Here is a 57,671-nt window from a genome sequence, read left to right on the forward strand (position 1 = left end):
GCCGCTCAAGCCCGACCCCGCCCTCGTCCACCTCTTCGACGCCGACACCGGCCAGAGACTCTGAACCCGCGCGCCCCTGCGGGGCACCAGCAGGATCTCCGAGACCCAACCGCGAGGCCCCGTTCGCCCGGGCTGTGGCCTGCCGCCGCAGCCGGGGGTCGGTGTGCTGCGCCCTGCGCTATGCTGTGCCCTGCGCCCCGTCGGGCCTGCGGCCTCATGTCCGTCTTCGGTCGCCGCGACCTCCGGTGGATTGGCGCGAAGCTTGCTTTTGTCCATCGAGGCGAGCGGTGCGGAAGCTGCGGGCGATGGATCGTCACACCAGGATCGTGATCATCGACGAGAGCGCGATCAGGCGCGCCATTCTGGAGGAGGGGCTGCGGGAGGCCGGATACGCCGACATCGTCAGCATCGGCGAGACCGACCAGCTCCTCGCCAAGCTCGATGCGCTCGAGCCGGATGTCATCATCATCGACCTCGAGAACCCGAGCCGCGACGTGCTCGAGCAGATGTTCCAGATCAGCCGGCTGGCGCGGCGACCCGTCGCCATGTTCGTCGACCAGTCGGACACCGCCATGATCGCCGAGGCGATCGATGCCGGCGTCTCGGCCTATGTCGTGGACGGGCTGCGCAAGGAGCGCGTGAAGCCCATCCTCGAGACGGCGATCATGCGCTTCAACGCCTTCACCAGGCTGCGCGACGAGCTCGAGCGCACGAAATCGAAGCTCGAGGAGCGCAAGATCGTCGATCGCGCCAAGGGCATCCTCATGAAGATGAAGGGCATCGGCGAGGAGGAGGCCTACAGGCTGCTGCGCCGCACGGCGATGAACGAGAACCGCACCATCATCGAGGTGGCGCGGTCAGTGATCACGGCGGCGGAGCTCCTGAAATGACGGCACGGCTGCAGATCGGCTTCATTCCGCTCGTCGACGCGGCCCTGCTCGTGGCCGCCAGGGAGGAGGGCTTTGCGGAGGAGGAGGGACTTGCCCTCGATCTCGTGCGTGAGGCCTCCTGGGCCAATATCCGCGACAAGCTCGCTGTCGGCCTCTTCGATGCGGCGCACATGCTCGCTCCCGCGGCGATCGCCACCTCCCTCGGCCTCGGCCATGTCGAGGTGCCACTGACCGTGCCGGTGGCCCTGAACCTCAACGGCAACGCCATCACCGTGTCGCGCCGGCTCCACGCAGAACTGGCCGGGGTTGCCGCCGGAAGCCTTGCCGATCCGCGCATCTCGGCCGGAGCGCTGGCCGGGATCGTGGCGCGCCGGCGCCGCTCGGGGCGCCCGCCGCTCGTCTTCGGCACGGTCTTCCCCTTCTCGACGCACAGCTACCAGCTGCGCATCTGGCTTGCCGCCGCACGGCTCAGCGTGGAGGAGGACGTGCGGGTCGTCGTCGTGCCGCCGCCGGCGATGGCGCGCAGCCTGGAGCAAGGCATGCTCGACGGCTTCTGCGTCGGCGCGCCCTGGAGTCTCATCGCCGTGGAGAACGGCGCCGGCGTCCTGCTGCATCCGGGCGTCGACATCGTCGGCGCCTGCCCGGAAAAGGTGCTCGCCTTGCCGCGCCGCGATTTTCCCGATGACGACGCGCGCATGGCGCGCCTCGTGCGTGCCCTCGCCCGGGCGAGCCGCTGGTGCGCCGACCCCGCCAATCGGCCGCGCCTTGCCGGCCATCTCGCGGCCGCCGATGTGCTCGACCTGCCCGCGAGGCTCGTCGAGCGCGTGCTCGCCGGCGAGCTGCCCCTGGGCGAGGGACCGCCGCAACCCGTGGCCGACTATCTGCGTCTCGACCCGGGCGTGTTGCGGCCCATGCTGGCGCACGCCGCCTTCCTCCATGCCCAGATGGTCGCGGCCGGGCAGGTGGTCGCTTCCGGGAGGGACGCGGAGGCGCTCAGCCGCATCTATCGCCCCGACCTCTTCGATGCCGCCGTCCAGGACCTCGTCGCCGCATCCGATCCGCCTGCGCCGATGCCCTTGGTTTGAGCGGTCTCCATGTTGCCGTCGCCCTGCGGCCCTGCCCATTTCCCCCGCAGCCCTGCCCGATGTTTGTGCAGTGCAGCATCGACAGCGGGAGCGCGCGCCCGCGCGCGGGTGTGGGAGGGGTGTTTCGCCTCCCGGATGAGCCTCCTCCGCGTTGGCACGAGACTTGAATAAGCAGAACCGGAGGGCGGCCCTCGACGGTCGCGCCATGATCCAGCGCCGGGTCAACAGCAATGCCGCTGACGGGTTCGACCGGGACGGTCGGGCCGTGTCGGCGGCTTTTTGTTTGGCCGGCTTTGGTCGAGAAACGAGGGAATCAAGGCGATGAAGAAGCGTTCGACCCCGTGCGGTGCAGCGACGAGGGATGTCACCCGCCGCGGCTTCCTCGAGCGTGCGGCGGCGGCCGCGGCGCTCGCCGCCGCCGCGAAGCTCGCCCTGCCGGGTGGAGCCTTCGCGCAAGGGGCAGGCCCGGAGGTGAAGAAGGCGGTGCTCGGCTACATCGCCCTCATCGACGCCTCGCCCCTCGTCATCGCCAAGGAGAAGGGCTTCTTCGCCAGGCACGGCATGCCGGAGGTGGAGGTGGTCAAGCAGGCCTCCTGGGGCGCGACGCGGGACAATCTCGTGCTCGGCGGCGACAAGAACGGCATCGACGGCGCTCACATCCTCACGCCGATGCCCTATCTCATCTCGACCGGCAAGGTGACGCAGAACAATGTGCACGTGCCGATGTACATCCTGGCGCGGCTCAACCTCGACGCCCAGGCGATCTCCGTTTCCAACGAATACAAGGACCTCAAGGTCGGGCTGGACGCCACGCCGCTCAAGGTCGCCTTCGAGGCAAAGAAGGCCGCTGGCAAGGAGGTCAAGGTCGCCATGACCTTCCCCGGCGGCACGCACGACCTCTGGATCCGCTACTGGCTCGCCGCCGCCGGCATCGACCCGGACAAGGACGTCTCCACCATCGTCGTGCCGCCTCCGCAGATGGTGGCGAACATGAAGGTCGGCAACATGGACGCCTTCTGCGTCGGCGAGCCGTGGAACGAGCAGCTCGTCAACCAGGGCATCGGCTTCACCGCCTGCACCACGGGCGAGATCTGGGGCAGGCACCCGGAAAAGGCGCTCGGCCTGCGTGCCGACTGGGTGGACAAGTATCCCAATGCTGCCAAGGCCCTGCTGATGGCCGTCATGGAGGCGCAGGCCTGGTGCGACAAGCCGGAGAACAAGCAGGAACTCGCCGAGATCGTCGGCCGGCGCCAGTGGTTCAACGTGCCGGTGGCCGACATCGTCGGCCGCCTCAGGGGCGACATCAACTACGGCAACGGCCGCGTCGAGAAGGGCACCCGCCAGTTCATGAAGTTCTGGCAGGACCATGCCTCCTATCCCTTCAAGAGCCATGACGCCTGGTTCGTCACCGAGAACGTCCGCTGGGGCAGGTTTGAGCCGGGGATGGACGTCAAGGCACTCGTCGACAAGGTGAATCGCGAGGACCTGTGGCGCGAGGCGGCGAAGGGCCTCGGCGTCGCGGCCACAGACATTCCCTCCTCGCCGTCGCGCGGCAAGGAGACCTTCTTCGACGGCAAGGTCTTCGATCCAGCCGACCCGGCCGCCTACCTGAAGAGCCTCGCAATCAAGCGCGCCATGGTCTGACCCGAGCCGAGGCCGCGCCCCGCGCGGTCCCGCGGTTTCCTCCAACCCGGAGCTTCCGATGTCGCTCACCCTCCTGCGCAGCGAAGACCGCAAGCCCGCGCCATCAGTGTCGAAGGCGGCCGTCATCCCCCTCGCCGTGCCGCACCGCCCGCTCTCGGCGCGCCTGTTGCCTGTCCTGCGCGGCGCCGCCACGACGGGCGTGCCGCCCCTCGTGACGCTCGTGCTCATTCTGCTCGTCTGGCAGATGCTGACGGCGCAGCCGGGCGCCACGCTGCCGTCGCCGACCCAGATCTGGGCGGAATCGCGCGATCTGATCGTCGCGCCCTTCTTCGACTACGGCTCGCAGGACATCGGCCTCGGCTGGCGGGTGCTCGTCAGCCTGCAGCGCGTGGGCGTCGGCTTCGGGCTCGCGGCGGTCGCGGGCGTGCTCATCGGCACGCTCATCGGCCAGAGCCTGTGGGCGATGCGCGGCCTCGATCCCGTCTTTCAGGTGCTCAGGACGGTGCCGCCGCTCGCCTGGCTGCCGCTCTCGCTCGCCGCCTTCCGCGACAGCCACCCCTCGGCGATCTTCGTCATCTTCATCACGTCGATCTGGCCGGTGATCATCAATACGGCGGTAGGCATCCGCAACATCCCGCAGGACTACCGTAACGTCGCTGCCGTGCTGCGCCTCAACTCCCTCGAGTTCTTCTGGCGCATCATGATCCCCTCGGCGGCGCCCTACATCTTCACCGGCCTGCGCATCGGCATCGGCCTCTCCTGGCTTGCCATCGTCGCGGCGGAGATGCTGACGGGCGGCGTCGGCATCGGCTTCTTCATCTGGGACGCGTGGAACTCCTCGCGTCTGCCCGACATCGTCGTCGCGCTCCTCTACATCGGTGTCGTGGGCTTCCTGCTCGACCGGCTCGTCGCCCTCGCCGGCAGAATCGCGACCCGCGGCACGGCGAGCGCCTGAGGAGGCTTTCATGAAGCGCAGCTATCTGAAGCTCGACCACATCGACAAGGCCTTCCCCCGTGCCGGCGGCGCGACGGAGGTCCTGCGCGACGTCGACCTCGCCATCGAGAAGGGCGAGTTCGTCTCCATCATCGGCCATTCTGGCTGCGGAAAGTCGACGCTGCTCAATATCGTCGCCGGCCTCACGCCGGCGACGCGCGGTGCCGTCCTCCTCGAGGACAGGGAGGTGAACAGCCCGGGGCCCGACCGCGCCGTCGTCTTCCAGAACCACTCGCTCCTGCCCTGGCTCACGGCCTACGAGAACGTGCGGCTCGCCGTCGACAAGGTCTTTTCTGGCGTCAAGTCGAAGGCCGAGCGGCACGACTGGACGATGCGCAATCTCGATCTCGTGCAGATGGGCCATGCCCGCGACAAGCGCCCCGCCGAGATTTCCGGCGGCATGAAGCAGCGCGTCGGCATCGCCCGCGCGCTCGCCATGGAGCCCAAGGTCCTGCTGCTCGACGAGCCCTTTGGCGCGCTCGACGCGCTAACGCGCGCCCACCTGCAGGACCAGGTGATGCAGATCCACGCCGGCCTCGCCAACACGGTGATCATGATCACCCACGACGTGGACGAGGCGGTGCTGCTCTCGGACCGCATCGTGATGATGACGAACGGCCCGGCGGCGCATGTCGGCGAGGTGCTGGAGGTGCCGCTGGCCAGGCCGCGCCGCCGCATCGAGGTGGCGACGGACCCGACCTACCTGCGCTGCCGCGAGGCGGTGCTGCGCTTCCTCTACGAGCGCCACCGCTATGTCGAGGCGGCCTGAAACCAAGAAGGGCGGGAGGAAACGCCATGAACGCACCGCCGCCGCTTCCGCATCGCGAGACCACGGCTCCGCACCACCGCCTCGCGCCGCTCGCGACGTTGCCGGTCTTCTTCCGGCTCGCCGGGGCGCGGGCGGTGGTCGCCGGCAGCACGCCGGCCGCCGCCTGGAAGGCCGAGCTTCTGTCGGCCGCGGGCGCTGCCGTCGACGTCTTCGCCCCCGGGCCCGACGCGACGCTCCTCGCGCTCGCTGCTCATCCTCCCGCCGGCGCCATCCGGCTGCACCGGCGTGCGTGGAGGGAGGCGGACCTGCAAGGCGCGGCCATCGCCGTCGCCGATGCCGAGGACGACATGCAGGCCCGCTGCTTCCATGCGGCGGCGCGGGCCGCCGGGGTGCCTGCGAACTGCATCGACCGGCCGCAGTTCTGCGACTTCCGCTTCGGTGCCGTCGTCAACCGCTCGCCGCTCGTCGTCGGCATCTCGACTGACGGGGCGGCGCCGGTCTTCGGCCAGGCCGTGCGTACCCGCATCGAAACGCTCCTGCCGCAGGGCTTCGCGCGCTGGGCGGAGGCGGCAGTGCGGTGGCGGCCGGCCGTGGGCGCCTGGGCGCCGTCTCCGGCCCGCCGCCGCGCCTTCTGGCGGTGCTTCGCCGCCGCAGCGCTCGATCGGCCCGACTATGCGCCCGGTGACCGTGACCTCGAAGCCTGGCTCGCCGCTGAAGACCGCGGGCCGGAGCAGAACGCGGCGCCGGAGACGATCACGGTCGCGAGCGACGATCCGGAGGAGCTGACGCTTCGTCAGGTGCGGCTCATCCAGTCGGCCGACATCGTGCTCTACGACCCCGACGTGCCGCACGCCGTCCTCGATTTCGCCCGGCGCGAGGCGCGGAAGTTGCGTTCTTCCGCGACGGCCCTGGCGCGAAAGGGCAAGAAAACCGGCGAGACCTTCGCGGATGGACTCGCCAGCCCCCGGATCGTCAGGCTCGTGGCGAAACCGGCCCCTCGATGAGCCGGGCGAGACCGTCGAGCGCGGGATAGGGGGCGGTGATCAGCCAGGTCGGGATGGTCTTGAGGAACGGGCGCTGCCGCCCCTTCGCCTCGAAGGCGTCGCGGAAGGCGGAAGCCCGCAGGAGCGGCGCGATGACCGGGGCGATGCCGCCGCCGACGTAGACGCCGCCCGTGGCGCAGAAGGCCAGCGCCACCTCGCCGGCGACCGCGCCGAGGATGCGGCAGAAGAGGCCGATCGCATGCGCGCTGAGCGGGCAGGTGCCAGCGAGCGCCCGGCGCGTGACCTCGGCGGGCGAGGCGGGTGGGGGCACATGGTAGGTGTCCTCCGCCAGCATCCCGGCGATGGCGAGAAGGCCGGGGCCGCTCAGGATCCGCTCGTTCGACACCCGCCCGAAGCGCTTGCGCAGGCGCGCGTTGAGCCTCTCCTCCTCCTCGTCGCGCGGGCAGAAGGCAAGATGCCCGCCCTCGCTCGCGACCGGCTGCCAGCCGCCGCCGCAAGGAACGACCGCCGCTACGCCGAGGCCGGTGCCGGGGCCAAGCACGGCGATCGTGCCGGGACGCGCCTCGCACGCGGAGCCGAGGACGAGGCGATCGGCTGCCCGGAGACGGGGGAGCGCGGCGGCGAGCGCCGTGAAGTCGTTGACGAGCAGGAGTTCGGCCAGGCCGAAACGTTCCTTCATCGCGGCGGGCGCGAGGAAGGCACCGCCGTTCGTCAGCGTGACGACGTCCCCGACGATGGGCGCGGCGAGGGCCAGCGCCGCGGCCCGCGGCGCAGCGCCAGGGTGGCGCACGAGATAGGTGGCGATTTCCTCGCCGACGTCGCCGCCCGGCCGGCATGGCACGACGACGACATCCGACACCGGCGCGCCCGGCGCCTGGACGAGGCCGAGCCGCACGTTCGTGCCGCCGATGTCGGCGACGAGCCACGGATGGAGGCGCGACTGCGGATCACTGGGCATGGCGAATGGTCAACATGGTTCGGCGCCTTGCCGGCGCGGGTCCTTCGGATCGGGGACGGCCGCGCTTCCTCGCGCAGGGAGGGGCGCGATTGCTCGTGCAGTGCCGGAGCCGCGGTTGCCGGTCATGTGCTCAGGCCGGCTGCACGAGATTGGCGAGGAGACGCAGGCCGCCGGGCACAAGCCCTTCGGCCTGCCGGTGCAGCGCGAGGCCGCAATAGGTCAGCCGGCCCCGTCCGACCGGCCCGGTGACGAGCGCCCCGTGATGCGGCGCCTCGCCCGGGTCGGCGACGGCGAGGAGCGGCTTGAAGCCGTCCGGCCAGGCTGTGGCGCAGCAGAGTGCGCGCTCCTGCAGCCAGCCGCGCCAGTCGTCGGCGGCGATGCGGTTAGGCCCTGCGAGAAGGGCGTGCTCCGGCGCGAGCATGGTGACGGCACCGGTCGGGTCCGTGGCCCGATGCCGGAAGGAGGGGCTGCCCACGACGATGCCGAAGGGAGTGCGGGCGCCGCCCCCGCCATCCGCCGGTCGCTGCGGCAGCACGACGACATGCCCCCCCGCCGCCATGAAGGCGTGCAGGGCCTCCGCCGCCGCGGCCGGCAGCGCCGCCCAGGCGCGCACGCCGATGACGATCGTGGCGAGCTGTCGCAATGCGGTTCCCGCGGGCTCGGGGCCATCAAGCGAGGCCACGTCGAGGATGGTCACGTCTGCGCCGAGATCGGCGAGGACCTCATCGAGGCGGTCGAGGCCGCAGCCGAAATAGCCGATCCGCGCCTCGCCGATGGCGACCGCGGCGACGCCAATGGTGAGCACCGCCGGCGCGACACGCAGACAGGAGTCGACGTGCGGATAGGTGAAGCGGCGCACGAGGCCGGCCGTTCCCCCTGCAGCCGAGAAGGTCACCGCATGGCGGCCGGGCGCGGCGCCGGCAGGCGGCGAGATGCGGACGGTGAAGCGCCCGGCAGCCTGCGCCGTCTCCGCGGCGAGCTCCGCCGTCCAGCCGGGCGGCAGGACGGGCAGCGGGCGGACTGCCTCCCCGGCCGGCCCGGTGGCGGTGAGGGTGGCGACGACGCTCGCTCCCTCACCGAGGCGCAGGAGGGCCTTTTCGGGCGCGAGCGTCAGGACCGCGTGCGGCAGGACGGGCGCCGGCCGGTCCGGCACGAGAGACAGGCGCGCGGCCGTGCCGGCGTGGCGGTAGGCGATCGCCGCGGCGATCGGCGGAGCCATGTCGGGCACCGTTGCCCGCTGCCCGCCGGCCTCGGGCGGGACGTGGATGTCGACTGTCGCCCGCAGGCACCCGCCGGCGTCGGCGGTCAGCGGCTCGACGGTCGTGAGCGACCATCCGGCCGGCAGGTCGATCGACAAGGCCGGCGCCTCGGCATGGCCCTCGGGCGCCTCGGCACGGATGGTGGCGCGTGCCGTCGCCCCCGCACGCAAGGCGCTGCAGGTCATGCGGCCGGCCAGGCCGAGTGCGGCGTTGCTCGCGGTAAAGAGCTGGCGCTGCTTGAGGGACAGGCGGTGCCGCAGGTGCAGCAGGGTCTGCGGCGTGTCGGGCGCCTCCCTGGGCAGGGCGTGCATGAGCTCGTCCACGAGGCCGAGCGCGTCGTGAACGGCGGCGGCGACCGCCGGGCGCCGGGGGAAGGCAGCAAGCGCCTCGCCGAGCGCGCGATCGAGCGCCTGCGCCGCTGCGAGGGCGGCGCCCGCGCAGCCCGCCGCCGCAGCGAGCGTGCCGAAGCTCCGCGGCAGTCCCTCGCGCAGGTCCCCTTCCGCGCCCGGCGGTCCGATGTGCGATGCGGCGAGATGGAGCGCAACCGGCGCGGGATCAGGCTCGGGCGCCGCCGCCATATCCTGCGTCGCATGGCAGGCGCGTGAGCGGGCGGCGATCTCGGCGAAGCGCCCGCCAAGCCGCGGGTCGCCTCCGGCTACCGGCACGTGCAGGGTTGCGGGCGGCGGTGCTTCGCTGTCGTCGTAGCTCGCGCCGGCGCCGGAAAAGGCCGGCAGATAGAGCTTTGCGGGCCGCCAGGGCGCGAGGCCCGCCGCGATCTGCTCGGGGAAGGCGCCGGGATTGCCCGCGAGCGCGAAGGCGGCGGCGGTCGCGCGCGTCACCGCCCGGTGATGGCCATGCTGGCCCTCCACGTCGAGGAAGGTCGGGCACAGGCAGTCCGGTCGCAGGCTCCGGACGACGGCGACGAGGCGGCGCGTCAGCTCCGTCTCGCCCCAGCGGGCGAAGGTCGCCTCCGCGCTCTTCGCGAAGCCGAAATCGGTGATCGCATCGGATTGGCCGGAGCCGAGCCAGTGGAGCTCGATGCCGAGCACGTGGGCAGCCTCCTCCATCTCGCGCGTGCGGATGGCGGCGAGGTCTTCGCCGCGCTTGGGGCCGAGGGCATTCTGGCCGCCTTCGCCGCGCGTGGCGCAGGCATAGGCGACATGAATGCCGTCGCCGCGCGACAGACGGGCGAGAAGCAGGCTGAGCTCGTCGTCCGGATGGGCGCCGGTCATGAGGAAGACGCTCGTGTCGCTGAGCGGCACGAGGCTCTGCCACAGGCGAGCCAGCGGGATGCGGGTCGGCTGCTCGCCTGCAGGTGCAACCGGACCGCCAGGTTTGCCCATGCGCGCGGCGCTCACGGCAATGCCCTCGGCGCCGGCGCCCGGGTTTCGGCGGCGCGCTCCGGCCCCGTTCCGAAGGGCTGGGCGCCGGGCGCCGCCACCTGGTGCATCAGGGGAAGGGCCGCCGCTCCCATGGCGGTGCCGGCCGGGCCGGAGGAGCCCTGCATCAGGCGCGGCAGCATGCGGTCGCGCCGCGCGCTCACCGAGGGGTGCAGCGGCTCGGCGCGCTCGGCGAGGGCGGCGAGCATGTCCTCGGCGAGATCGCCACCGACGATGATGGTGGCTGGATCGATGAGATTCTCCACCGTCTGGACGGCGCGGCGCAGGTGCTCGGCCGCGGTGTCCAGCCAGCGGTGCACGACGGGCTCGCCCATGCGGTAGGCGCGCGCCAGCGCCTGCGGCGACTGCACGGCGAGGCCGCCCTCGCCGCAGGCCTCGTAGGCCGCGTGCAGGGATACGTAGCGCTCGAGGCAGCCATGACTGCCGCAGTAGCAGGGCTTGCCGGCGGGCGCGACGCTCACGTGGCCGAGCTCGCCGGCATTGCCGAAGGCGCCGCGCACCGGCTGGCCGCCGAGGAAGAGCCCGGCGCCGAGGCCGCGGCCGATGAAGATGAAGAGGAAATCGTCGATGGCTGTGGCGCAGCCGTAGAGGCGCTCGCCGAGCGCCGCCGCCGTCGCGTCGTTCTCCAGGAACACGGGCATGGCGAGCACCTCGCGCAGGCGCGCCACGGCGCTGCCGTCTGTCCAGGGGGGCATCGCCGTCTCGGAGCGGATGCCGACGGCATCCACGTCGAAGGGGCCGGGCACGGCGAGGCCGACGCCCCACAGGCGGCGCGGCTCCACCCGCGACTGCTCGGCGAGATCGACGGCGAGCCGGGCGAGCCCGGCCGGGGCCTCCGGCCCGTTCGGGTCGCCGAAGTCGCGGTCGGCGACCGCGAGCCGCCGACCGACGAGATCGACGACGACGCCGGTGACACGGTCGTGCCGCAGGTGCAGCCCGATGGTGAAGGCGCCGTCCGGAGCGAGCTCGAAGTCGACCGGCGGCTGTCCGGCGCGCGTGCGCCGTCTCCCGACCTCGCGCACGAGCCCATCCGCGGCGAGCTCTTCGATGATATTGGCAACCGCCTGCGCCGTGAGTCCGGTAAGGCGCGCAAGGTCGGCCCTACTCGCCCGGCCGACACGGCGCAGCACGTCGAGCGCCACGCGCCGGTTGTGCGCGCGCAGCAGCGCCTGGTTGGAGCCGCGCAGGGGGGAGCCGGGTTGAGGGGCCATGCCGGCATCATCTCGCCAGGACGGCGATTAAGTCAAGAACATGGATTTAAAATTCCAGCCGCTGGCACCAATCTGCGTGACGGGCTGAAGGTGTCGACTATCTGATTGATAATGTTTAATTATGTCATGAAAGGAAAGGGCAGTCCACACGTCCTGATGGGGATTATAAAAACAACAAACTTGATTTAAGCATTGACCGCCTGTCGCCTTTTTGAAAACCTTTCCGCCAAGGCGCCCCCGTTCCCGGTCTGCCGGGACAGAGCGCGAGCGCCGGAGGGGTCTTGAGCCCGATGCCGGGAAGCGGCCTCCGCTTCCTGGGGGCATCATGCTCAAGATATTGGAATCGATCATCTTTTCTGCGGATGGGCGGGCCCGTCCAAGGCAGGTTGATCTGAGGAGGTCGCGATGAAGCGCTTTACCCGGCGGGCGGTCGGCTCCGCCTTGGCTGCGATCTGCGCGATGGGCCTGTGGTCCGGCGCGGCCCGCGCCCAGGCGGTCGAGATAGAATATTGGCAGTACACCTTCCCGCAGCGCGTCCAGGCCATGGACGAGCTGATCAAGCGCTTCGAGGCGGCGAACCCCGGCATCAAGGTCAAGCAGGTCACCGTCCCCTACGACGACTTCCGCGTGAAGATCGCGGCGGCCGTTCCCGCAGGCCAGGGCCCCGATGTGGTGCAGCTCTTCTACGGCTGGCTGCAGGACTACCTGAAGGCCAAGATGCTGCAGCCGCTGCCGGCGGAGATGTTCAACGCGGCCGACATCGAGAAGGAGTTCTTCCCCTCGGTGAAGCAGATGAAGGTGGGCGGGCAGTATTATGCCCTGCCGACCTCCGTGCGCTCCCTTGCCCTGTTCTGGAACAAGAAGCTCGTCAAGGAGGCGGGGCTCGATCCGGAGAAGCCGCCGCAGACGCTCGACGAACTGGTCGCGGCCGCCGAAAGGGCGACAAAGCGCGACGCCTCCGGCAACCTGCTGCAGGCCGGCATCACCATCGACATGCTCGGCCAGGATCATCACTGGATCCGCGAGGTGCTCATCCGCCAGATGGGCGGCAAGCCCTATTCGCCCGACAACCGCAAGGTCACCTACAACGATGCGGCCGGCATCAAGGCCGTGGCCTGGTACACGGATCTCGTCGCCAGGCACAAGGTGGGCGAGGCCGGCTTCATGACCGACGGCGTCACGGCCTTCCGCTCGAACCGGGCGGCCTTCACCATCGACGGCTCCTTCCGCCTCGCCGCGCTCGACAACCAGAAGGGCCTCGACTACGCGGTAGCGGAGCTGCCGGCCCAGGACGGCAAGCGCTTCAACTTCACCTCCTACTGGGTCAACGGCATCACCCCCAAGGCCACCGGCGCGAAGCGCGAGGCAGCGGCGAAGTTCCTCAAGTTCATCACCTCGCCGGAAGCCCAGGAGCTGTGGCTCGAGAAGGTGGGCGAGCTGCCGGCCGCCGTCGCCGTCGCCAACAAGCCGGCGATCGCGGGCCATGCGAAGTACGGCCCCTTCGTGCGCGGCCTCGCCAATGCGGAGGCGACGTTCTTCGTGAACGAGAGCGCCCAGCGCAAGGTGTTCACCGACATGGTCGACGCCGTGCTCATCAAGAAGCAGCCGGTCGCCGAGGCGGTCGCCACCGCCGCCGCCGAGGAGCAGAAGCTCATCGACGGCTTCTTCGGCAACTGACGGTCCGCAAGGCGCTCGTCCGGCCGCCCCGTGCGGCCGGAGCGGGAGCGCCCCGGGAAAGGCGAGGGGAGACGCATGGTTCCGGCACGGCTCAGCCTGTCCGCCCGCCGCGCCCTTTGGGCGTGGGCGTTCCTCGCCGTGCCGATCGTCTTCTATGTCACGATCCGCCTCTATCCGGCTGTGGACGCCTTCGTGATGTCCTTCACGAACTGGAACATCGTTGGCACGCGCGCCTTCAACGGCCTCGACAACTACCTGCGCCTGTTCGGCGACCCCCGGTTCTGGACGGTGCTGCGCAACACCTTCGTCTATCTCGGGGCAGGCCTCGTCGTCAGCATGGGGCTCGCCTTCGCCGTGGCCTACCACCTCGACAAGGTCCGCTTCGGCCACGGCTTCCTGCGGGCGCTCTACTTCGTGCCTCACATCACCACGGCGGTCGCCATGGCCTGGGTGTGGCGGTGGTTCTACCAGCCGGTGCCGGTAGGCCTGTTCAACGATCTCCTCGTCGCTGTCGGCCTGCCGCAGCAGCCGTTCCTGCGCTCCACCGGCCAGGCGCTCTTCGCCATCCTGGCGCCGGCGGTGTGGGCCGGCATCGGCTTCCAGATCGTCATCTTCCTCGCCGGGCTGAAGGCCATCCCCGCCCACTACTACGAGGCGGCGGCGCTCGACGGCGCCGGCCCCTGGCGGGTGCTCTTCGAGATCACGCTGCCGCTGCTGCGCCCGACCGTCGTCTTCCTCACCGTGACGAGCTCGATCGCCTACCTGCGCATCTTCGACTACGTCTATGCCATGACGCTCGGCACGGGCGGGCCGCTCGATTCCACCAAACCGATCGTGCTCATGATCTTCGAGACCGCCTTCAAGAACTTCGAGATGGGCTACGCCGCCGCGCAGACGGTCGTTCTCTTCCTCATCCTGCTCGCGATCTCGCTGCTGCAGCTCCGCCTGATGGACCGCCGGCCATGACCCGCGCCGCGACGCGCCCTTCCGCCGCCGTGCCGCGGCACAGGAGCCAGGCCCGGGCGGCGCCCCGGCCCGGCCGCATCCTTGCCGTCACGCTGCTCGCCCTCGGCGGCATCGTCATGGTGATGCCCTTCGTCTACATGCTCGCCACCTCGCTCAAGGACAACAGCGAGATCTTCGAGCTGTCGCTGTGGCCACGCCATCCGACCCTCGACAACTACGCCCAGGTGCTCGGCGCCTCGGGCTTCCCGCGCTGGTTCTTCAACTCGCTCCTCGTCGCCGCGGTCACGACCGGGAGCGTGCTCTTCTTCGACAGCCTCGTGGGCTACACGCTGGCGAAGTTCCGCTTCTGCGGCCGGCCTGCGGTCTTCGTCGCCATCCTGTCGACGCTCATGGTGCCGACCGAGATGCTCGTCCTGCCCTGGTACACGATGAGCAAGGCCATGGGATGGCTCGACACCTACTGGGGCCTGCTGTTCCCCGGCCTCATGACCGGCTTCGGCACCTTCCTCATGAAGCAGTTCTTCGAGAGCGTGCCGGACGAGCTCATCGAGGCCGGCCGCATCGACGGGCTCAACGAGTTCGAGATCTGGTGGCGGATCTGCCTGCCGCTCGTCGGGCCCGCCCTTTCGGCGCTCGCCATCTTCGTCTTCCTCGGCAACTGGACGGCCTTCCTGTGGCCGCTCATCGCCGTCGCCGACACGCGGATGTACACGCTGCCCGTCGGCCTCGCCTCCTTCTCGAGCGAGCTGCAGACGGAATGGGGGCTCATCATGGCCGGGGCCGCGGTCGCCACCATGCCGACGCTCGTCGTCTTCGTGCTCCTGCAGAAATACATCGTGCGCGGCATCATGCTCGCCGGCCTCAAGGTCTGACCCGCCATGGCTTCGACCACAGATCCCGACCGCTTTCCCGCCCCCGCTTACAAGGCCGAGGTGCTCGCCCCCCTCTTCGAGGGCGTGAAGCAGCACCACTGGCGCCACCAGATGCGCATCAACCGCGCGAGCGCGCTGATGCTCGCCGAGGTCGGCGTCCTCACACGACGGGAGGCGATCGCCATCCTCGCCGCCCTCGATTCCGTCGAGCGCGAGGTGGACGTGCCGGCGCTCGTCTACACGGGCGAGCACGAGGACTTCTTCTTCCTCGTCGAGGCGGAGCTGAAGAAGCGCCTCGGCGCCGATCTCGCCGGCAAGCTGCACACCGGCCGCAGCCGCAACGACATCGACCACACCGTCTTCAAGATGGCGCTGAAGGAGCGGCTCGCCGCGCTCCTCGGCGATCTCCTCGGCGCCGTCGCTGCCCTGATCGAGGTGGCGGAGGCGCAGCGCGCCACGCTCGTCGTTGCCTATACCCACGGCCAGCCGGCCCAGCCCACGACCTTCGGCCACTACCTCGCCGCGATCGTCGAGGTGCTGCTGCGCGATGTCGAGCGCCTGCGCCAGGCGGCGCGCTATCCCGACCTCTCGTCCATGGGGGCTGCCGCCATCACGACCTCGGGCTTCCCGCTCGACCGGGCGATGATGGCGCGGCTCCTCGGCTTTTCCGGCGTGCAGGAGAACTCCTACGGCGCCATCGCCGCCTGCGATTACATCTCGTCCGTCTACGGCGCGACGCGCCTCCTCTTCGTCCATCTCGGCCGCTTCGTGCAGGACCTCAACAGCTGGACGGGCTTCGAGGTTGGCCATCTCGTCGTGCCCGACGCCTATGTGCAGATCTCCTCGATCATGCCCCAGAAGCGCAATCCCGTGGTGGTCGAGCATCTGCGCCTGCTCTCCTCGCTCGCTGCCGGGCGCGCCGACACGATGATCCAGGCGCTGCACAACACCCCCTTCACCGACATGAACGACTCCGAGGGCGAAGTGCAGGCCGCGGGCTACGCTGCCTTCGAGGCCGGTGGCCGTGCGCTGAGGCTGCTCACTGACTTCATCCGCCTCGTCTCCATCGACGAGGCGCGGGTGCGCGCCCACATCGAGGCGAGCTGCGTGACGATGACGGAGCTCGCCGACTCGCTCGTGCGCAGCGAGGGGCTGTCCTTCCGCCAGGCGCACGAGGTCGCCTCCGACCTCGCCCGGCGCATGATCGCGGCGGGCGAGACGCCCTCGAAGGTCGGCTTCCCGACTTTCCGCGCCGTCTTCGCCGCCGTGGTCGGCCGCGAGCCGGCCGTGACAGAGGCGGATTTCCGCCGCTTCCTCACGCCTGAGCACTTCATCGCCGTGCGCGACCGTTTCGGCGGGCCGGCGCCGGCAGCGCTGGCGGCGAGCCTCGCGCGCTGCCGCGATGAGCTCGACGAGGCCAGACGTTGGCTCGACGGCTATGCCGGCCGCATCGCCGCCGTCGACGCCACGCTCGCCGCCGCCCGGCACGCTCTCACGCAGGACTGAACTCCATGGGACGCCTGACCATCTCGGGGCTCGGCAAGTCTTTCGGCGGCATGGAGGTGCTGCGCGACATCGCTCTCGACGTGCGCGACGGCGAGTTCGTCGTGCTTGTCGGGCCGTCCGGCTGCGGAAAGTCGACGCTCCTGCGCCTCATTGCCGGTCTCGAGGAGGCGACAGAGGGCGAGATCCGCATCGGCGAGCGCGTCGTCAACGACGTGCCGCCGAAGGACCGCGACATCGCCATGGTGTTCCAGAACTACGCGCTCTATCCGCACATGAGCGTGCGCCGGAACATTGCCTTCGCCCTGCGCGCCAAGGGCCGGCCGAAGGAGGAGATCGAGGCGAAGGTGGCGGAGGCCGCGCGCGTGCTGGAACTTGACGCGCTCCTCGATCGCCGGCCGGGCGAGCTCTCGGGCGGCCAGCGCCAGCGCGTCGCCATCGGCCGGGCCATGGTACGCGATCCGAGCATCTTCCTCTTCGACGAGCCCCTGTCGAACCTCGACGCCAAGCTCCGCCACCAGATGCGCGCGGAACTGAAGAAGCTGCACCGCACGCTCGGCACCACCATCGTCTACGTGACGCACGACCAGCTCGAGGCGATGACACTCGCCGACCGCATCGCCGTGATGCGCGGCGGCCGCATCGAGCAATTCGGCTCGCCCCTCGAGCTCTACAGCCGCCCGGCCAATCTCTTCGTCGCCGGCTTCATCGGCAGCCCCGCCATGAACTTCCTGAAGGCCGAGGTCGAGGCGAGCGGCACCGTCGCGCGCCTCGCCGACGGCGCCGCACTGCCGCTGCCCGTGACGGCACCGTCCGGCCGCCGCATCACCATCGGCATCCGCCCGGACGATCTCAGCCTCGTGGGCCCGGGTGCCGAGACCGGCGCCGCACGGCTCTCCGGCCGCCTCGCCATGGTCGAGCCGCTCGGCAGCGAGAGCCTGCTGACCGTCGTCTGCGCCGGGCAGGAGATCGTCTGCAAGGTGCCCGGCATTCCGGCGCTGGCGGACGACGCGCCCCTGTCACTCGGCCTCGCGCCGCAGGCATTGCACGTCTTCGACAGCGAGAGCACGCTGCGGCTGAGCTAGGCGCGCACGCCTTCCGCCCTGCACAGCTCGGCGAAGGCGGCGAGCGCGGCGTTGAAGGCGGAGGGCTGTTCGAGGTGCGGCGTGTGGCCGGCGCCGGGCAGGGCGAGAAGGCGGCCACGGGGGAGCGTGTCCGCGAGCCACGCCGTCGCTGCCGGACGGTAAAGCTGGCTCTCGGCTCCCGCGACGACCAGGCAGGGCAGGTCGAGGCGCCCGACCGTCTCGCGGTGGTCGACCGCGGCCAAGGAGCGCCACAGGCCCGCGAGCGTGTCGGGGTCGTTGTCGGCGACCGCCATCTCGGCGAAGACGGCAAGCGGGTGGTCGGCGCCGAGCCCCGGCGCGAAGAAGCTCGGCGCGATGCGCCGGGCGTAGCGCGGCCAGTCGCGCTGCATCGCCACGGCGGCGCGCTCGGCGCCCGCCGGCCCGAGACCCGTGGCGAGCCCGAGGTTCCAGCCCTCGTCGTTGACGATCCGCGCCGTCATGTCGACGACGACGAGGCCCGCGACGCGTCCCGTGCCGCGGGCGGCGAGATAGTCGAAGGCCACTATGGCGCCCATCGACCAGCCGACGAGCACGACCTCGCTCAGGTCCCGCGCCGCGAGAAAGCGGTCGAGCCCCGCCGCGAGGCCGGCGATCGTCAGGGCCGCGCCGGGCCGGCGGTCGCGGCCGTGGCCCGGCAGGTCGGGCACGAGGAGGCGGTAGCCCGCCGAGGCGAGCGCGTGCTGGGCGGCGAAGAAGCCGCCGTGCGCCGACCAGCCGTGCAGCAGGACGAGGGGGCGGCCGGCGCCGATATCGGCGACGAAGCGGAAGTCAGTCAAGGATCAGGCCTCGGCGCGCTCGGTGAGGCCGGCTCGCCCGACATCCTTGCCCACGTCCTTGACGAGCACGAGGGCCCGGCCGCGGCAGAGCACGCGGCCGTCGGGGTCCGTGCACAGGGTGGCAAGGTCGCACAGATGCTTGTCGGGCCTCAGACGCGTCACTTCGACCGAGGCCGTCAGCGGCACGTCGAGCGGGGCGGGCAGGAGGAGATCGAGCGCCTGCTTCAGGTAGTTTGTGCCGAATCCCGGCAGCCGCACGCCGAGGAGGTAGGAGACGAGGCCGCCGACGAGCGGCTCGGGTACGCGGTCGATCTCGGCCGCCGCCGCCTCGGCGAGGCCGAGGAAGGCGGCTGCCTCCTCGCGCGAGAAGCTGCGCGTCACGCTGGCGCGATCGCCGATCCGCATCATCGGGTCTCCTCGAATTCGAACGTCGCGGTGCCGTCGCAGACGAGCGCCCCGTCGGCGACCCGTGCGGCCTGGACGGCGAGCGTGACGGTTTCGGCCTCGACGCTCGTGACCGTCGCCGTGAAGGCCAGCGGTTCGTCGGCATAGGCCGGATTGGGGAACATGAGCGTCTGCAGGCGCTGGCGCGCGACCGGCAGGTGCCGGCCAACCATGCCCCACAGCACGGAATAGAGAAGCATGCCGTGCGACACCGTCCGGCCGAAGCGCGTGCGCGCCGAGAAGGCGGCATCGACGTGGATGGGATTGTCGTCGCCGCTCAGGGCGGCGAAGAGGTCGAAGTCCGCCTGGGTCAGCGTGCGCGTCTCGCGGATGACGGCGCCGGGGGTGATCATGCCTCGCTCTCCTCGGTCTCTGCCTCCTGGCTGACGAGCTTGCGCAGCACGTGCTTCTGCACCTTTCCGGCGGCGGTGCGCGGAAAGTCGTCGAGGAGGGTGATGCGCTTCGGCACCTTGTAGGCGGCGAGCCGCGCGCGCGCGTGGGCGCAGAGCTCCTCCGGCGTCGCGGTGGCGCCAGGTCTCAGGCGCACGGCCGCGTGGCCCACCTCGCCCCAGCGCGTGTCGGCGACGCCGATCACGGCCGCCTCGAGCACGGCCGGATGGTCGCAGAGCACGGCCTCGACCTCGGCCGGATAGACGTTCTCGCCGCCGGAGATGTACATGTCCTTGATGCGGTCGACGATGTAGTAGTAACCGTCCGAGTCGCGTCGGCCGACGTCGCCCGAGCGCAGCCAGCCGTCGGGGGTGAAGGCGTTGGCTGTAGCCTCCGGATTGTTGAAATAGCCCGGCGTCACGCCCGGCCCACGGAAGAGGAGCTCGCCGCGCTCCCCGTCGGCGACGTCGCGCCCGTGAAGATCGACGAGCCTGACTTCGGCGAGGATCTGCGGCTTGCCGACGGAGCCGACCTTCTCGGCCGCATGCGCCGGATCCATGATGAAGACGGTGGGGCCCGTCTCCGTCATGCCCATGCCGTTGCAGACGACGACGCCCTTGGCGAGGAAGGCGCGGATGAGGGCGTCGGGCAGCGGCGCGCCGCCGCAGCCCCAGTTGCGCACGCGCGAGAGGTCAGCCTGCGGGAAGGCCGGATGCAGGCTGATCGCCTGGTAGATGGCCGGCACGCCGAAGAAGAGCGTGAGGCTGCCGCTCTCGAGCAGACCCATCACCGCCTCGACGTCGAATTTCGGCAGGACATGGACGGTGCCGCCAGCGAGATAGACGGGCAGGCTGTGCAGGTTGATGCCCGCGGTGTGGAAGAGCGGCAGGAAGTTCACCGTGCGGTCGGCCTCGGTGAGCGACACCGCCTGCTGCACGTTGACATAGTTGGCGAGCGCCATGCCCACCGTCTGGATGACGGCCTTGGGCTTGCCTGTCGTGCCGGAGGTGTAGAGGAGATACCAGAGGCGGTCGGTCGGCCAGGCGCTGCCGCCGGCGGGCGCGCCGGAGGACCGGGCGATGAGGTCCTCGTAGGCGGAGAAGGACACGAGCTCGAGTTCCGCCGCCGAGCCGAGGCTTGCGGCGAGCCCGGCCGTCGCCTCGTCGTGGAGGAGCAGGCGGGCGCCGCAGTCCGCGAGGATCGGCAGGAGCTCCGCTGGCGTCTGGCGCCAGTTGAGCGGCACCAGCACGACACCCGCCTTGGCCGAGCCCATCAGGATCTCGAAGAAGGTCGGGCTGTTGTGGCAGAGTACGGCGATGCGCTCGCCGGCTGTCACGCCGCGGCGGCCGAGCGCCTCGGCGAAGCGGTCGGCGCGGGCGTTGAATTCCCGCGCCGTCAACCGCCGGCCCGTGGCCGCCTCGGTGAAGGCGATCGCATCGGGCGAAAGCTCCGCCCGCCTGCGGGCGAGGTCCGGCACGCTCCTCATGGACGGGAACTCCTGTCGAGAAACCACCTCATGCCTGCCTCCACCGCCTCCTCGTCGATGAGCCTCAGGAAGTGCTCGCGCTCGCGTTCGAGTCCGGCGGCGATGGCGGCGCGGCGCTCCGGCGGCATGAGGAGGGCGCGGGTGGCGCGCACCGCGGTGCCCGCCTTGGCCTGCAGCGCCGCCGTCCAGCCGTCGACGACGCTGTCGATGGCCTCCGGCGGGCAGGCGACGGTGGCAATGCCGAGGGCAACCGCTTCCGCCGCCGTGACGTGCCGGTTGAGGAGCTGGATGGCGCGGGCCTGCGCCTCGCCGATGCGCGCCGGCAGCATCGCCGTCCAGCCGCCGTCGGGGGCGAAGCCCACCTCCACGTAGTAGGGCGCGACGAAGGCCCCCTCCGCCATGGCGACGAGATCGGCCGCGAGCACGAGGCCGAGCGAGCCGCCGGTGACTGGCCCGTGCACGCACGCGATCACCGGACAGGGCATGTCGAGAAGCGCGAGGATGGCGCGGTTGAGGCCGCCGACGAGCGTCTGCGCATAGGCGCGCCGCTCGCCACGCGGCACGGCGGCGAAGGCCGCCACGTCGCCGCCGGTCGAAAAGCTTCGGCCTGCGCCGGCGAGGACGAGCGCCGTCAGATCGCTTCTGCGCAGGTCGGCGAGCGCCTCGTTGAGCGCGTCCATGAGCGCCGGCACCAGGCTGTTGTGCCGCGCGGGGCGGTCAAGCATGACGCGGGCGATGCCATCCTCGACCGTGACGCGGACGAGGGGCGCTGCGGTGCTACCGTGCATCGGCAGGCTCCAGGCCCCGGGCGATGAGGTCGAAGGCGGCATCCGCGATGGGGCCGAGCGGGATGGTCGGGTCCCACAGGCCGTAGCGGTGGCCGAGCATGACGGCCATGCCCATCAGCGCCCAGGCGCGCACCTCGGCGTCGCCCTCGCGGATCTCGCCGTATTTCTCGCCAGCGACGAGGGCGGCGCGATAGCTGCGCGCGAAGTCCTCGTAGTACTGCCGGTGGACGAGCGGATCGACGAACTGCGATTCCTCCACCACCCGGTAGAGATTGGGATTGGCGCGGGCGAATTCGAGGAAGGCGATGAGGCCGCGCCGCTCCGCCTCCATGCGCGACTTCGCCTTCTCGGTGGCGAGCGTCAGGTGGTGGCGCAGGCGCCGGCCCATGTCGAGAACGAGGGCGCGCAGCACGTCCTCCTTGCTGCGGAAGTAGAGATAGAAGGTGCCCTGGCCGACGCCGGCCTCGGCCGTGATGGTGCTCACCGCGGCCTCGGCGAAGCCCTTCTGGCCGATCTCGCGGGCGGCGGCGTCGAGGATCTTCTGACGCGTCCGCTCACCGCGCCGGGTTTTCGGCGGCGGGAGCGGTTCGAGCGATTCGACATGAGACATGACGCGCCTGTCAGTTCTGCAGTCGGCCATGGGACCGATGGCCTATCTCGTTCCTTGGCTGCGGCTGTCTTGACGCTGCCGTAAGGCGACGATAGCCTAACCTGAAACCTGACTCAATCGTCAGGTTGGGCGCGAGCGGGAGGATCGGATGGGCGTCGCTGCGGATTTGTCCTCGGGTGGCCGGTCGGGCCGTGGGTTCTCTCGCGGGGCGCGTGCCGCCGCCGCTCTTGCCTGCGCCTCGGCGCTGGCGCTCGGTGCGGGCGCCGCCGCGGCCAGGGACGTCAAGGTCTGCCTCCTCGCCGGCAAGACAGGCGCGCTCGAGGCCTATGCCAAGCAGAGCGAGGCCGGCTTCATGATGGGCCTCGAATATCTGACGAAGGGCACGATGAAGGTCGGCGACGACAAGCTCGTCGTCATCGTCAAGGACGACCAGCTCAAGCCCGATCGCGGCAAGGCGCTGCTGGAGGAGTGTTACGGCGACGACGGCGCGGCGATTGCCGTCGGCACCACGGGCTCGCCCGTGGCGCTCGCCATGCTGCCGGTAGCCGAGGAGCACAAGAAGGTCCTCATCGTCGAGCCGGCGGTGGCCGATTCCATCACAGGCGACAAGTGGAACCGCTACGTCTTCCGCACCGGGCGCTCCTCCTACCAGGACGCCCTCGCCGCCGCCGCGGCGATCCCCGCGGATGAGGACGTGGCCGTCGGCATGCTGGGGCTCGACACCGCCTTCGGGCGCGACGGCGTCGCCGCCTTCAAGGCCGCGCTCGCCGGCATGCGGCCGCGGGCGAAGGTGGTGGCCGAGGAATATGCTGCCGGCAGCACGGCCGATTTCGCCCCCTTCGCCGAGCGTCTGTTCAACGCGCTCAAGGACAAGCCGGGCAAGCGCGTCATCGGCTTCATCTGGGCCGGCGCGCATCCCATGGCCAAGTTCGTCGACATGAAGCCGGAGCGCTTCGGCATCGCGCTCGCCCCCGGCGGCAACATCCTGCCCGCCATGGCGGCCTGGAAGCAGTTCGCCGGCACCGAGGGCGGCATCTACTACTACTGGGACTTCCCCAGGAACCCGATGAACGACTGGCTGAAGACCGAGTACCAGAAGCGCTACGGCGCCCCGCCGGACTTCTTCGTCGCTGGCGGCTTCGCGGCGGCCTCCGCCCTCGTCACGGCCCTCGGCAAGGCTGGTTCCACCGACAGCGAGAAGCTGATCAAAACCATGGAGGGCATGACCTTCGACACGCCGAAGGGGGCGATGACCTTCCGCAAGGAGGACCACCAGGCGCTGCAGGAGATGTATCACTGGCGCATCAAGAAGGGCGCGTCCGACACCGATCTCCTGGAGCTCGTCGCCACCATCCCGGCCAAGGACATGCCCCTGCCCATCCGCAACAAGCGGCAGGACTGAGCCCTGCCCGCAAGACGCGGCGTCGCAGGAAGAGGCGTCCGGAGAAAGGCATCGAGGAGACGAGGCGTCGATGTCCCATCCCGTGCTCGAAACGCGCGAGCTCACCATCCGCTTCGGCGGCCACGCCGCCGTTGACGGGGTGAGCGCCGCCTTCCACGCCGGCACGCTCACCGCCATCGTCGGGCCGAACGGGGCGGGGAAGACCACCTATTTCAACCTGATGTCGGGACAGCTTGCGGCGACTGCCGGCCGCGTGCTGCTCGACGGGGTGGACGTGACCGGGCTCGGTCCTGCCGCGCGCGCCCGGCGTGGCATGGGCCGGGCCTTCCAGCTCACCAATCTCTTCCCCAATCTCTCGGTGCTCGAGAACGTGCGCCTCGCCGTGCAGGCGCGCGCCGGCGGCGGGGGCGACCTGCTCTCCCTCTGGAGCCGGCGGCGAGACTGGATCGAGATCGCCGAACGCGTTCTCGAGAGCGTCAATCTCGCAAACGCGCGCCACACGCCCGCCGCTGCCCTGTCGCACGGCGACAAGCGCAAGCTCGACGTCGCCATCATGATGGCGCTCGAGCCGCACGTGCTCATGTTCGACGAGCCGACGGCCGGCATGTCGGTGGACGAGGTGCCGGTGATCCTCGACCTCATCCACGCGCTCAAGGCCGAGGGCACGCGCACCATCCTGCTCGTCGAGCACAAGATGGACGTCGTCAGGAGCCTCGCCGACCGCATCGTCGTCCTGCACAACGGGCGTCTCGTCGCCGACGGCGAGCCGGCTGAGGTCATCGCCTCGCCCATCGTGCAGGAGGCCTATCTCGGCATGCCCGCGCGCACGACGGTGCAGGATTTGGCATCACCGGCACTGGAGCGGGCCCATGGCTGAGGCGCTCCTCACCCTCGAAGGCGTGCATACGCACATCGGGCAGTACCACATCCTGCAGGGCGTCGATCTGACCGTGCCGCGGGGCGGGCTCACCGTGCTGCTGGGCCGCAACGGCGCCGGCAAGACGACGACGCTGCGCACCATCATGGGCCTTTGGAAGCCGAGCCGCGGCCGCGTGACCTTCGCCGGCCGCGACATCGCGGGTCTTTCGACGCCCGACATTGCGCGCGCCGGCATCGCCTATGTGCCCGAGGCCATGGGCATCTTCTCGGACCTCACGGTCGCCGAGAACATGACGCTCGCCGCCCGCCGTGGCCCCCCGGACAAGGCGAGGCTCGACTGGATCTTCGCCTTCTTCCCGGCGCTGAGACGTTTCTGGTCGCAGCCTGCCGGCGTCCTGTCCGGCGGGCAGAAGCAGATGCTCGCCATCGCCCGCGCCGTCGTCGAGCCGCGCGCGCTTATCCTCGTCGACGAGCCGACGAAGGGCATCGCGCCCGCGATCATCGACAACATGATCGGCGCCTTCGCCGAACTGAAGCGGGAAGGCACGACGATCCTGCTCGTCGAGCAGAATTTCCGCTTCGCCGCGGCGCTCGGTGACACCGTCGCCGTCATGGACGACGGCCGCGTCGTGCACCGGGACCGCATGGCGGCGCTCGCCGCCGACGAGGCGGCGCAGACGCGTCTCCTCGGCCTCACCCTCGACGCGCATCAGTGAGGAGGCAGGGCATGGCCGCGACTTCCCCCGCCACAACCTCCGCCGACTCCTTGCCGGAGGCGCGGCGCGACCTTGCGCCCCTCCTCGTCGCGCCCGTCCTCATGGTGGCGGCGCTGCCCCTCGTCGGCTCGCTGCCCACCTGGGTGACGCTGACGGTCGCCGGGCTCGCCATGGGCATGATGATCTTCGTCATCGCCTCCGGGCTCACCCTCGTCTTCGGCCTCATGGACGTGCTCAACTTCGGCCACGGCGCCTTCATCGCGGTGGGCGCCTATCTCGCCATGACCATGCTCGTCCCGCTCGCCGGCTGGGTGCAGGCGGATTCCTTGTGGCTCAACCTCGCCGCGCTCGCGCTCGCCGTCGCGGCAGCGGGCATCGGCACGGGCGTGCTGGGCTTCGCCTTCGAGCGCGTCATCGTCATGCCGGTCTACGGCGAGCACCTGAAGCAGATCCTCGTCACCATGGGCGGGCTCATCGTCGCCGAACAGGCGATCCACGCTGTCTGGGGCGGCGACCAGAAGGCCATGCCCCTGCCGCAGGCGCTGCGCGGCGCGGTCGTCTTCGGCGACGTGGCGGTGGAGAAGTTCCGCCTGCTCGCTGTCGCGGTCGGCCTCCTCGTCTTCGCCGGCATGCAGCTCGTGCTCAACCGCACGAAGATCGGCCTCCTCATCCGCGCCGGCGTTGAGAACGGCGAGATGGTCGAGGCCCTGGGCTATCGTATCCGCCGGCTCTTCGTCGGCGTCTTCGTCGCGGGCTCGGCGCTCGCCGGCCTCGGCGGCACGCTCTGGGCGCTCTACCGCGAGACACTGACGGCCGCGATCGGCGGCGAGGTCATGGTGCTCGTCTTCATCGTCATCATCATCGGCGGGCTCGGCTCGGTCGGCGGCTGCTTCCTCGGCGCCCTGGTCGTAGCGCTCGCCGCCAACTATGTCGGCTATCTCGCGCCGAAGATCGCGCTCGTCTCCAACATCCTCATCATGGCGGCGATCCTCATGTGGCGGCCGCAGGGCCTCTATCTGGTGGCGAGGCGGTGATGGAAACGATTCTCTCCGGCGACTATCCGCGGAGCCGTCTGCTCACGGCGCTGCTCGGCCTGCTGCTCGCCGTGCTTGCCGCCGCCCCCTTCCTCTTCGACGGGGCGCAGGCCATCAACACGGCGGCCAAGATCTGCGTCTTTGTCGTGCTCGTCGCGAGCTACGACCTGCTCCTCGGCTATACCGGCATCGTCTCCTTCGCCCACACGATGTTCTACGGGCTCGGCGGCTACGGGGTGGGGCTCGCGCTCTACAGCTGGGGGCCGAGCTGGGGGGCGGTTGCGGGCGGACTCGCCCTGGCGCTCGCGGCGGGTGTCCTGCTCGCGCTCGGCATCGGCCTCTTCTCGCTGCGCGTGCGCGCCATCTTCTTCGCCATGATCACGCTCGCGGTCGCCTCGGCCTTCGCCGTGCTGGCGGCACAGCTCTCGGACGTCACGGGCGGCGAGGACGGGCGCTCCTTCAGGGTGCCGGAGCTGCTGCGGCCGGGTTTCAGGCTCGTCGCCGAGCCGGTCCTCGGCACGACCATCAATGGCCGGGTGGTCACCTACTACATCGTCTTCGCGAGCGCGCTCCTCCTGTTCCTCGCCGCCCTGCGCGTCGTCAACTCGCCCTTCGGCCGCGTTCTGCAGGCGATCCGCGAGAACGAGTTCCGCGCTGAGGCCCTTGGCTATCGCACGGTCTGCTACCGCACGGCGGCGAACTGCCTCGCGGCCGGCATGGCCGTGCTCGCAGGTGCCCTCAACGCCCTGTGGCTGCGCTACACCGGGCCGGAGACGACGCTCTCCTTCACCATCATGCTCGACATCCTGCTCATGGTCGTCATCGGCGGCATGGGCACGCTCTACGGCGCCGCCATAGGCGCGAGCCTGCTCATCCTGGCGCAGAGCTACCTGCAGAAGCTGATGGCCGTCGCCGCGCAGGCGACCGAGGGCCTGCCGCTCTTGCCCCAGCTCCTGCATCCGGACCGCTGGCTGCTCTGGCTCGGCGTGCTCTTCGTGACGAGCGTCTATTTCTTCCCGAGCGGCATCGTGGGACGGCTGCGGGCTGCGAGCCGCTGAACCGGCCTGCTGCGGCGCATGGCCTGCGACCGGCGTGTGGCATTTCGGCGCGGGCGCGGCTCGCCAAACCCGTCCTCCTCCGGGGCGCCGTCGGCTTGGCTTGGGCCGTGCGACGGTGCCACGCGTGAGAAGCGGTGAGTTTTTTCACCGGCTGGCCTTCGTTTTCGTGGAAGATGCGCCGGATCGGGGTGAGTCCCGCCCGGTCCGCCGCCGTCGTGACCCAATGCATCAATGGCCACGGCCCCGCGAGGCCCGAGGCATTCGGGTGTCTCGCGGTCGTCCCTGCCGTCTTCGTCCGCGCCCGCCGCAAGGGCACTTGACCTTCCCATTATGGGAAGCTTCATCCATATGGCAGACGAGGAGAAGCGACATGACAGAGACTGCCGTCGCCGAACAGACGACCCGGCCGGCGGGCCCGGCCGCCAGCCACCTGAGCCTGCGCATCGAGGGCATGACCTGCGCCTCCTGCGTGGGGCGGGTGGAGAAGTCGCTGAAGGCCGTTCCGGGCGTCAGTGCGGCTGCCGTCAACCTGGCGACGGAGCGCGCCGAAGTGACCTTTGCCGGCGCGCCCGACGCATCGCTCCTGGTCGCGGCCGTCGAGAAGGCCGGCTATGAGGTGGCGTCCGACACGATCGAGCTCGCGATCGAGGGCATGACCTGCGCCTCCTGCGTGTCGCGAGTGGAGAAGGCGTTGAAGGCGGTGCCGGGCGTGCGCGCGGCCTCCGTGAATCTCGCGACCGGGCGGGCTCAGGTTGAGGTGTTGCGCGGCAGCGCCGGGCCGGGCGAACTCGTCGCGGCCGTGGAACGCACCGGCTACGGCGCCAGGCTGCGCGAGGCAGGCGTGCCGCAGGCGGACAGGGAGGCGGCGGCGCGCGCGGCCGAGCAGCGCGCCCTCGGCCGCAGCCTCGTCATCGCGACCATCTTCACCCTGCCGATCTTCGTGCTCGAGATGGGCTCGCATCTCGTGCCGGGGATGCACGAGGTCCTCATGGACGGCCTCGGGGATCAGGGGCTCTATCTCCTGTCCTTCATGCTCGCCACGGTCGTGCAGTTCGGTCCCGGCCTCAGGTTCTACCAGAAGGGCGTGCCGTCGCTCCTGCGCGGCGCACCGGACATGAACTCCCTGGTCGTGCTCGGCACGAGCGCGGCCTACGGCTACTCGCTCGTCGCCACCTTCGCGCCGCAGGTGCTGCCCGAAGGCACGGTGAATGTCTATTACGAGGCCGCCGCCGTCATCGTCACACTCATCCTGCTCGGGCGCTACCTCGAAGCCAAGAGCAGGGGGCGCACCAGCGAGGCGATCAGGCACCTGATGACGCTGCAGCCGAAGACCGCCCGCGTCGAGCGCGACGGCCGGGCCATCGAGGTGCCGCTCGAGGAGGTGCGCGTCGGCGACCTCGTCCTGGTGCGGCCGGGCGAGCGGGTGCCCGTCGACGGCGATGTCGTCGAGGGCTCGTCCTTCGTCGACGAGTCGATGATCACGGGCGAGCCGGTGCCCGTGCAGAAGGGCGAGGGCACGGCCGTCGTCGGCGGCACGGTCAACAAGACCGGCAGCTTCACCCTGCGCGCCACCAAGGTCGGCGCCGACACGGTGCTCGCCCAGATCATCCGCATGGTCGAGGCGGCGCAGGGCGCCAAGCTCCCGATCCAGGCGCTCGTCGACCGCGTCACGGCCTGGTTCGTGCCCGCCGTGATGGCGGTGGCCGCGGCGACCTTTGTCGTCTGGCTCGTCTTCGGGCCCGACCCGGCGCTGACTTTTGCCCTCGTCAACGCGGTCGCCGTGCTCATCATCGCCTGCCCCTGCGCCATGGGCCTTGCCACACCGACCTCGATCATGGTCGGGACCGGCCGGGCCGCGGAGATGGGCGTGCTCTTCCGCCAGGGCGATGCCCTGCAGTCCCTGCGCGACGTCGGCGTCGTCGCTCTCGACAAGACCGGTACGCTGACCCGCGGGCGGCCGGAGCTGACGGACTTCGTCGCGGCCGGCGGGTTCGACCGGAGCGAGATCCTGGCGCTCGTCGCCGCCGTCGAGGCGCGCTCGGAGCATCCGATCGCCGAGGCCATCGTGGCGGCGGCGCGCGCCGAGGGGCTGACGCTCGCCGCGGTCGAGCGCTTTGAAGGCGTGCCCGGCCACGGCGCCGAGGCCCGGGTCGCGGGGCGGGACATCGCCGTGGGCGCCGACCGCTTCATGGCGACGCTCGGCCTCGACGTGGCGCCCTTCGCCGCAGTGGCGCAGCGCCTCGCCGACGAGGGCAAGACGCCGCTCTACGCGGCCGTGGACGGCCGGCTTGCCGCCGTCGTCGCCGTGGCCGACGCCATCAAGCCCTCGACCCCCGAGGCCATCGCCAGCCTGCACGCGCTTGGCCTGAAGGTGGCCATGATCACCGGCGACAACCGCCGCACGGCGGAGGCCATCGCCCGCCGGCTCGGCATCGACGAGGTGATGGCCGAGGTCCTGCCCGAGGGCAAGGTTGCGGCGCTCAAGCGTCTGCGCGCCGGCGGCCGCCGGGTCGCCTTCGTGGGCGACGGCATCAACGATGCTCCGGCGCTGGCCGAGGCCGACGTCGGTATCGCCATCGGCACCGGCACGGATATTGCCATCGAGAGCGCCGACGTGGTCCTGATGTCGGGCGACCTGCGCAACGTACCGAACGCCATCGCGCTGTCGCAGTCCGTGATCCGCAACATCCGGGAGAACCTGTTCTGGGCCTTCGTCTACAACGTGGTGCTCATCCCCCTCGCTGCCGGCGCGCTCTATCCGGCCTGGGGGCTCCTGCTGTCGCCCATCGTCGCTGCGGGCGCCATGGCCTTCTCGAGCATCTTCGTCGTGGGCAACGCGCTCAGGCTGCGCCGCTTCCGCCCGCCCATGCGGGCGGAAGCCGGGGCGCGGCCCGCGGCCGTGGCCGGCCAGGCGGCATGAGAAGGGAGGAAAGGCGATGAACATCGGTCAGGCTGCCGCGGCGTCCGGCGTTTCCGCCAAGATGATCCGCTACTACGAGAGCATCGGTCTCATCACCAAGGTCCTGCGCACGGATGCGGGCTATCGCGTCTATTCGGACACGGATGTGCATACGCTGCGCTTCATCCGCCGCGCCCGCGATCTCGGCTTCTCCATCGAGCAGATGGGTGAGCTCCTGACGCTGTGGCGCGACAAGTCGCGCGCCAGCGTCGACGTGAAGCGCCTCGCCCTCGCCCATATTGTCGAGCTCGAGAGGAAGATCGCGGAGCTCGAGGCCATGAGCCGGACGCTCCGGCATCTCGCTGAGACCTGTCACGGCGACCATCGCCCTGACTGCCCGATCCTCGACGAACTCGCCGAGGGTGCGCGCCATCCGCGCCGGGCGGCGCGGGGGCGCAGGCCGGAGGCCGTCGAGCCGCGCCGCGAGAGCATCGATGCAACGGCCGCGTCCGAGGCGCGCCTGATCCTCCGGCGGCTGGCGCGACGCCTGCCGCCATCGTTTCCCGGCCGCCGGACGGCCGCCTGCACAGAGGACGAATGCCATGCCCGTTACGTTCGAAGTCGAGGGGATGACCTGCCAGGGCTGCGTCAACAGCGTCACCCGCGCCGTGGAGCGCGTGGCGCCCGGCGCGCGCGTCAGTGTCGATCTCGCCGCAAGGACCGTCACCGTCGATGCCGCCAAGGACGAGGCGACGCTTGCCAAGGCCATCACGGACGCGGGCTACGACGTCCTCCGGTCGCGCTGACTGGCCGGGGCGGCTGCGGGCGGCGCGGCAGCGCGAAGGCGCTCTCCGCCCCCTTATCGCTTCCATGTGATCGGCGCGTCCGGCACGCCCTCGACCGTCGGCGTAGCCGCGTGTGGCGGCGGCGCTGCCGCTACCTTATATTCCGCGAAGGGAGCCCCATGAGGGAGCCCCGAGCGTGAAGCGAGCCCGTTTGGCCATTTTTGCGGCCGCCGTGGCCATGCTCATGGCGGTGGCGACCGGCGGCGCCCCGGCCGACCAGGCCGCGGGCGGCAGGCCGGGTATCGCCCTCACCGTCGCCATCGAGGGCCCGATCGGGCCGGCCACGGCTCGCCACGTGAAGGACGGCCTTGCCGAGGCCGGGAAACGCCGGGCGACGGTCGTCATCCTGCGCCTCAACACGCCGGGCGGGCTCGCGACGAGCATGCGCGAGATCATCGCCGACGTGCTCGGCTCGCCGGTGCCGGTCGTCGGCTTCGTCGCGCCGGCCGGCGCACATGCCGCGAGCGCGGGCACCTACATCCTCTACGCCACTCACGTTGCCGCGATGGCGCCGGGCACAAACCTGGGCGCGGCGACACCCGTGCAGATCGGCGGCCCGCTGCCCGGCCTGCCCGGCGGCGAGGGCGACAAGAAGCCGGGCCAGGGCAAGGACGGCACCTCGCCGGCGCCGGGCGCACCGGACGCGAGCACGGCGAAGGCGACGAACGACGCGGTCGCCCTTATCCGCAGCCTCGCCGAGCTGCGCGGCCGCAACGCGACCTGGGCGGAGAAGGCGGTGCGCGAGGCGGCGAGCCTGTCCTCGCCGGCCGCCCTGCAGGAGGGCGTGATCGACCTCATCGCCCGCGGCCCTGACGACCTGCTCGCGCGCATCGACGGGCGCAGCGTCGAGCTCGCCCACGGCGCCTCCCTGCAGCTCGCGACGAGGGGGCTTGCGGTCGAGACCTTCGAGCCGAGCTGGTTCGTCCGCTTCCTGTCGGTCATCACCAATCCGAACGTCGCCCTCATCCTCATGATGGTCGGGATCTACGGCCTGATCTTCGAGTTCGCCAATCCCGGCACCGTGGCGCCTGGGGTCGTCGGTTCCATCTGCCTGCTGCTCGGCCTCTACGCGCTCAATCTCCTGCCGATCGACTACACGGGCCTCGCCCTGATGCTCATGGGCATCGCCTTCCTCGTCGTCGAGGCCTTCATGCCGACGGCCGTGCTCGGCATCGGCGGCGTCGTGGCCTTCGTCCTGGGCGCCCTGATGCTCATCGACGCGGAGGCGCCCGGCTTCAGGCTCTCGCCCTTCGTCATCGGCGGCGCGGCGGCGGCGACCGTCGGGCTCGTCGTCCTCGTCATCGGCTACCTGTGGCGGTCGCGCCGTCAGCCGCTGCGCATCGGCGTGCAGACCATGCCGGGCACGCGGGTCGAGGTGGTCGACTGGCAGGACGGCGCGGGCCACGTGCTTGCCTCCGGCGAGCGCTGGCAGGCTCGCGGCACGGATGTCTTCGCGCCGGGAGACAAGGCGGAGGTCGCGACCGTCGAGGGGCTGACCCTCGTCGTGCGGCGGCGGGATCGGAAGGCGGGCGAGGGAGGAGCGCGATGATCCTCAACTATGTGGCCTATCTCGTGGCGGTGCTCGCCATCGTCATGTTCCTGTCGGCGGCGATCCGCATCCTGCGCGAGTACGAGCGCGGCGTCGTCTTCACCCTCGGCCGCTTCACGGGCGTGAAGGGCCCGGGCCTCATCATCCTCATCCCCGTCGTCCAGCAGCTCGTGAAGGTCGACCTGCGCGTTGTGGTGCAGGACGTCCCGCCGCAGGACGTCATCTCCCGCGACAACGTCTCGGTGAAGGTGAATGCCGTCATATACTTTCGCATCGTCGATGCCGAGCGGGCGATCATCAAGGTCGAGGACTACATGGCCGCGACCAGCCAGCTTGCTCAGACGACACTGCGCTCCGTGCTCGGCAAGCACGAGCTCGACGAGATGCTGGCCGAACGCGACAGGCTCAACGCCGACATCCAGGAGCTCCTCGACCAGCAGACCGACGCCTGGGGCATCAAGGTCACGATCGTCGAGATCAAGCACGTCGACATCAACGAGAGCATGGTGCGGGCCATCGCCAAGCAGGCCGAGGCCGAGCGCCTGCGCCGCGCCAAGGTGATCAATGCCGAGGGCGAGCAGCAGGCGGCGGAGAAGCTCGTCGAGGCCGGCATGGCGCTGGCGCGCGAACCTCAGGCGATGCAGCTGCGCTATTTCGCGGCGCTGCACGACATCGCCGGGGAGCGCTCCTCCACCATCGTCTTCCCCTTGCCCTTCGACCTCCTGGCCCATCTTGGTGCCCGGCCGGCCGCAGGCTCGTGAGGCCGCGCCTCCCTCGCCACCCCGGCCTGTGAGGCGGTGCGGGGCGGCTGCGGGCGGCCACCGTCTCGCACTTGCGAAATGACACATTTCATAATCTTATCGATTAGATCGATACGTGCGAGGCAGCGCACGGGCCGATCGCCAGGAAGGCCGGCAGCCGCCGGTTTCCTCGACAATCAGCGCCATCGGCGCCGGGGCCGAGGTCCCGCGCGTGCAAGGGTCTTGCGGAATGACGTTCAAGCGCATCCTCGTCGCCAACCGTTCCGAGATCGCCATCCGCGTCTTCCGCGCGGCGACCGAGCTCGGCATCCAGACGGTCGCGATCTATGCCGAGGAGGACAAGCTCTCGCTGCACCGCTTCAAGGCGGACGAGGCCTATCAGGTCGGCAGGGGCCGCGGCCCGATCGAGGCCTATCTGTCGATCGACGAGGTGATCCGCGTCGCCAAGGAGGCAAAGGTCGACGCCATCCATCCGGGCTACGGCTTCCTCTCCGAGAGCCCGGAGTTCGCCGAGGCCTGCGCCACCGCGGGCATCGACTTCATCGGCCCTCGCCCGGAGACGATGCGCACGCTCGGGAACAAGGTGGCGGCGCGCAACCTTGCCATCTCGGTCGGCGTGCCGGTGATGCCGGCGACGGACCCGCTGCCCGACGATCCGGCCGCAATCAGGCGGCTCGCCGCCGAGATCGGCTATCCCGTCATGCTCAAGGCCTCGTGGGGCGGGGGCGGGCGCGGCATGCGCCCCATAGAGGGCGAAGACCAGCTCCTCGATGCGGTGATGACGGCGAGGCGCGAGGCGCGCGCTGCCTTCGGCAAGGACGAGGTCTATCTCGAGAAGCTCGTGCGCCGCGCCCGCCACGTCGAGGTGCAGCTCCTCGGCGACACGCACGGCAATCTCGTGCATCTCTTCGAGCGCGACTGCTCCATCCAGCGCCGCCACCAGAAGGTGATCGAGCGCGCCCCGGCACCCTATCTCGACGCGGCGCAGCGCGCGGCACTCGCCGAGGCGGCGCTCGCCATCGGCCAGGCGACGGCGTATGTCGGCGCCGGCACGGTCGAGTTTCTCATGGATGCCGACACGGGCGCCTTCTACTTCATCGAGGTCAACCCGCGTATCCAGGTGGAGCACACGGTGACCGAGGTCGTCACGGGCCTCGACATCGTCAAGGCGCAGATCCGCATCGCCGAGGGCGGGCGGCTCGGCCGGCCCGAGGAGACCGGCATCCCGCCGCAGGAGAAGATCGGCCTCGACGGCCACGCCCTGCAGTGCCGCATCACGACCGAGAACCCGGAGAACAACTTCATCCCGGACTATGGCCGCATCACTGCCTATCGCGGCGCCTTCGGCTTCGGCATCCGCGTCGACGGCGGTACGGCCTATTCGGGCGCCGTCGTCACGCGCTACTACGACCCGATGCTGGAGAAGGTGACCGCCTGGGCGCCGACACCCCAGGAGGCCATCGCCCGCATGGACCGGGTCCTGCGCGAATACCGCATCCGCGGCGTCGCCACGAACCTCGCCTTCCTCGAGGCCGTGCTCGCCCATCCGAAGTTCAAGGCGAACGACTACACGACGCGCTTCATCGACGACACGCCCGAGCTCTTCGAGTTCCCCAAGCGTCGTGACCGGGCGACGAAGCTCCTCACCTATATCGCCGACGTGACCGTCAACGGTCATCCGGAGGTGAAGGGCCGGGCGCGGCCGCCAGCCGAGGCGCGCCGGCCCGAGCCGCCGCGCTTCGAGGCGCTGCCGTGGGAGGGCACGAAGCCGCTCTTCGACCGCCTTGGCCCCAGGGGCTTCGCCGACTGGATGCGGTGCGAGACGCGCGTGTTCGTGACCGACACGACGATGCGCGACGCGCACCAGTCGCTCCTCGCCACGCGCATGCGCAGTTTCGACATCGCGGCGGCGGCGGAGGCCTATGCGGCGGGTCTGCCGCAACTCCTGTCGCTCGAATGCTGGGGCGGCGCCACCTTCGACGTTGCCATGCGCTTCCTCGGCGAGGACCCGTGGGAGCGCCTCGCCACCTTGCGCGAGAAGGTGCCCAACCTCCTCCTGCAGATGCTGCTGCGCGGCGCCAACGGCGTCGGCTACACGAACTATCCCGACAATGTCGTGCGCTTCTTCGTGCGCGAGGCGGCGAGCGCCGGCATCGACCTCTTCCGCATCTTCGACTGCCTCAACTGGGTCGAGAACATGCGCGTCGCCATCGACGCCGTGGGCGAGGTGGGCAAGCTCGCGGAAGGGGCGATCTGCTACACCGGTGACATCCTCGATCCGGCCCGTGCCAAATATTCGCTGCGCTATTACGTCGACCTCGCCAAGGAGCTGGAGAGGGCCGGCTGCCACGTCCTCGGCATCAAGGACATGGCGGGCCTCCTCAAGCCCGCCGCCGCACGCCTCCTCGTCAAGGCGCTGAAGGAAGAGGTGGGCCTGCCCATCCACCTGCACACGCACGACACCTCGGGCATCGCGGCGGCGAGCCTGCTCGCGGCGGTGGACGCGGGCGTCGACGCCGTCGACGCTGCCATGGATGCCATGTCGGGCACGACCTCGCAGCCCTGCCTCGGCTCGCTCGTCGAGGCGCTGCGCCACACCCCGCGCGACACCGGGCTCGACCCGGAAGCGATCCGGCAGCTCAGCTTCTACTGGGAGGCGGTGCGCCTGCAGTACGCCCCCTTCGAGAGCGATCTCAAGGCCGGCGCCTCGGAGGTCTATCTGCACGAGATGCCGGGCGGGCAGTTCACCAACTTGAAGGAGCAGGCCCGCGCGCTCGGCCTCGAGACTCGCTGGCACGACGTGGCGAGAGCCTATCGCGCGGCGAACGACCTCTTCGGCGACATCGTCAAGGTGACGCCGTCCTCCAAGGTGGTGGGCGACATGGCGCTGATGATGGTGGCGCAGGGCCTTTCCCCCGCCGATGTCGCGGACCCGCACCGCGACATCGCCTTCCCGGCCTCCGTCGTCGAGATGCTGCGCGGCGACCTCGGCCAGCCGCCGGGGGGCTGGCCGGCCGCTCTGCAGAAGAAGGCTCTGAAGGGCGAGGCGCCGATCATCGTGCGCCCCGGCTCGCTCCTGGCGGATGCCGATCTCGAGGCGGCGCGGGCGGAGGCGGAGAAGCGGTGCGGTCGCAGGCTCGACGACCGCGAGCTCGCCTCCTTCCTCATGTATCCGAAGGTCTTCACCGACTATGCCGCGGCGGCGCGCAAGTACGGCCCCGTCTCCTGCCTGCCGACACCGGTCTATTTCTACGGCATGGGGGTGGGGGAGGAGATTTCCGTCACCATCGAGACGGGCAAGACGCTCGTCCTGCGGCTGCAGGTCATCGGCGAGACGGACGAGGAGGGCTTCGTCCGCGTCTTCTTCGAGCTCAACGGCCAGCCGCGCATCGTCAAGGTGCCGAACCGCTCGGCCGTGGCGACGCTGCCCGCCCGCCGCAAGGCCGAGGAGGGCAATGACGCTCACGTCGCCGCCCCCATGCCGGGCGTCGTCTCGACCCTCGCCGTCCGCCCCGGCCAGGCGGTCGAGGCCGGCGACGTCATCCTCACCATCGAGGCGATGAAGATGGAAACCGCCTTGCACGCCGCCCGCAGCGGCACCGTACAGGAGGTCCTCGTCCACCCCGGCAGCCCGATCGACGCCAAGGATCTCCTCGTGGTGCTGGGATAGGCGGCTCAGGCCGTTCAGCGCCCGCCCAGATACACGAGCCCGAGCCGCTCGCGCCGCAGCCAGCGCTGGAGCATGAGCGCCGCGACGATGGCAAGGCCGGTGGCGAGCCCGATCCAGATGCCGCGGCCCGCGAGTCCGGCGGGGAAGGCGAGGGCGGTACCGAGCGGCAGGCCGACGCCCCAGTAGCCGAGGGCGGCATAGACCATGGGGACGCGCGTGTCGTGCAGGCCGCGCAGCATGCCGGCGCCCACCGCCTGCGCCCCATCCACCACTTGGAAGAGGGCGGCGAAGAACAGGAAGCTGACAGCAAGCTCCACGACCGGCGCATTGGCCGGATCGTCGAGGTCGAGGAAGACGCCGACGAGCATGCGCGGCGCAGCCATCATCACGAGGGCGGTGCACGCCATGAAGCCGACGCCCATGGCGAAGGCCGTCCAGCCGGCCCGCCGGATGCCTTGCGTATCGTCGGCGCCGTAGGCGAGGCCGACGCGCACCGTGGCGGCCTGGCCAAGGCCGAGCGGCACCATGAAGGAGAGCGAAGCGATCTGGATGGCGATGGAATGGGCCGCGAGGGAGGCGGCGCCGATGAGGCCCATCAGGAACACCGCCGCATTGAAGATGGTCACCTCGAAGGCGAGCGTCGCCCCGATCGGCAGGCCGAGGCGCCAGACCTCGCGGAAACGGCACCAGTCCGCCCGCCAGAAGCGGCCGAAGAGTCGGTAGCGGCGGAAGCGCCGGTCGACGAGGAGGACCAGCGCAAGTCCGGAGAACATGAAGAGGCTCGCAAGGCTTGAGGCGATGCCCGCGCCGACGATGCCGAGCCGGGGGAAGCCGAGATGGCCGAAGATCAGCACCCAGTCCGCCAACGCGTTGAAGACGACCGCGAGGCCAGCGACCGCGAGTGCCCAGGTCGGGCGCTCCAGCGCCGAGATGAAGGAGCGCAGGACGATATAGCCGAGAAAGGGCAGGATGCCCCACTGCAGGGCGCGCACATAGGCCCCGGCTTCCGCTGCGAGCGCCGGCTCCTGGCCCATGGCGTCGAGGATCGCCTCGGCGTGCCACAGCACGATCCAGAAGGGAATGGAGATCGCCGTCGCCACCCACAGGCCTTGGCGCACGGTGCGGCGTACGTCGCGCACGGAATGGCGCTTGCGGCCGATCTCGCGCGCGATCAAGGGCGCCGTCGCCGTGACGATGCCGAGGCCAAAGATCATGAGCGCGAAATAGAGGTTGGAGCCCAGCGCCCCGGCGGCGAGCATGTCCGGCCCCGCCCAGCCCATCATGACGACGTCGGTCGCGGTGAGCGCTGTCTGCGCCAGATTGGTGAGGATCAGCGGCCAGCTCAGCGCGAGGGTCGAACGTACCTCCTCGCCCCAGGCCAAGCGTGGGGACGCCGTCGAAATAGCCATGTCGCTCATGGAATAGGCTTCTAGCCCGTCGCGACGGGGGCCGTCCAGCCGCGGTGGTGATCAGGCACCCATGCCCGAGGCGCAGGACGGGCGCCTTCGCTTGATTTGCCAGCGCTGCGACGGATGAATGGGGTGCGTCCCAGCCTTGCAGGAGCACCAACCATGCGCCTGGCCATCATCGCCGACGTGCACGGCAATCTTCCGGCCCTCGATGCGGTGCTGCGCGACATCTGGCGACGGGGGGCGGACGGCGTCGTCAATCTCGGCGACTGCGTCTCCGGCCCTCTCTGGCCGCGCGAGACCTGCGAGCGCCTGATGGAGCTCGACCTGCCGACGGTGCGCGGCAACCACGACCGCGTCGTCGGCACCGGGAGGCCGGGTGCGTTGGGGCTGTCGGACCGTCACGCCTATGATGCGCTCGACGATGCGCAGCGCGCCTGGCTCGCCGGCCTGCCGCCGCGGCTGACGCTCGCGGGCGGCGTGACCCTCTTCCATGCCACGCCTGCCGACGACATGGCCTATCTCCTCGACGAGGTGGCGGACGGCCGGCTCACCCTTGCCCCGCTGGCGAGCATCGCCGCGCGGCTGGCCGAAGTGGAGGAGGGCGTGGCGCTGTGCGGCCACAGCCACCAGCCGAGGGCGGCGCGGCTGCCGACAGGGCAGCTCGTCGTCAATCCTGGCAGCGTCGGCTGTCCGGCCTACAGCGACGACGCGCCCCCGCACGTCTCCGAGACGGGCTCGCCCCACGCCCGCTATGCCGTCCTGACGCTTGGCGAGCACGGGGCCGAAATCGAGCTCCTGGCGATCCCCTACGACTGGGAGAGTGCGGCGGTCGAGGCCGAGAAGAACGGTCGTCCCTCCTGGGCTCATGCCCTGCGCACCGGCTTCATCGGCCCCGGGGTGAGCCCCTAGCAGGGGCTCCGCGCCGCCTCAGCCGGCGGCGATCGCCTCCTCGATGATGGCCAGCGCCTCGAGCATCTGCGCCTCGGTGACGACGAGGGGCGGGGTGAGGGTAAGCACATTGCCCATCGTCGTCTTGAAGGAGAGGCCGTGGTCGAGCGCCCGGTACATCACCGCCTCGGCGAGGTCGTTCGCCGGCTCCCTCGTCTCCCGATCCGCGACGAGCTCGATGCCGAGAAGGAGGCCGCGGCCGCGCACGTCGCCGATCGCCGGCAGGCGCCGCTTCATCTCCTTGAGACGCGCGAGGGCGAGCGCGCCGACGTGCGCGGCGTTGGCGATGAGCCCCTCCTCCTCGATGATCTCGATGGTGGTGAGCGCCGCGCGCGCCGTCACAGGGTTCTTCTCGTGCGTGTAGTGGCCGAAGGCGTAGTGCCCGCCCACGTCGAGATCCGGCCGCGCCACGACGGCGGCGATGGGCAGGATGCCGCCGCCGAGACCCTTGCCCATGACGAGGATGTCCGGCACCACACCGTCATGCTCGCAGGCGAACATGCGCCCGGTCTTGCCGAGGCCCGTGGGGATCTCGTCGAAGACCAGGAGGGCGCCGTGGCGGTCGCAGGCCTCGCGCACGATCTGCCAGAAGCCGGGCGGCGGCACGTAGGGCACGGCGCGGGCCGGCTCCGCGATCACGGCCGCCACATCGCCCTCGCGCGACAGCACGTAGTCGACCATGCGGGCGCAGGCGACCTTGCAGAGCTCGAGCGGCGGGTTGCCGTCCGCGTCGGTCGCGTAGCCGTAGGGGCAGCGGTAGCAGGCAAAGGGCGCGACATGGGCAGCACCCGCCACGAGCGGCGCGGCGGGGCCGGAGCGGAACAACGCCTCGCCCGAAAGCGCCCCGGCGCCGAAGCCCGCGCCGTGGAAGGCGTCCCAGAAGGACAGGGTCTTGAAGCGCCCCGTCGCCGTGCGCGCGATCTTCACCGCGACCTCGATCGCGTCCGAGCCGCCGGTGGTGAAGAGCACCTTGCCGAGGTCACCGGGCGCGATGGCGGCAAGTTTCCTTGCGAGCGCCGCCGCCGGCTCGCAGGCATAGCGGCGCGGGGCGAAGGGCAGGGCGTCCATCTGTTCGGCGATGGCGCGCTTCAGGCGCGGATGGCCATAGCCGACGTGATGAACGTTGTTGCCGTGGAAGTCCATGTAGCGGCGCCCGGCCGTGTCCTCGATGAAGATGCCTTCGGCCTTCGCCACGACATTGAGGCAGGGCGTCGAGACGGACTGGCGCAGGAAATGGCGCTCGTCCTCGGCCAGGATGCGCCGCGCCGCGGCGTCGAGGTTGGTCGCCTGCCAGGCGGCGCGGCGGCTCGTCAGGTTCGTATCGCTCTCCGACTGGGCGACGTCGAGGCCGGTGTCCTTGCGCGAGGGGCTGGCCATGGGCGGTCTCTCGAAGGGGCGATCATTCACTCGGCGGCGTGCAGCCGCCCCGCCCGCCGGATGGGCCCGGCGGGGAAAGCGGCTCTCACCGCTTCCGCCAGGCCTGCAGGCGCCCGAAGACGAAGCGGTCGAGGACGAGATGCAGCGCCTTCACGCCGATGGCGGTGACGACGATCATGGTCGCCATGGCGGCGGCGGCGGCCATGGCGCCAGCCTCGTCCATGTGCACCACGGCAATCGAGGCGAGCTTGGTGCCGGGGCCATAGAGGAAGATGACCGCCGACACGGTCGTCATGGCGTTGACGAACATGTAGACGGCGACGTCGAGGATCGCCGGCGTGCAGATCGGCACCGTCACGCGGCGGAAGGTCGTCCAGAACGGCACCTTGAGCGAGGCCGAAACCGCCTCGAACTCGCCGTCGATCTGCTTGAGCGCCGTCACCGCCGTGATGTGCGCCACCGTGTAGAAATGCGCGATGGTGTTGAGGACGAGGACGGCAAGCGTGCCGTAGAGCAGGTTGAGCGGGTTCCACGAGGCATTGAAGAAGAAGACGTAGCCGAGGCCGAGCACGAGGCCCGGCACCGCCATGGGCAGCATGGCGAGGAAATGCGCGAAGGCGCGGCCGGCCGGGAACACCTTCAGCTTCTCGATGAGATAGGCGCCGACGAAGACGATCGCAGTGCCGATGGCGGCGGCGAGCGCCGCCATGGCGAGCGAGGTGAAATAGGGCGCCCAGCCGCCGGGCTCGACGGTCTGGAAGTCGTAGTTCCCGAAGGTCAGCGACAGGTTGTAGGGCCAGTAGCGCACGAAGGAGGCCCAGACCGCGACGCCGAGCCCGGCGGCGACGAGGCCGCCCACGGCGAGGCAGTAGAGCCCGAGGCCGATGTCGCGGCTGCTGTTCGGCTTCGGCTCGTAGGGCACGGCGCGGGCCGAGAGCAGCGCCACCTGCCGGCGCTGCACCAGCCGGTCGACGAGGAAGGCGAGGACCGCCGGTACGAGCAGGATCATGCCGACGACGGCACCCATCTCGAAGTTCTGCTGGCCGACCACCTGCTTGTAGGCGTCCGTCGCCAGCACGCTGAACTGGCCGCCGATGACCTTGGGGATGCCGAAGTCCGTCACCACCAGCGTGAAGACGACGAAGGTCGCGGAGATCAGGCCGTAGCGCACGCCGGGCAGCGTCACCGTGAGGAATACCCGGCGGGGCGAGGTGCCGAGCGCCGCCGCCGCCTCGTAGAGCCGCCCGTCGGCGAGCGACAGGGCGGTGACAAGGATGAGGAGGGCATGCGGGAAGCAGTAGAAGACCTCGGCGACGACGATGCCGATCGGGCCATAGATCGAGGCCCCGAACATGAGCCCCTTCAGCATGCCCTGGTTGCCGAACACGTAGATGAGCGAGATCGCCGCGAGGAGTGACGGGGCAAAGAGCGGCAGGAGCGCGAGCGCGTAGAACAGCCCCTTGAAGGGCAGGCAGCTGCGCGTCAGGGCGTAGGCGTAGATGAAAGCGAGCGGGATGACGATGGCTGTCGCCAGCGCCGCGACCCACAGGCTGTTGTAGAGCGCCGCGACGAGGGTCGGCGTCGCGAAGTAGCGGGCGTAGTTCGCGAGGCCCACGAAGCTGCCCTCGTGGTTCTCGAAGCTCTTCGACAGGAGAGCCCAGAGCGGCAGGGCGATGGCAGCGACGAGGAAGAGGCAGAGGAGGGCGATCAGGACGCCGGCAACGCGCTCCTCCCGCAGCGCGGGGCTTCGTTCGGCGGTCGAGAGGCCGGTTGTCGCGGCGAGGGACATCGGACGCCTCTCCCTCAACCTCGGGCCGCAAAGACGCGCAGACTCTCCGGCGGCAGCACGACCATGATCGTCTGCCCTTCGGCCACCGCGAGGTCGCGCATCAGATTGGCCGACAGATCAGCGCGCAACGTGCCCGCCGCGGCGATCTCGGGCTGAAGGCGCGCGCGGCAGAAGGAACCGAGGAAGTCGAGGCCCTCGACGCGCACCGCGACGGCGTTGACGTCGCCCGCGCCGACGCCGCGCAGGCGGATTTCCTCGGGCCTTAGGCCGAGAAGCACCGGCGTGCCGGGGGCAAGCCCGCGGTCGTCGGCGCAGGCGAGCTCGAGCGCGCCGCTCACGACCCGCCCGGGGCCGGTCACCGTCGCGTCGAGGAAGCTCGTCGTGCCGACGAAATCCGCGACGAAGGCGGTCGCCGGATGCCGGTAGATGTCGGCCGGCGTGCCCACCTGCTCGATCACGCCCTGGTTCATGACGACGATGCGATCGGCCATGGCGAGCGCCTCTTCCTGGTCGTGCGTCACCATGATGGTGGTGACACCGAGGCGCCGCTGCAGGCTGCGGATCTCCTCGCGCAGGCGCACGCGCACCTTGGCGTCGAGGGCCGAGAGCGGCTCGTCGAGGAGAAGGAGGCCCGGAGAGGTTGCGAGCGCGCGGGCGAGCGCCACGCGCTGCTGCTGGCCGCCGGAGAGCTGCACCGGAAATTTGTGCCCCTGGTCGGGCAGGCCGACGAGGGCGAGGAGTTCCGCGACGCGCGCCTTGATCTCCGCCCGCGGCCGGCGGCGGTTGACGAGGCCGTAGGCGACATTGTCGGCGACCGTCAGGTTGGGGAAGAGCGCGTAGGACTGGAAGACGATGCCGAAGTCGCGCGTTGCCGGCGGCGCGTCGGAGACATCGCGCCCGCTCATCGCGATCGTGCCCTCGTCCTGCCGGTCGAGGCCGGCGATGGCGCGCAGAAGCGTGGTCTTGCCGCAGCCGGACGGGCCGAGGAAGCAGATGAACTCCCCCCGGCGCACGTCGAGGTCGATGGCCTTGAGCGCGGTGAAGGCACCGAAGTGTTTGCCGAGCCCGCGGATGCTGAGGCAGGGCAGGGACGAGACGCCGTCGCCCGGCGGGGTCGCCATGGGATCGTCGGCGTGTCGCATCGCCGCTGTGCCTCCGTCGTGATGGCGGACGCTGTCGCCCGCCTCCTCGCGCATGAGGCCGTGGGGCATCCGGGGCGAGATGAGGCGGGCCATGGCGGAGAACCTCAGTTCTTCGGAGCGGCTTTCGCTTCGTAGCGCTTCGACCACTCGGCGAGGATCCGCTCGCGATTCTGCGCCATCCAGGCGAAGTCGTTCTTGATCATGCGCTCTTCCGCCTTCTCCGGATAGTTCGGCGGGGTGTTGTTGACTCCGGGGTAGGCCACCACCGCATAGAACTTGGCGTAGACCTCGTTCGCCCTCTTCGTCGCTGCCCAGTCGGCCACCTTCTTGGCCACCTCGGCGTTCTTCGAGCCCCTGACGATGGCGAGTGCCTCCATGTCCCAGCCCGTGCCCTCGGCCGGCACGATGACGTCGATGGGCGCGCCCTTGGTCTTCTCGCTCGCGCCGCGCATGTCGAGGGCGATGCCGGCGACGCGCTCGCCGCGGGCGGCCTGCACGCAGGGCGCCGAGCCCGAATGCGTGTAGACGGCCATGTTCTCGTGCAGGGCGTCCATGAACTTCCAGCCGGCCTCCTCACCCATCATCTGCAGCCAGGCGGCGACCATGAGATAGCCGGTGCCCGAGGAGGCTGGGTGGGGCATGACGAGCTTGCCCTTGAAGGCGGGCGCGGTCAGGTCCTTCCACGAGGCCGGCGCCTTGGTGCCGGCCTTCTGGCCCTCGGCCGTGTTGTAGCAGATCGCCCCGAGGAAGGCGTCCATGCCGAGCCAGGTGGCTGGCTCGGCCGTATCGCGGAAGGCGGGCTTCAGCGCCTCGGCGCCCTTCGCCGCATAGGGCTCGAGCAGGTTCAGCTTCTCGAAGAGCAGCAGGCTCGAGGCCGCGAGGCCCATCACCATGTCGGCGCGCGGATTGTCCTTCTCGGCAAGGAAGCGGGCAGTGATGACGCCGGTGGAATCGCGCACCCACACCACCTCGGCCTCGGGCACGCTCGCCTCGATGGCGGCCTTGTAGGGGGCGAGCTGGTCGTTCTCCAGCGCGGTGTAGATGGTCAGTTTCGTCTTCTGCTGCGCCGTCGCGGCGCCGCCGAGACCGAACGTCAGGGCGAGTGCCGCCCCGACCGCAAGCCAACGCTTCATCGACCCTCTCCTCTGGATTTATTTCTTAGTATTTTCATTGCGTGGCGAGAAACGCCACATTTCGCATCATAGAGCCACCGCGCCAAGAACTTGCAAGCGTTATTATTGTGCGACGACTGTTTGCCCTCGCAACATCATGCCGGCCAGGGCAGCGAATAGGTGCGCACGTTGGTGAAGCCCTTCATGGCTTCGACCACGCCCTCCTTGTAGCCGAGGCCGGAATCCTTGATGCCCCCGAAGGGCGACATCTCGATCCTGTATCCCGGCACCTCCCAGACATTCACCGTACCGACCTCGAGCTCGCTGATGAAGCGCGTGATGTAGTCGAGGCGGTTGGTGCAGACGCCGGAGGAGAGGCCGTAGGCCGTCGCATTGGAGATGCGGATCACCGCCTCGATGTCGTTCGGGCAGCGGATGATCGGGATCACCGGTCCGAATGTTTCCTCGTGCACGAGCTCGCAGTCGTAAGGCACGTGGTCGACCACGGTCGGGGGATAGAGCGCGCCACGGCGGTCGTTGCCGTGGAGGAGCCTCGCGCCCTTCTCGCAGGCGTCGACGACGCGACGCTCGAAGAGCTCGGCCGAGCGCTCGTTGATGACGGTGCCGACGTCCGTTTCCGGGTCCATCGGGTCGCCGCACTTGAGCGTCTTCGCCTTCGCCAGCACCTTCTCGGCGAAGGCGTCGGCGACACGCTCGACGACGAGGATGCGCTTCACCGCCGTGCAGCGCTGGCCGGAGTTCTTGGTGGCGCCCTGCACGGCGAGCTCGGCCGCCTTGTCGAGGTCGGCGTCCTCCATGACGATGAGGGGGTCGTTGCCGCCGAGCTCAAGCACGAGGCGCTTGTAGCCCGCCTTCTCGGCGATGTGTTTGCCCACCCGCACCGAGCCCGTGAAGGTGACGAGATCGGCATCCGGATCCGTGATCATGGAATCGCCCATGGTCGACGGGTTGCCGGTGACGACCGAGAGCATCTCCGGCGGCAGGCCCGCCTCATAGAGGATGTCGGCGAGGAGGAGGGCGGTGAGTGGCGTCAGCTCCGTCGGCTTCAGCACCACGCGGTTGTTGGTGGCGATCGCCGGCGCGAGCTTGTGCGACACCATATTGAGCGGGTGGTTGAAGGGCGTGATGGCGGAGATGACACCGAGGAGCGGCACGCGCATCGTGTAGATGCGCCGCGCCTTGCCTTGCGGGCTGATGTCGCAGGAGAAGATCTCGCCGTCGTCCTTGATGACGAGCTGGCCGGCGAAGGAATAGACGTCGTAGGCGCGGTCCGCCTCGTAGAGCGAATCCTTCCAGCAGAGGCCGGATTCGGTGGTGATGAGGCTCGCGATCTCGTGCTTGCGGCTCGCCAGGATCTCGGCCGTGCGCAGGAGGATCTGCTGGCGCTCGTAGCGGCTGAGCTTCGGCTTGAAGGCCTTGGCCCTGGCGAAGGCCTCGCGCACGTGCTCGGGGCGCGCGGCCGGCACCGTGCCGACGACCTCGCCCGTATAGGGGTTGAAGACCTCGATCGCCTCGTCCGTCGCGACGGGCTTGCCGGCAATCCGCATTGCCTCGCGGCGGAAGGCGGGTTTTGCCGCCGTGCGCGGCGCCTGGGGCGCGATGGTATCGGCCACGATGCTGCTCATGGTGCTGCTCACCGTACTGCTCCCGGTCAGGGCCCTCAGTTCACGAGGTTGAGCGCGACGTCGAAGACATCGAAATTGCGCAGGCGGCGGCCAGCCGGCACGTCGACCTTGCGGTTGACGATCATGGGCACGACCTGCTCGGTGAGGCCGCCGTGCGAGCGCAGCGGCTCGGTGAGGCCGGAGAGGTCGTGACGCGCCCGGCTCGTGCCGAGCACCTTGTGACGGGTTGATAGGACGATGACGTCGCCGATCCGGTCGCCCGGCAGCTCGAAGCGTGCCGCAGCCTCCTCCCGCGTGAGCGCGAGCTCGATGCCCTCGATGCCGGAGAAGTCGGCGATGATCGCGGCGGCGTCCGTGCCGTCCGGCAGATAGACGGTCGCGAAGGAGCCCAGCGCCCCGTGATGGGCGACGTAAGGGTCGGTGATCGGCAGGATGACGCGCGCCTTGCCCTCGCCGAGGAGCCGGTCGAACCAGTCCTGCAGGTAGATGACGTCCGGCTCGCCATTCGGCAGGTGCTTGTCGTTCATGCCGTGGTCGGCGGTCAGCGCCAGCACGCAGCCGAGCGCGTCAAGCCGGCCGACGTAGCGGTCGATCATTGCATAGAAGGCGTCGGCGACTTCGGAGCCGGGCGCCGCCTTGTGCTGGATGTAGTCCGTCGTCGACAGATACATCACGTCCGGCCGGAAGGTCTCGAGGAGCTTCACGCCCGCGGCGAAGACGAATTCCGAAAGATCCGCCGAATAGACCCCCGGCAGCGGCCGGCCGACGAAATCGAGCACGTCGCCGATGCCGTTGTCCGCCTTCGTCGCCTTGTCGGCCCTCTCCGAGGAGAAGGCGACGGCCCGGCCCGTCGAGGCGTGGAGGCCCTTGCCGAGGAGCGTGCGCAGCTTGTCCTTGGCCGTGACGACCGCGACCTTGGCGCCGGCGTCGTGGAAGGCCTTCAGGATGGTGTCGGCGCGCATGAAGCGCGCGTCGTTCATCATCACCTCCTCGCCTGCCGCCGTGTCGTAGAAATAGTTGCCGGCGATGCCGTGCACGGCCGGCGGGCGGCCGGTGATGATCGAGATGTTGTTCGGGTTGGTGAAGCTCGGAATGACCGAGGCTGCGAGCAGGTTCGCGCCCGTCTTCATCAGCCGGTCGAGGTTCGGTGCGAGTCCCTTGGTGATGGCGCTCTCGATATAGCCGGGCTCGGAACCGTCGATGCAGACGGCGACCGTCGGCACCTTGGGCATGCGGTAGCTGCGGCCGTTGGCGACGACCTCGCGGGGGGTGACGCGCGGCATGTTCATGGTGCTTCTCCTCGCGCCGCCCGTCATGCCGCCCTGGCGAGCGGCGTCGCGACACCCATGTCGGCGAGCACCGCGCGCACGGCGGCGAGCGCGGCGTGCAGGTCCTTGGGATAGAGCCGGCCGATGCAACCGATGCGGAAGGAATCCGCCACCGTCAGCTTGCCGGGATAGATGACGAAGCCGCGCTCCTTCAGCCCGTCGTAGAAGCGCTGGAAGACGAAGGCCGGATCCCTCGGCATGTGGAAGGTGACGATGATTGGCGCCTGCAGGGCGTCGGGCAGCAGCGTCTCGAAGCCGAGCGCCCGCATGCCGTCGATCAGCACCTTGCCGTTCTCGGCGTAGCGCCCGCCGCGCCCGGCGACGCCGCCTTCGGCGAGGAACTCCTCGAGCGCCTGGTGAAAGGACACGATGACGTGGATCGGCGGGGTGAAGCGGAACTGCCCCGTCTTCTCGAAGCCCTGCCACTGGTCGTGGAGATCGAGGACGAGCGTGGTGGCGTTGCCCTTGGTCTCGGCAAGCGCGTCGCGCCGGCAGATGACGAAGCCAAAGCCGGGCACACCCTCGATGCACTTGTTGGAGGAGGCGGCAACCGCGTCGAAGGGGCTCGCCGCAGCGTCGAGCGGAAGCGCCCCGAAGGCGCTCATGGCGTCGATGAGCAGGCGCCGGCGGTGGCGGGCAACGAGGGCGGCGATCGCCTCGATCGGATTGCGGATGCCGCTCGTCGTCTCACAGTGCACGGCGAAGACGTGGGTGATGGCGGGGTCCTTGGCGAGGATCGCCTCCACCGCGGCGAGATCGGGCGGGGTGTCTTCGGGCGTCTCGTGCACGACGGTGGCGCGGCCGGCGATGTCGAGGATGCGCTTGGCGCGGTGGCCGTAGGCGCCGTTGATGAGCACGAGCACCTTGCCGGAGGCAGGCACGAAGCTGGTGAGCATGGCCTCGACGGCGAAGGTGCCCGAGCCCTGCATGGGTACGGTGACGTGGGTGCCCGCGCCGTTGACGATTTCCGGCAGGCGCTCGAGCACCGCCTTGTTGATCTTGAGGAATGTCGCGTCGCGCGAGCCCCAGTCGTGCACCATGACCTCCTTCACCGAGCGGGAGGTGGTGAGCGGGCCGGGCGTGAGCAGCAGGGGGTCGCCGGTCTCGGAGGCGGCGCGGGGGAAGGGAGCAAGCGACATGCCGTGAGGCTCCTGGCTTGATGTCAGGCTCATGCTCGCGCTACCCCAATCATAGGTCAAATATTTGCTTTTGATACGTAATATAGATCATATCTATAATATCATGACCCGGCGGCAGTGGAGCCAGGCCACGTGAACATCGTCCATCTCAGGGCCTTCCATCTCGTCGCCCAGGCCGGCAGCTTCACCCATGCCGCGCGCGCCGGCGGCGTCAGCCAGCCGACGCTCTCGGCCCAGGTGCGAGCGCTGGAGCAGATGCACGGCGTCAATCTCTTCAATCGGCGCGGGCGCGGTGTCACCCTGACGCCGCTCGGGCAGAACCTCTTCACCATCACGACGCGTCTCTTCGCGGCGGAGGACGAGGCGCGCGCCCTCATCGCCGGCAGCCGCACGCTCGCGCGCGGCCATCTGCGCGTGGCGGCAGACAGTCCGACGCATGTCATGCCGCTGCTCGCGGCGCTGAAGCGCCGGCACGCGGGCCTCACCTTCTCGCTGCGCGTCGGCAATTCGTCCGATGTGCTGAAGCAGATTCTCGACTACGACGCCGACGTGGCGGTCATGGCCAAGCGCACGTCCGACCCGCGCATCCACAGCTTGAGATTGAGAGCCGACCGCCTTGTGCTCTTCGTGCCGCAGGCGCATCCCTGGGTGCATCGTCAGGCCGTGGCGCTGCAGGAGCTGACCGGCCGCGACCTCGTCATTCGCGAGCGCGGCTCGATCACGCGCGAGGTATTCGAGGCGCGGCTGTCCGAGGCCGGCGTGCGGCCGGGCACGCTCGTCGAGGTGCAGACCCGCGAGGCGGTGCGCGAGGCGGTGGTCGCCGGCTTCGGCATCGGCATCGTCTTCGACAGCGAACTGGGCTCGGACGCCGACATTCACGCGCTCGACGTCGCCGACGCCGATCTCACGGTCGAGGAATATGTCGTCTGCCGTGAGGAGCGACGGCGCATCCCCCTGCTGCGCGGCTTCCTGGAGATCGCGCATCAGGCGGTGGCGGAGGCGCCCCAGGGATGACCGTGGACGGCTCCGGCGAGAACCTTCCTCCGGCAGGCTCACGCCGGAACCTCCGCCCTGTCACCCCGGAAGCCGCGTGAGCGGCTGTCCGGGGCCCAGAAACGATCGCGGTGCAGGGGACTGGCGCGGTGGACGTCGTGCCTTCCCGGCAAGCGGCATCGGTTCTGGGTCCCGGGCTCATCGCTGCGCTCCGCCCCAGGGATGACCGGGGTGTTTTCAGGGTTGCCGCTGTCGCTCCGTTCCGAGAGGCGAAAGGCAGGCACTGTCGCAAAAGTGTCATAAACGGCAGGAATCGAGCGACGCCACAAAATACCACTTCCATGTAGGCGGCTAAGCGTCTAGCCTTCCCCGATGGAAGCAACACGGGTCCTCGTCCAGCTCATCGGCAGCGTCGCGCTCCTCCTCTGGGGCGTGCGCATGGTGCGCACCGGCGTCAGCCGGGCCTTCGGCGCCGAGCTGCGGCGCCTCATGGCCCTGTCCTCGCGCAGCCGGGCGAGCGCCTTCGCGAGCGGCCTCGCCACGACGACCCTCCTGCAGTCGAGCACGGCCACGGCCCTCATCATCGGCTCCTTTGCCGGCCGTGGGCTCATCGAGCTGCCGGCGGCGCTCGCCGTCATGCTGGGCGCCGACGTGGGCTCGACGCTTGCCGCCCAGCTCCTCGCCTTTGACGTCAAGTGGCTGTGGGCCGTGCTCGTGGCCGCCGGCTTCGTGCTCTTCTCGAGCCGGGAGGGGGAGAAGGCCCGCGGCGCCGCGCGCGCGGTCATCGGCCTCGGCCTGCTGCTGCTCGCCCTGCAGGAGCTCGGCCTTGCCGCTGCCGCTCTTCGCGAATCGCCGACCGTGCGCGTCGTCCTCGCTGCCGTGGGCGGGGAGCCGCTGATCGCACTCGGCATCGCGGCCCTCATCACCTGGGCGGCGCATTCGAGCCTTGCCATCGTCCTCTTCGTCATGTCGCTCGCCGGCGGGGGCATCATCCCGCTGCCGCTGGCGCTGACGCTCGTGCTCGGCGCCAATATCGGCGGCGCCTTCGCGCCCTGGGCGGCGCTCTCCGGCGCGCCGCCGGCAGCGCGGCGCGTGCCGCTCGGCAACCTCGCCATGCGCGGGACGGCGGTCGTCGCCATCCTGCCCTTCATCGGCCCGGCGAGCGGGCTCGTCGCCGAGGCCGTCGCCGAACCGGCACGGGGGGTCGTGCTCTTCCACACCGCCTTCAACCTCGCCGTGGCTGCCGTCGGCCTGCCCTTCGTCGGCGCGCTCGCGCGCCTCCTCGAGCGCTGGGGGCGCGAGGCGCCGCAGGCGCCCGAGGCCGGCCGGCCGCGCCACCTCGACGCGAGCGTGCTCGACACGCCCTCCGAGGCGCTCGCCTGTGCCATGCGCGAGACGCTGCACATGGGCGACTGCGTCGCCGCCATGCTGCGCGACGTGCTGCCCGCCATCGAGGGCAGCGACCTCAAGCTCGTGAAGGAGATCGAGAAGGCCGACGACGCCGTCGACCGCCTGCACGAGGCGATCAAGCTCTATCTCGTGGAAGCCTCCAAGGCGGAGATGTCGGAGGAGGAGAGCCGCCGTTTCGTCGAGATCCTGACCTTCACAACCAATCTCGAGCATATCGGCGACATCATCGACAAGAACCTCGCCGAGCTTGCCGCCAAGAAGATCAGGAAGAAGCTCTCCTTCTCGCCGGAGGGCCTCGAGGATCTGCGCGCCTTCCACGGGCGCGTGGCCGAGACGATGCGGCTCGCCTTCAACGTCTTCGCGACGCGCGACATCGGGCTTGCCCGGCGCCTCTTCGCCGACAAGGGGCCGACGCGCGCCGCCGAGCGCGATGCGACCGAGAGCCATTTCGTCCGCCTGAAGGACGGGCGGCCGGAGTCCATCGAGACGAGCGGCATCCATCTCGACATCATCCGCGACCTGAAGCGCATCCACGGCCATCTGGTGGCCGCCGCCTATCCCATCCTGGAGGCGGAGGGCGAACTCGCCGACACGCGCCTGAAGGCCCGCGCATCGGCCAAGGGCGGCCGCGGCGGGGACGCGCGCGGCGGCTCTTCCTGGTCGATGGCCGGTCACGGCCAGCCGTCGCGGTGATTCTCCCGGCCATGGCCGGGCTCTCCCGGCGATCCCGGGCGGAAGGCCGCGGCGATCATCGGCGGGCTCGTCGCGACGAGCTAGGCCACCGCAAAGGGGCCATGGTCACTGCAGGCGGATCAGCACCAGCCCGCAGACCGTGAGCGCGGCGGCGGCGATGCGGACCGGGCTTGGCGGCTCCTTCAGAACGACGACGGCGATGAGCGCGCCGAAGAGCACGCTCGTCTCCCTGAGCGCCGCGACCAGGGCGATGGGGGCGAGCGTCATCGCCCAGATGGCGATCCAGTAGGAGCCGAGCGACATGGCGCCGCCGGCAAGGCCCGGCAGCGCGAAGCGCGCGGCGCGGGCGAGTTCGGCCGGGCCGCGTCGCCACAGGGCGACGAGCCCCATGGCGACGCCTTCCAGGGCGAAGAGGGCCGCAGAGTAGGCATGCGGATCGCCGGCGCGGCGGGCGCCGACTCCGTCGACGAGCGTATAGCTGGCGATGGCGAGGGCCGTCAGCAGCGCATAGGCGAGGGCTGCCGGGTCGAGCCGCGCGGAGCGCCCGCCGCGCAGCGCCATCAAGCCGATGCCGAAGGCAAGCAGCGCGATGCCGGTCAGCCCGCGCCCGTTCAGCGGCTCGTCGAGGATCAGCAGCGACCCGACCGTGGTGACGAGAGGAGCCGAGCCGCGCGCAATCGGGTAGGCCTGCCCCATGTCGGCGCGTCGGTAGGCTTCGCTGAGCGCGATGGAATAGGTCAGGTGCAGGACGACGGAGGCGAGCACCCACGGCATCGCCTGCCACCGTGGCCAGCCGACGACGGCAAGCAGCGGCCAGGCGAGCACGCCAGCGCAGGACATCACGACGGTGATGGCGAGGAAGGGATCGAGCCGGATCTTGAGCACGGCGTTCCAGCCGGCGTGCATCGCCGCCGCCGCGAGCACGGCGGCGAAGACAAGAGGGCTCATGCCGGCGGGGTCGGTCATCGGGCGCAGGTCCGCTCGCGGATTGCTACCGTGACGAGAGTGAAGGCCGGCTTACCAAGGAAGCAGGGGGACAGGCTCCCCCCATCGAGGCCACGGCCGGGACGAGCCCGGCCATGGCAAGCCTCGGGTGGTGCGGAACGGGTGCCGCCCGCCCGTCACAGGCGCATGCGCGCGCTCGTCGGGTCGTAGAAGGGTTTGAGGTGGCAGCGCACGGGCACGGGCTCGCCCGCGACGTCGATCATGAACTGCCGCTCGGTGAGCCAGGTGTCGTCGATCGCCTCGCCGCGCGAGCGCACCCAGCCGAGGCCGACGGTGCCGCCGAGCGAATGGCCGTAGGCGGTGGACGTCACCTCACCGACCGGCTCCCCGTCGGCGGTGATGAGCTCGCCGCCCCAGGCCGTGGGCGCGTCGGGCGAGGTGGCGAGGAAGGAGACAAGACGCCGCGTCAGTGGCTTGCCCTTCGCCTCGGCGAGCGCCGCCCGGCCGATGAAGTCCACGCCCTTGTCGAGCTTGACGGCGAAGCCCATGCCGGTTTGCCACGGCGTGTCGTCGGGAGTGAGTTCCCGCCCCCAGGCGCGGTAACCCTTCTCGATGCGCAGCGAGTCGATGGCGTAGTAGCCGGCGTCACGCAGACCGAGATCCTCGCCCGCCACGGCGAGGGTCTCGTAGACGGTCGCGGCGAATTCGCTTGGCACGTAGAGCTCCCAGCCGAGCTCGCCCATGTAGCTGCGCCGGGCGGCAAGCACGGTCGCATAGCCGACGCCGATCTCGCGGATGGCGCCGAAGGGGAAGGCCGCATTGTCGAGCGGCGTGCGCGTCACGCGCTGAAGGAGCGCGCGCGATCTGGGCCCCATGACGCCGATGACGGCGTAAGCCGAGGTCACATCGGTGAGCACGGCACGCGCCGCCTCGGGAATGTGGCGGTCGATCCAGTGCGCGTCGCGCGTCGCCTGCGCCGTGCCGGTGAGGATGAGGAAGCGGTCCGGCGCGAGGCGCGCGACGGTGAGGTCGCTCTCGAAGCCGCCGCGCGCGTTGAGGAGCGGCGTATAGACCGTCTGGCCGACGGGCACGGCGACGTCGTTGGCCGAGAGGCGTTGCAGAACGGCCTCGGCATCGGGCCCTTGCATCAGGAACTTGGCGAAGGAGGTCATGTCGAAGATCGCCACGCCCTCGCGCGCGGCGCGGTGCTCCGCCGCCACCCGGTCGAACCAGTTCTGCCGGCCGAAGGAATAGGCGATGCGCTGCTCCTCGCCGTTGGCAGCAAAGAAGTTCGGCCGCTCCCAGCCCATCTTCGAGCCGAAGACGGCGCCCTTGGTGGCGAGCCGGTCGTAGAGTGGCGAGCGGCGGAAGGGGCGGGCCGTGTCGAGCTCGCGGTTCGGCCAGGGCATGGCGTAGTGCAGGCCGAGCACCTCCTTGACGCGATCCTTCAGCCACAGGGCATTGTTGTTGAAGCGGGCGAAGCGGCGGATGTCGACGGGCCACAGGTCGAGCGAGGGCACGCCGCCGACGATCCATTCGGCGAGCGCCCGGCCGGCGCCGCCGCCCGAGGCGATGCCCATGGAATTGAAGCCCGCCGCGACGAAGACGTTCCGCACCTCCGGCGCCTCGCCGAGGATGAAGTTGTTGTCCGGCGTGAAACTCTCCGGACCATTGAGGAAGGTCTTGATCTCGGCGGTCTCGAGCGCCGGCACGCGCTCCAGCGCCTTCTCCATCAGGATCTCGAACTGGTCCCAGTCGTCGGGCAGGAGCTGGAACTCGAAGGGGTGGGGGATGCCCTCCATGCCCCAGGGCTTGGCGTCGGGCTCGAAGCCGCCCATGACGAGGCCGCCCACCTCCTCCTTGAAATAGACGTAGCCGTCCGGGTCGCGCATCACCGGCAGGTCGGGGGTGACACCGTCGATGCGGCCGGTGACGATGTACATGTGCTCGGCCGAGTGCAGCGGGATCGCCACGCCGCACATGGCGCCGATGTCACGCGACCACTGGCCGGCGCAGATGGCGATCATCTCGCAGGCGATCGTGCCCCGCTCGGTCTCGACGGCGGTCACGGCGCCCTTCTCGACGCGGATGCCGGTGACACGGGTGCGCTCCAGGATGCGTGCCCCGCCCGTGCGGGCGCCGCGGGCGAGCGCTTGGGTGATGTCGGCGGGGTTCGCCTTGCCGTCGCCGGGCAGCCACACGGCGCCGACGAGATCGTCGGTGCGCATGATCGGCCATTTCTCGCCCGCCTCGCGCGGGGTCAGGACTTCGATGGCAACCCCCTGGGCGTGGGCGGCCGAGGCGGTGCGCTTGAGTTGCGTCATGCGCTCGGCCGTGCGCGCCACCGTGATCGAGCCGCACTGCTTCCAGCCCGTGGCGAGGCCAGTCTCGGCTTCGAGCGAGGCATAGAGCTCGGTCGAGTAGCGGATGAGCCGCGTCATGTTCTGGTGGGAGCGCAACTGCCCGACGAGCCCGGCCGCATGCCAGGTCGTGCCGCAGGAGAGGGTCCCCTGTTCGAGAAGCACGACGTCGCGCTCGCCGAGGCGCGTGAGGTGGTAGGCCACCGACGCGCCGACGATGCCGCCGCCGATGACGACGATGCGGGCCTGGGTGGGAAAGTCCTGTGCCATGGGTGACCATCCGCTGGAGGAAGCGTCGGACCAGCATAGAGCGATTATCGCAATAATCAACATAAAACCACAAAATACCACATAATGGCGCGCTGGCTTACGCGTGACTGAACGGCCGCCTTCTGCGGGCACGCGCTCGGCAACGTACGGCCGCCGCCGCGGCTTCCACCGTGACAGTCAGAGGTTCAGGCGGGAACCACCCCCGGTCATTCCGGGGCCGAGCGGAGCGAGGAGCCTGGAAACCAGGACCGATGCGGGGACAGAATGCGCGGCGCCCGCCGCGCTCATTCTCCACCGTGATCGCTTCTGGAGCCCGGACAGCCGCTGACGCGGCTTCCGGGGTGACGGGGACTCTTCAGGAACGTGGATGGAGGCGCGCAGGAAACCTGGTCCGGCCGTGGCGACCATGCATGCGAGGGCGGGCAGCGGCGCCCGTCGCGGGCTCAGGCACCCCGCGCCACGATGAGGCGGGGCCCCTTGCGGGCCAGCGCCTCGCCGATGGCGGCGGGCGGGGCCGTGTCGACGATGACGCCGGCCGCCGCCTCGAAATGCGGGATGCGCAGCGGCGTGAGCAGGCCGAACTTGCTGCGGTCGACGACGAAATAGGCCCGGCCCGCGGCCGCGATCATGCGCGAGCGCTGCTCGGCGCCGGCCCGCGTGTAGTCCGTCACCTCGCCATCCGGCGACAGGCCGCCGCCGCCGACGAAGGCGAGGTCGACGCGGAAGCGGCCGATCGCCTCGAGCGTATCGACGCCGACAGTCGCTTCCTCGTTCGGGTCGACCTCGCCGCCGAGCAGGTGCACACGGGTGTCAGGCATGCGGCAGGCAAGCTGGGCGATGGCGAGGCTGCCGGTGCAGATGGTCAGGTTCCGGTGCCCGCCGAGCGCATGCGCGACGGCAAGTGTCGTCGTGCCCGAATCGAAGAGGAGCACCATCCCGTCCTCGACAAGCGCGGCGGCAGCGCGGCCGATGGCGGCCTTGCCCTCCGCGTTCTCCGAGGCGCGCTGGTCCAGCGCGGGTTCGAGGCTCTCGCGACGTGCCGCGCCCCCGTGCACGATGTCGAGCCGCCCGCGGTCGGCGAGCTGCTTCAGGTCGCGGCGGATCGTCTCGCGCGACACGCCGAAGAACTCCGCGAGCTCGCTGACGCCCACGGAGCCGTCGGCCGCGAGCCGCTTCAGGATCTCGTCGTGCCGGCGCGGCGCCAGCGGCCGGGGGGAGACACGCATCGTCGACATGGCGCCACTGTGCTGAGCCGCGGGCGATGTTGCAAGATGTGGCGAGGAGTGGCGACGTCGTGCTAGAGGACCGCCGCCGCGGTCGGCTGCCCGTGCGGCGGGGCGGCCGCGTCGCGCCCGCCACGCTTCATCCACCCTTCGAAGCGGATGCCCCGGACGGAACGCCTTCCGCCGGACCGGCTCCGCGCGGAACCTTGCCATGACCGAGGACGCCCGCCCCTACCGCCCCAACGTCGGCATCGCCCTCTTCAACGGCGAGGGGCACGTGCTCGTCGCGCGCCGGCTGCGCGACGATGGGCCGGAGATCGTCCTGCCGGGCTGCGAATGGCAGATGCCGCAGGGCGGCATCGACGCGCATGAGGATCCGCTCGCCGCAGCCCGGCGTGAACTGTGGGAGGAGACGGGCGTCACGAGCGCCGCCTATCTCGGCGAGACGCGCGGCTGGCTGACCTACGACTTCCCGCCCTACAACGGGCCGTGGCATCGGCTCTGCGCCTTCCGCGGCCAGCGCCAGCGCTGGTTCGCCCTGCGCTTCACCGGCGCGGAGAGCGAGATCGACGTGACGCGCGGGGAGGGTGGCGCCGATCCCGAATTCTCCATCTGGCGCTGGGAGCCGCTCGCGCGCGTGCCCGGCCTCGTCGTGCCCTTCAAGCGCGCGGTCTACGAGCAGGTGGCGGCCGAATTCAGCCGCTTCGCAGCGCCCGCCGGGCGGTTCTGACCGCGGTCGCGCCGTTCCTCCTTGCCGAAACCACGTCCCGCCGCGCCTGCCACCTGCCCATGCCCTCCCGCACCGAAACCTTCGACGTCGTCATCATCGGCGCCGGAGCCGCCGGCCTCATGTGCGCCATGACGGCGGGTCGGCGCGGCCGGCGCCAAGATCCTCATTTCCGGCGGCGGGCGCTGCAACTTCACCAATCTCGGCGTGGCGCCGAACCGCTACCAGTCGGCGAACCCGCATTTCTGCAAGTCGGCGCTGAGCCGTTACACGGCGCGTGACTTCATCGCCCTCGTTGAGCGCCATGGCATCGCCTATCACGAAAAGACGCTTGGCCAGCTCTTCTGCGACGGCTCGGCGCGCCAGATCGTCGCCATGCTCATTGGCGAATGCGCCGCCGCGGGCGTCGACCTGCGCCTCAAGCACCGCATCACCAACGTCGCCCGCGCGGAGAGCTTCCGCATCGACACCGACAGGGGCTCCTTCCACGCCAC

At 70.2% G+C, this 57,671-nt stretch carries 45 protein-coding genes and 2 pseudogenes (1 of these 47 running past the window's edge); 27 read left to right on the forward strand and 20 right to left on the reverse strand.

Annotated features, from left to right (window positions below; genetic code table 11):
• Positions 1–305 precede the first annotated feature (305 nt).
• From QNA08_RS17560 to QNA08_RS17585, 6 genes are all read left to right on the forward strand, one after another.
• A complete protein-coding gene (locus QNA08_RS17560) occupies positions 306–890 on the forward strand; it encodes an ANTAR domain-containing response regulator (RefSeq protein ID WP_283742026.1) in 585 nt (194 codons plus the stop codon).
• Positions 887–1,975 carry a CmpA/NrtA family ABC transporter substrate-binding protein gene (locus QNA08_RS17565; RefSeq protein ID WP_283742027.1) on the forward strand — a complete coding sequence of 363 codons (1,089 nt, stop codon included), beginning with the start codon at positions 887–889 and terminating at the stop codon, positions 1,973–1,975. The genes QNA08_RS17560 and QNA08_RS17565 overlap by 4 nt, the downstream gene beginning before the upstream one ends.
• Before the next feature lie 321 nt (positions 1,976–2,296).
• Positions 2,297–3,619 carry a CmpA/NrtA family ABC transporter substrate-binding protein gene (locus tag QNA08_RS17570; RefSeq protein ID WP_283742028.1) on the forward strand — a complete coding sequence of 441 codons (1,323 nt, stop codon included), beginning with the start codon at positions 2,297–2,299 and terminating at the stop codon, positions 3,617–3,619.
• Positions 3,620–3,677: 58 nt separating this feature from the next.
• Complete coding sequence (gene ntrB, locus QNA08_RS17575; RefSeq protein WP_283742029.1) at positions 3,678–4,574, forward strand: nitrate ABC transporter permease; 897 nt, start codon at positions 3,678–3,680, stop codon at positions 4,572–4,574.
• A gap of 10 nt (positions 4,575–4,584) precedes the next feature.
• Complete coding sequence (locus QNA08_RS17580; protein ID WP_283742030.1) at positions 4,585–5,382, forward strand: ABC transporter ATP-binding protein; 798 nt, start codon at positions 4,585–4,587, stop codon at positions 5,380–5,382.
• Positions 5,383–5,408: 26 nt separating this feature from the next.
• Complete coding sequence (locus QNA08_RS17585) at positions 5,409–6,386, forward strand: precorrin-2 dehydrogenase/sirohydrochlorin ferrochelatase family protein (protein ID WP_283742031.1); 978 nt, start codon at positions 5,409–5,411, stop codon at positions 6,384–6,386.
• Here the strand turns inward: QNA08_RS17585 and glk are convergent.
• The 3 genes from glk to QNA08_RS17600 all read right to left on the reverse strand — a co-directional run bounded on the left by glk (position 6,355) and on the right by QNA08_RS17600 (position 11,214).
• Positions 6,355–7,344, reverse strand: a complete 990-nt coding sequence (gene glk, locus QNA08_RS17590; RefSeq protein ID WP_283742032.1) for a glucokinase — start codon at positions 7,342–7,344, stop codon at positions 6,355–6,357. The genes QNA08_RS17585 and glk overlap by 32 nt on opposite strands.
• A 130-nt stretch (positions 7,345–7,474) precedes the next feature.
• Positions 7,475–9,946, reverse strand: coding sequence for a PIG-L family deacetylase (locus tag QNA08_RS17595; RefSeq protein ID WP_283742033.1), 2,472 nt, complete (start codon positions 9,944–9,946; stop codon positions 7,475–7,477).
• A gap of 11 nt (positions 9,947–9,957) precedes the next feature.
• A complete protein-coding gene (locus QNA08_RS17600) occupies positions 9,958–11,214 on the reverse strand; it encodes an ROK family transcriptional regulator (protein ID WP_283742034.1) in 1,257 nt (418 codons plus the stop codon).
• Between the two features lie 405 nt (positions 11,215–11,619).
• Between QNA08_RS17600 and QNA08_RS17605 the strand changes: the two genes are divergently transcribed.
• The 5 genes from QNA08_RS17605 to QNA08_RS17625 all read left to right on the forward strand — a co-directional run bounded on the left by QNA08_RS17605 (position 11,620) and on the right by QNA08_RS17625 (position 17,317).
• Entirely contained in the window at positions 11,620–12,891 is a 1,272-nt protein-coding gene (locus tag QNA08_RS17605; RefSeq protein WP_283742035.1) for an extracellular solute-binding protein, read from the forward strand.
• 75 nt (positions 12,892–12,966) lie between these two features.
• Positions 12,967–13,857: a carbohydrate ABC transporter permease gene (locus QNA08_RS17610; RefSeq protein ID WP_283742036.1), complete on the forward strand. Its 891-nt coding sequence runs from the start codon at positions 12,967–12,969 to the stop codon at positions 13,855–13,857.
• A complete protein-coding gene (locus QNA08_RS17615) occupies positions 13,854–14,729 on the forward strand; it encodes a carbohydrate ABC transporter permease (RefSeq protein WP_283742037.1) in 876 nt (291 codons plus the stop codon). The genes QNA08_RS17610 and QNA08_RS17615 overlap by 4 nt, the downstream gene beginning before the upstream one ends.
• A 6-nt stretch (positions 14,730–14,735) precedes the next feature.
• Positions 14,736–16,235, forward strand: a complete 1,500-nt coding sequence (gene argH / locus QNA08_RS17620) for an argininosuccinate lyase (protein WP_283742038.1) — start codon at positions 14,736–14,738, stop codon at positions 16,233–16,235.
• Positions 16,236–16,240: 5 nt separating this feature from the next.
• A complete protein-coding gene (locus tag QNA08_RS17625; RefSeq protein ID WP_283742039.1) occupies positions 16,241–17,317 on the forward strand; it encodes an ABC transporter ATP-binding protein in 1,077 nt (358 codons plus the stop codon).
• On the opposite strand, the gene QNA08_RS17630 is transcribed toward QNA08_RS17625, so the two are convergent.
• Genes QNA08_RS17630 through QNA08_RS17655 form a run of 6 tightly spaced genes read right to left on the reverse strand, consistent with a single transcriptional unit; the run spans position 17,314 to position 21,850 of the window.
• Positions 17,314–18,132 (reverse strand): alpha/beta fold hydrolase, encoded by an 819-nt coding sequence (locus QNA08_RS17630; RefSeq protein ID WP_283742040.1) that lies wholly within the window; start codon positions 18,130–18,132, stop codon positions 17,314–17,316. The two genes, QNA08_RS17625 and QNA08_RS17630, sit on opposite strands and share 4 nt — an antisense overlap.
• A 3-nt stretch (positions 18,133–18,135) precedes the next feature.
• Positions 18,136–18,540 (reverse strand): hotdog family protein, encoded by a 405-nt coding sequence (locus QNA08_RS17635; protein WP_283742041.1) that lies wholly within the window; start codon positions 18,538–18,540, stop codon positions 18,136–18,138.
• On the reverse strand, positions 18,537–18,929 hold the full coding sequence (locus tag QNA08_RS17640; protein ID WP_283742042.1) for a MaoC family dehydratase: 393 nt from the start codon (positions 18,927–18,929) through the stop codon (positions 18,537–18,539). Before QNA08_RS17640 ends, QNA08_RS17635 begins: the two co-directional genes overlap by 4 nt.
• Positions 18,926–20,452, reverse strand: coding sequence for an acyl-CoA synthetase (locus QNA08_RS17645; RefSeq protein ID WP_283742043.1), 1,527 nt, complete (start codon positions 20,450–20,452; stop codon positions 18,926–18,928). The genes QNA08_RS17640 and QNA08_RS17645 overlap by 4 nt, the downstream gene beginning before the upstream one ends.
• Complete coding sequence (locus QNA08_RS17650) at positions 20,449–21,240, reverse strand: enoyl-CoA hydratase/isomerase family protein (protein WP_283742044.1); 792 nt, start codon at positions 21,238–21,240, stop codon at positions 20,449–20,451. Before QNA08_RS17650 ends, QNA08_RS17645 begins: the two co-directional genes overlap by 4 nt.
• Positions 21,230–21,850, reverse strand: a complete 621-nt coding sequence (locus tag QNA08_RS17655; protein ID WP_283742045.1) for a TetR/AcrR family transcriptional regulator — start codon at positions 21,848–21,850, stop codon at positions 21,230–21,232. Before QNA08_RS17655 ends, QNA08_RS17650 begins: the two co-directional genes overlap by 11 nt.
• Positions 21,851–21,998: 148 nt before the next feature.
• Here QNA08_RS17655 and QNA08_RS17660 point away from each other — a divergent pair, with 148 nt between their 5' ends.
• The 11 genes and pseudogenes from QNA08_RS17660 to pyc all read left to right on the forward strand — a co-directional run bounded on the left by QNA08_RS17660 (position 21,999) and on the right by pyc (position 36,663).
• Complete coding sequence (locus tag QNA08_RS17660; RefSeq protein ID WP_283742046.1) at positions 21,999–23,252, forward strand: substrate-binding domain-containing protein; 1,254 nt, start codon at positions 21,999–22,001, stop codon at positions 23,250–23,252.
• Between the two features lie 70 nt (positions 23,253–23,322).
• Positions 23,323–24,129, forward strand: coding sequence for an ABC transporter ATP-binding protein (locus QNA08_RS17665; RefSeq protein WP_283742047.1), 807 nt, complete (start codon positions 23,323–23,325; stop codon positions 24,127–24,129).
• A complete protein-coding gene (locus tag QNA08_RS17670; protein WP_283742048.1) occupies positions 24,122–24,847 on the forward strand; it encodes an ABC transporter ATP-binding protein in 726 nt (241 codons plus the stop codon). Before QNA08_RS17665 ends, QNA08_RS17670 begins: the two co-directional genes overlap by 8 nt.
• Before the next feature lie 11 nt (positions 24,848–24,858).
• Positions 24,859–25,881: a branched-chain amino acid ABC transporter permease gene (locus QNA08_RS17675; protein WP_283742049.1), complete on the forward strand. Its 1,023-nt coding sequence runs from the start codon at positions 24,859–24,861 to the stop codon at positions 25,879–25,881.
• The gene (locus tag QNA08_RS17680; protein ID WP_283742050.1) at positions 25,881–26,939 is read left to right on the forward strand and encodes a branched-chain amino acid ABC transporter permease; all 1,059 of its coding nucleotides are present in this window, start codon (positions 25,881–25,883) and stop codon (positions 26,937–26,939) included. Before QNA08_RS17675 ends, QNA08_RS17680 begins: the two co-directional genes overlap by 1 nt.
• 370 nt (positions 26,940–27,309) lie before the next feature.
• Positions 27,310–29,859 (forward strand): heavy metal translocating P-type ATPase, encoded by a 2,550-nt coding sequence (locus tag QNA08_RS17685; protein ID WP_283742051.1) that lies wholly within the window; start codon positions 27,310–27,312, stop codon positions 29,857–29,859.
• Between the two features lie 16 nt (positions 29,860–29,875).
• Positions 29,876–30,265: pseudogene (gene cueR / locus QNA08_RS17690) on the forward strand (Cu(I)-responsive transcriptional regulator); the annotation flags it as partial.
• A gap of 175 nt (positions 30,266–30,440) precedes the next feature.
• Positions 30,441–30,644, forward strand: coding sequence for a heavy-metal-associated domain-containing protein (locus QNA08_RS17695; RefSeq protein ID WP_283742052.1), 204 nt, complete (start codon positions 30,441–30,443; stop codon positions 30,642–30,644).
• Between the two features lie 175 nt (positions 30,645–30,819).
• Positions 30,820–32,232, forward strand: coding sequence for an NfeD family protein (locus tag QNA08_RS17700; protein ID WP_422679947.1), 1,413 nt, complete (start codon positions 30,820–30,822; stop codon positions 32,230–32,232).
• Positions 32,229–32,993: a slipin family protein gene (locus QNA08_RS17705; RefSeq protein ID WP_283742053.1), complete on the forward strand. Its 765-nt coding sequence runs from the start codon at positions 32,229–32,231 to the stop codon at positions 32,991–32,993. The genes QNA08_RS17700 and QNA08_RS17705 overlap by 4 nt, the downstream gene beginning before the upstream one ends.
• Positions 32,994–33,222: 229 nt before the next feature.
• Entirely contained in the window at positions 33,223–36,663 is a 3,441-nt protein-coding gene (gene pyc / locus QNA08_RS17710; protein ID WP_283742054.1) for a pyruvate carboxylase, read from the forward strand.
• A gap of 14 nt (positions 36,664–36,677) precedes the next feature.
• Here the strand turns inward: pyc and QNA08_RS17715 are convergent, their stop codons facing one another.
• Positions 36,678–38,072, reverse strand: a complete 1,395-nt coding sequence (locus QNA08_RS17715; RefSeq protein ID WP_283742069.1) for an MATE family efflux transporter — start codon at positions 38,070–38,072, stop codon at positions 36,678–36,680.
• Positions 38,073–38,234: 162 nt separating this feature from the next.
• On the opposite strand from QNA08_RS17715, the gene QNA08_RS17720 reads away from it, so the two are divergent.
• Positions 38,235–38,984 (forward strand): metallophosphoesterase family protein, encoded by a 750-nt coding sequence (locus QNA08_RS17720; RefSeq protein WP_283742055.1) that lies wholly within the window; start codon positions 38,235–38,237, stop codon positions 38,982–38,984.
• Positions 38,985–39,002: 18 nt separating this feature from the next.
• On the opposite strand, the gene pbfA is transcribed toward QNA08_RS17720, so the two are convergent.
• From pbfA to QNA08_RS17755, 7 genes are all read right to left on the reverse strand, one after another.
• The gene (pbfA, locus tag QNA08_RS17725) at positions 39,003–40,400 is read right to left on the reverse strand and encodes a (R)-1-hydroxy-2-aminoethylphosphonate ammonia-lyase (protein ID WP_283742056.1); all 1,398 of its coding nucleotides are present in this window, start codon (positions 40,398–40,400) and stop codon (positions 39,003–39,005) included.
• A gap of 85 nt (positions 40,401–40,485) precedes the next feature.
• Complete coding sequence (locus tag QNA08_RS17730; protein ID WP_283742057.1) at positions 40,486–42,189, reverse strand: putative 2-aminoethylphosphonate ABC transporter permease subunit; 1,704 nt, start codon at positions 42,187–42,189, stop codon at positions 40,486–40,488.
• 14 nt (positions 42,190–42,203) lie between these two features.
• Positions 42,204–43,331 (reverse strand): putative 2-aminoethylphosphonate ABC transporter ATP-binding protein, encoded by a 1,128-nt coding sequence (locus QNA08_RS17735; RefSeq protein WP_422679948.1) that lies wholly within the window; start codon positions 43,329–43,331, stop codon positions 42,204–42,206.
• 104 nt (positions 43,332–43,435) lie between these two features.
• Complete coding sequence (locus tag QNA08_RS17740; RefSeq protein WP_283742058.1) at positions 43,436–44,464, reverse strand: putative 2-aminoethylphosphonate ABC transporter substrate-binding protein; 1,029 nt, start codon at positions 44,462–44,464, stop codon at positions 43,436–43,438.
• Positions 44,465–44,598: 134 nt separating this feature from the next.
• On the reverse strand, positions 44,599–46,089 hold the full coding sequence (gene phnY / locus QNA08_RS17745; RefSeq protein WP_283742059.1) for a phosphonoacetaldehyde dehydrogenase: 1,491 nt from the start codon (positions 46,087–46,089) through the stop codon (positions 44,599–44,601).
• Positions 46,090–46,124: 35 nt separating this feature from the next.
• Entirely contained in the window at positions 46,125–47,372 is a 1,248-nt protein-coding gene (phnA, locus tag QNA08_RS17750) for a phosphonoacetate hydrolase (protein WP_283742071.1), read from the reverse strand.
• Between the two features lie 29 nt (positions 47,373–47,401).
• Positions 47,402–48,556 carry a 2-aminoethylphosphonate--pyruvate transaminase gene (locus QNA08_RS17755; protein ID WP_283742060.1) on the reverse strand — a complete coding sequence of 385 codons (1,155 nt, stop codon included), beginning with the start codon at positions 48,554–48,556 and terminating at the stop codon, positions 47,402–47,404.
• Between the two features lie 132 nt (positions 48,557–48,688).
• On the opposite strand from QNA08_RS17755, the gene QNA08_RS17760 reads away from it, so the two are divergent.
• Together QNA08_RS17760 and QNA08_RS17765 are read left to right on the forward strand one after the other, a co-directional pair.
• Entirely contained in the window at positions 48,689–49,570 is an 882-nt protein-coding gene (locus tag QNA08_RS17760; protein WP_283742061.1) for a LysR substrate-binding domain-containing protein, read from the forward strand.
• 351 nt (positions 49,571–49,921) lie between these two features.
• Positions 49,922–51,652: a Na/Pi cotransporter family protein gene (locus tag QNA08_RS17765; protein WP_283742062.1), complete on the forward strand. Its 1,731-nt coding sequence runs from the start codon at positions 49,922–49,924 to the stop codon at positions 51,650–51,652.
• A gap of 105 nt (positions 51,653–51,757) precedes the next feature.
• Here QNA08_RS17765 and QNA08_RS17770 read toward each other — a convergent pair whose 3' ends face one another.
• From QNA08_RS17770 to QNA08_RS17780, 3 genes are all read right to left on the reverse strand, one after another.
• Positions 51,758–52,618 (reverse strand): EamA family transporter, encoded by an 861-nt coding sequence (locus QNA08_RS17770; RefSeq protein ID WP_283742063.1) that lies wholly within the window; start codon positions 52,616–52,618, stop codon positions 51,758–51,760.
• Positions 52,619–52,773: 155 nt separating this feature from the next.
• Complete coding sequence (locus QNA08_RS17775; protein ID WP_283742064.1) at positions 52,774–55,227, reverse strand: GcvT family protein; 2,454 nt, start codon at positions 55,225–55,227, stop codon at positions 52,774–52,776.
• A 443-nt stretch (positions 55,228–55,670) separates the two neighbouring features.
• Positions 55,671–56,462, reverse strand: coding sequence for a DeoR/GlpR family DNA-binding transcription regulator (locus tag QNA08_RS17780; protein ID WP_283742065.1), 792 nt, complete (start codon positions 56,460–56,462; stop codon positions 55,671–55,673).
• Positions 56,463–56,661: 199 nt separating this feature from the next.
• Between QNA08_RS17780 and QNA08_RS17785 the strand changes: the two genes are divergently transcribed.
• Positions 56,662–57,180 carry an RNA pyrophosphohydrolase gene (locus QNA08_RS17785; protein WP_283742066.1) on the forward strand — a complete coding sequence of 173 codons (519 nt, stop codon included), beginning with the start codon at positions 56,662–56,664 and terminating at the stop codon, positions 57,178–57,180.
• A 59-nt stretch (positions 57,181–57,239) separates the two neighbouring features.
• Positions 57,240–57,671, forward strand: a pseudogene (locus QNA08_RS17790) (BaiN/RdsA family NAD(P)/FAD-dependent oxidoreductase) (it continues 724 nt past the right edge of the window).

Source organism: Chelatococcus albus, assembly GCF_030067675.1.
Lineage (GTDB): Bacteria > Pseudomonadota > Alphaproteobacteria > Rhizobiales > Beijerinckiaceae > Chelatococcus_A > Chelatococcus_A albus.

Coding starts and splice junctions, on each gene's coding strand:
- QNA08_RS17665 (WP_283742047.1), top strand. CDS start 23,323: ATGTCCCATCCCGTGCTCGAAACGCGCGAGCTCACCATCCGCTTCGGC.
- QNA08_RS17775 (WP_283742064.1), bottom strand. CDS start 55,227: ATGGCACAGGACTTTCCCACCCAGGCCCGCATCGTCGTCATCGGCGGC.
- QNA08_RS17720 (WP_283742055.1), top strand. CDS start 38,235: ATGCGCCTGGCCATCATCGCCGACGTGCACGGCAATCTTCCGGCCCTC.
- QNA08_RS17585 (WP_283742031.1), top strand. CDS start 5,409: ATGAACGCACCGCCGCCGCTTCCGCATCGCGAGACCACGGCTCCGCAC.
- QNA08_RS17655 (WP_283742045.1), bottom strand. CDS start 21,850: ATGTCTCATGTCGAATCGCTCGAACCGCTCCCGCCGCCGAAAACCCGG.
- QNA08_RS17785 (WP_283742066.1), top strand. CDS start 56,662: ATGACCGAGGACGCCCGCCCCTACCGCCCCAACGTCGGCATCGCCCTC.
- QNA08_RS17715 (WP_283742069.1), bottom strand. CDS start 38,072: ATGGCTATTTCGACGGCGTCCCCACGCTTGGCCTGGGGCGAGGAGGTA.
- QNA08_RS17755 (WP_283742060.1), bottom strand. CDS start 48,556: ATGTCGCTTGCTCCCTTCCCCCGCGCCGCCTCCGAGACCGGCGACCCC.
- QNA08_RS17765 (WP_283742062.1), top strand. CDS start 49,922: ATGGAAGCAACACGGGTCCTCGTCCAGCTCATCGGCAGCGTCGCGCTC.
- QNA08_RS17680 (WP_283742050.1), top strand. CDS start 25,881: ATGGAAACGATTCTCTCCGGCGACTATCCGCGGAGCCGTCTGCTCACG.
- QNA08_RS17645 (WP_283742043.1), bottom strand. CDS start 20,452: ATGAGGAGCGTGCCGGACCTCGCCCGCAGGCGGGCGGAGCTTTCGCCC.
- QNA08_RS17640 (WP_283742042.1), bottom strand. CDS start 18,929: ATGATCACCCCCGGCGCCGTCATCCGCGAGACGCGCACGCTGACCCAG.
- QNA08_RS17635 (WP_283742041.1), bottom strand. CDS start 18,540: ATGATGCGGATCGGCGATCGCGCCAGCGTGACGCGCAGCTTCTCGCGC.
- pbfA (WP_283742056.1), bottom strand. CDS start 40,400: ATGGCCAGCCCCTCGCGCAAGGACACCGGCCTCGACGTCGCCCAGTCG.
- QNA08_RS17675 (WP_283742049.1), top strand. CDS start 24,859: ATGGCCGCGACTTCCCCCGCCACAACCTCCGCCGACTCCTTGCCGGAG.
- QNA08_RS17615 (WP_283742037.1), top strand. CDS start 13,854: ATGACCCGCGCCGCGACGCGCCCTTCCGCCGCCGTGCCGCGGCACAGG.
- phnA (WP_283742071.1), bottom strand. CDS start 47,372: ATGCCGCGCGTCACCCCCCGCGAGGTCGTCGCCAACGGCCGCAGCTAC.
- QNA08_RS17565 (WP_283742027.1), top strand. CDS start 887: ATGACGGCACGGCTGCAGATCGGCTTCATTCCGCTCGTCGACGCGGCC.
- QNA08_RS17735 (WP_422679948.1), bottom strand. CDS start 43,331: ATGCGACACGCCGACGATCCCATGGCGACCCCGCCGGGCGACGGCGTC.
- QNA08_RS17730 (WP_283742057.1), bottom strand. CDS start 42,189: ATGTCCCTCGCCGCGACAACCGGCCTCTCGACCGCCGAACGAAGCCCC.
- QNA08_RS17695 (WP_283742052.1), top strand. CDS start 30,441: ATGCCCGTTACGTTCGAAGTCGAGGGGATGACCTGCCAGGGCTGCGTC.
- QNA08_RS17740 (WP_283742058.1), bottom strand. CDS start 44,464: ATGAAGCGTTGGCTTGCGGTCGGGGCGGCACTCGCCCTGACGTTCGGT.
- QNA08_RS17670 (WP_283742048.1), top strand. CDS start 24,122: ATGGCTGAGGCGCTCCTCACCCTCGAAGGCGTGCATACGCACATCGGG.
- QNA08_RS17605 (WP_283742035.1), top strand. CDS start 11,620: ATGAAGCGCTTTACCCGGCGGGCGGTCGGCTCCGCCTTGGCTGCGATC.
- QNA08_RS17685 (WP_283742051.1), top strand. CDS start 27,310: ATGACAGAGACTGCCGTCGCCGAACAGACGACCCGGCCGGCGGGCCCG.
- QNA08_RS17600 (WP_283742034.1), bottom strand. CDS start 11,214: ATGGCCCCTCAACCCGGCTCCCCCCTGCGCGGCTCCAACCAGGCGCTG.
- QNA08_RS17595 (WP_283742033.1), bottom strand. CDS start 9,946: ATGGGCAAACCTGGCGGTCCGGTTGCACCTGCAGGCGAGCAGCCGACC.
- QNA08_RS17780 (WP_283742065.1), bottom strand. CDS start 56,462: ATGTCGACGATGCGTGTCTCCCCCCGGCCGCTGGCGCCGCGCCGGCAC.
- pyc (WP_283742054.1), top strand. CDS start 33,223: ATGACGTTCAAGCGCATCCTCGTCGCCAACCGTTCCGAGATCGCCATC.
- QNA08_RS17625 (WP_283742039.1), top strand. CDS start 16,241: ATGGGACGCCTGACCATCTCGGGGCTCGGCAAGTCTTTCGGCGGCATG.
- phnY (WP_283742059.1), bottom strand. CDS start 46,089: ATGAGCAGCATCGTGGCCGATACCATCGCGCCCCAGGCGCCGCGCACG.
- QNA08_RS17660 (WP_283742046.1), top strand. CDS start 21,999: ATGGGCGTCGCTGCGGATTTGTCCTCGGGTGGCCGGTCGGGCCGTGGG.
- QNA08_RS17570 (WP_283742028.1), top strand. CDS start 2,297: ATGAAGAAGCGTTCGACCCCGTGCGGTGCAGCGACGAGGGATGTCACC.
- QNA08_RS17650 (WP_283742044.1), bottom strand. CDS start 21,240: ATGCACGGTAGCACCGCAGCGCCCCTCGTCCGCGTCACGGTCGAGGAT.
- QNA08_RS17705 (WP_283742053.1), top strand. CDS start 32,229: ATGATCCTCAACTATGTGGCCTATCTCGTGGCGGTGCTCGCCATCGTC.
- argH (WP_283742038.1), top strand. CDS start 14,736: ATGGCTTCGACCACAGATCCCGACCGCTTTCCCGCCCCCGCTTACAAG.
- QNA08_RS17610 (WP_283742036.1), top strand. CDS start 12,967: ATGGTTCCGGCACGGCTCAGCCTGTCCGCCCGCCGCGCCCTTTGGGCG.
- QNA08_RS17560 (WP_283742026.1), top strand. CDS start 306: ATGGATCGTCACACCAGGATCGTGATCATCGACGAGAGCGCGATCAGG.
- glk (WP_283742032.1), bottom strand. CDS start 7,344: ATGCCCAGTGATCCGCAGTCGCGCCTCCATCCGTGGCTCGTCGCCGAC.
- QNA08_RS17580 (WP_283742030.1), top strand. CDS start 4,585: ATGAAGCGCAGCTATCTGAAGCTCGACCACATCGACAAGGCCTTCCCC.
- ntrB (WP_283742029.1), top strand. CDS start 3,678: ATGTCGCTCACCCTCCTGCGCAGCGAAGACCGCAAGCCCGCGCCATCA.
- QNA08_RS17770 (WP_283742063.1), bottom strand. CDS start 52,618: ATGACCGACCCCGCCGGCATGAGCCCTCTTGTCTTCGCCGCCGTGCTC.